Source organism: Sphingosinicella terrae (assembly GCF_003347635.1).
Classification (GTDB): Bacteria; Pseudomonadota; Alphaproteobacteria; order Sphingomonadales; family Sphingomonadaceae; genus Allosphingosinicella; species Allosphingosinicella terrae.
On the sequence record NZ_QDFY01000019.1, the window covers coordinates 1 to 50122 of the forward strand.

The 50122-nt window shown below is 68.8% G+C and carries 53 protein-coding genes; 19 read left to right on the forward strand and 34 right to left on the reverse strand.

The window, feature by feature from the left end:
• Positions 1-155: 155 nt before the first annotated feature.
• Positions 156-1004 (reverse strand): N-carbamoylputrescine amidase, encoded by an 849-nt coding sequence (aguB, locus tag DDE10_RS21600; RefSeq protein WP_114954884.1) that lies wholly within the window; start codon positions 1002-1004, stop codon positions 156-158.
• Between the two features lie 130 nt (positions 1005-1134).
• A complete protein-coding gene (locus DDE10_RS21605; protein WP_284734818.1) occupies positions 1135-2121 on the reverse strand; it encodes an agmatine deiminase family protein in 987 nt (328 codons plus the stop codon).
• 92 nt (positions 2122-2213) lie between these two features.
• On the opposite strand from DDE10_RS21605, the gene DDE10_RS23970 reads away from it, so the two are divergent.
• A complete protein-coding gene (locus DDE10_RS23970) occupies positions 2214-2675 on the forward strand; it encodes a DUF7662 domain-containing protein (RefSeq protein WP_284734819.1) in 462 nt (153 codons plus the stop codon).
• Complete coding sequence (locus DDE10_RS21615; protein WP_114954885.1) at positions 2672-3043, forward strand: PIN domain-containing protein; 372 nt, start codon at positions 2672-2674, stop codon at positions 3041-3043. The genes DDE10_RS23970 and DDE10_RS21615 overlap by 4 nt, the downstream gene beginning before the upstream one ends.
• A 21-nt stretch (positions 3044-3064) precedes the next feature.
• Here DDE10_RS21615 and DDE10_RS21620 read toward each other — a convergent pair whose 3' ends face one another.
• Positions 3065-4723 carry a M28 family metallopeptidase gene (locus DDE10_RS21620; RefSeq protein WP_114954886.1) on the reverse strand — a complete coding sequence of 553 codons (1659 nt, stop codon included), beginning with the start codon at positions 4721-4723 and terminating at the stop codon, positions 3065-3067.
• 137 nt (positions 4724-4860) lie between these two features.
• On the opposite strand from DDE10_RS21620, the gene DDE10_RS21625 reads away from it, so the two are divergent.
• Complete coding sequence (locus DDE10_RS21625; RefSeq protein WP_114954887.1) at positions 4861-6840, forward strand: alpha/beta hydrolase family protein; 1980 nt, start codon at positions 4861-4863, stop codon at positions 6838-6840.
• Positions 6841-6912: 72 nt separating this feature from the next.
• Here DDE10_RS21625 and rpsD read toward each other — a convergent pair whose 3' ends face one another.
• The 6 genes from rpsD to rpiB form a co-directional block, all read right to left on the reverse strand.
• On the reverse strand, positions 6913-7527 hold the full coding sequence (gene rpsD, locus DDE10_RS21630) for a 30S ribosomal protein S4 (RefSeq protein ID WP_114954888.1): 615 nt from the start codon (positions 7525-7527) through the stop codon (positions 6913-6915).
• Positions 7528-7724: 197 nt separating this feature from the next.
• Positions 7725-7952 carry a hypothetical protein gene (locus tag DDE10_RS21635; RefSeq protein WP_114954889.1) on the reverse strand — a complete coding sequence of 76 codons (228 nt, stop codon included), beginning with the start codon at positions 7950-7952 and terminating at the stop codon, positions 7725-7727.
• Between the two features lie 146 nt (positions 7953-8098).
• Positions 8099-9187, reverse strand: a complete 1089-nt coding sequence (locus DDE10_RS21640; protein WP_114954890.1) for a TrmH family RNA methyltransferase — start codon at positions 9185-9187, stop codon at positions 8099-8101.
• Between the two features lie 127 nt (positions 9188-9314).
• Positions 9315-9767, reverse strand: coding sequence for a transcriptional regulator NrdR (gene nrdR / locus DDE10_RS21645; protein ID WP_114954891.1), 453 nt, complete (start codon positions 9765-9767; stop codon positions 9315-9317).
• A complete protein-coding gene (gene glyA / locus DDE10_RS21650) occupies positions 9767-11071 on the reverse strand; it encodes a serine hydroxymethyltransferase (protein WP_114954892.1) in 1305 nt (434 codons plus the stop codon). Before glyA ends, nrdR begins: the two co-directional genes overlap by 1 nt.
• Positions 11068-11526: a ribose 5-phosphate isomerase B gene (gene rpiB, locus DDE10_RS21655; protein WP_114954893.1), complete on the reverse strand. Its 459-nt coding sequence runs from the start codon at positions 11524-11526 to the stop codon at positions 11068-11070. The genes glyA and rpiB overlap by 4 nt, the downstream gene beginning before the upstream one ends.
• Positions 11527-11745: 219 nt before the next feature.
• Here rpiB and DDE10_RS21660 point away from each other — a divergent pair, with 219 nt between their 5' ends.
• On the forward strand, positions 11746-12357 hold the full coding sequence (locus DDE10_RS21660; protein ID WP_162806782.1) for a hypothetical protein: 612 nt from the start codon (positions 11746-11748) through the stop codon (positions 12355-12357).
• Between the two features lie 218 nt (positions 12358-12575).
• Here DDE10_RS21660 and hemA read toward each other — a convergent pair whose 3' ends face one another.
• Both hemA and murI read right to left on the reverse strand, forming a co-directional pair.
• Positions 12576-13790: a 5-aminolevulinate synthase gene (hemA, locus tag DDE10_RS21665; RefSeq protein ID WP_114954895.1), complete on the reverse strand. Its 1215-nt coding sequence runs from the start codon at positions 13788-13790 to the stop codon at positions 12576-12578.
• Between the two features lie 119 nt (positions 13791-13909).
• Positions 13910-14713 (reverse strand): glutamate racemase, encoded by an 804-nt coding sequence (murI, locus tag DDE10_RS21670; protein WP_114954896.1) that lies wholly within the window; start codon positions 14711-14713, stop codon positions 13910-13912.
• A gap of 118 nt (positions 14714-14831) precedes the next feature.
• Here murI and plsY point away from each other — a divergent pair, with 118 nt between their 5' ends.
• Both plsY and dprA read left to right on the forward strand, forming a co-directional pair.
• Positions 14832-15416: a glycerol-3-phosphate 1-O-acyltransferase PlsY gene (gene plsY / locus DDE10_RS21675; protein ID WP_284734820.1), complete on the forward strand. Its 585-nt coding sequence runs from the start codon at positions 14832-14834 to the stop codon at positions 15414-15416.
• Between the two features lies 1 nt (position 15417).
• A complete protein-coding gene (dprA, locus tag DDE10_RS21680; RefSeq protein WP_114954898.1) occupies positions 15418-16503 on the forward strand; it encodes a DNA-processing protein DprA in 1086 nt (361 codons plus the stop codon).
• A gap of 57 nt (positions 16504-16560) precedes the next feature.
• Here dprA and DDE10_RS21685 read toward each other — a convergent pair whose 3' ends face one another.
• Positions 16561-17133, reverse strand: coding sequence for a hypothetical protein (locus DDE10_RS21685; RefSeq protein WP_114954899.1), 573 nt, complete (start codon positions 17131-17133; stop codon positions 16561-16563).
• Positions 17134-17247: 114 nt separating this feature from the next.
• Between DDE10_RS21685 and topA the strand changes: the two genes are divergently transcribed.
• Positions 17248-19755, forward strand: coding sequence for a type I DNA topoisomerase (topA, locus tag DDE10_RS21690; protein WP_114954900.1), 2508 nt, complete (start codon positions 17248-17250; stop codon positions 19753-19755).
• A 214-nt stretch (positions 19756-19969) separates the two neighbouring features.
• Entirely contained in the window at positions 19970-20422 is a 453-nt protein-coding gene (locus DDE10_RS21695; RefSeq protein ID WP_114954901.1) for an SHOCT domain-containing protein, read from the forward strand.
• 8 nt (positions 20423-20430) lie between these two features.
• On the opposite strand, the gene DDE10_RS21700 is transcribed toward DDE10_RS21695, so the two are convergent.
• The 6 genes from DDE10_RS21700 to DDE10_RS21725 form a co-directional block, all read right to left on the reverse strand.
• Complete coding sequence (locus DDE10_RS21700; protein ID WP_114954902.1) at positions 20431-21207, reverse strand: HesA/MoeB/ThiF family protein; 777 nt, start codon at positions 21205-21207, stop codon at positions 20431-20433.
• Positions 21204-21641, reverse strand: a complete 438-nt coding sequence (gene dut, locus DDE10_RS21705) for a dUTP diphosphatase (protein ID WP_114954903.1) — start codon at positions 21639-21641, stop codon at positions 21204-21206. The genes DDE10_RS21700 and dut overlap by 4 nt, the downstream gene beginning before the upstream one ends.
• Complete coding sequence (locus tag DDE10_RS21710; protein ID WP_114954904.1) at positions 21622-22065, reverse strand: DoxX family protein; 444 nt, start codon at positions 22063-22065, stop codon at positions 21622-21624. The genes dut and DDE10_RS21710 overlap by 20 nt, the downstream gene beginning before the upstream one ends.
• Before the next feature lie 4 nt (positions 22066-22069).
• Positions 22070-23284: a bifunctional phosphopantothenoylcysteine decarboxylase/phosphopantothenate--cysteine ligase CoaBC gene (gene coaBC, locus DDE10_RS21715; protein WP_114954931.1), complete on the reverse strand. Its 1215-nt coding sequence runs from the start codon at positions 23282-23284 to the stop codon at positions 22070-22072.
• Between the two features lie 81 nt (positions 23285-23365).
• On the reverse strand, positions 23366-24904 hold the full coding sequence (ubiB, locus tag DDE10_RS21720; protein ID WP_114954905.1) for a 2-polyprenylphenol 6-hydroxylase: 1539 nt from the start codon (positions 24902-24904) through the stop codon (positions 23366-23368).
• A gap of 19 nt (positions 24905-24923) precedes the next feature.
• Positions 24924-25652 carry a class I SAM-dependent methyltransferase gene (locus tag DDE10_RS21725; protein WP_114954906.1) on the reverse strand — a complete coding sequence of 243 codons (729 nt, stop codon included), beginning with the start codon at positions 25650-25652 and terminating at the stop codon, positions 24924-24926.
• Between the two features lie 158 nt (positions 25653-25810).
• Here DDE10_RS21725 and mutM point away from each other — a divergent pair, with 158 nt between their 5' ends.
• The 3 genes from mutM to dnaA all read left to right on the forward strand — a co-directional run bounded on the left by mutM (position 25811) and on the right by dnaA (position 28820).
• Positions 25811-26626, forward strand: a complete 816-nt coding sequence (mutM, locus tag DDE10_RS21730; RefSeq protein ID WP_114954907.1) for a bifunctional DNA-formamidopyrimidine glycosylase/DNA-(apurinic or apyrimidinic site) lyase — start codon at positions 25811-25813, stop codon at positions 26624-26626.
• Between the two features lie 108 nt (positions 26627-26734).
• Positions 26735-26998, forward strand: a complete 264-nt coding sequence (gene rpsT / locus DDE10_RS21735) for a 30S ribosomal protein S20 (RefSeq protein ID WP_114954908.1) — start codon at positions 26735-26737, stop codon at positions 26996-26998.
• Between the two features lie 409 nt (positions 26999-27407).
• Positions 27408-28820, forward strand: coding sequence for a chromosomal replication initiator protein DnaA (gene dnaA / locus DDE10_RS21740; protein WP_114954909.1), 1413 nt, complete (start codon positions 27408-27410; stop codon positions 28818-28820).
• 227 nt (positions 28821-29047) lie between these two features.
• Here the strand turns inward: dnaA and DDE10_RS21745 are convergent, their stop codons facing one another.
• The 4 genes from DDE10_RS21745 to secB all read right to left on the reverse strand — a co-directional run bounded on the left by DDE10_RS21745 (position 29048) and on the right by secB (position 33046).
• Positions 29048-29707, reverse strand: coding sequence for a DUF4136 domain-containing protein (locus DDE10_RS21745; protein ID WP_114954910.1), 660 nt, complete (start codon positions 29705-29707; stop codon positions 29048-29050).
• A 216-nt stretch (positions 29708-29923) separates the two neighbouring features.
• Complete coding sequence (trpS, locus tag DDE10_RS21750) at positions 29924-30928, reverse strand: tryptophan--tRNA ligase (protein WP_114954911.1); 1005 nt, start codon at positions 30926-30928, stop codon at positions 29924-29926.
• On the reverse strand, positions 30928-32496 hold the full coding sequence (gene murJ, locus DDE10_RS21755) for a murein biosynthesis integral membrane protein MurJ (RefSeq protein WP_114954912.1): 1569 nt from the start codon (positions 32494-32496) through the stop codon (positions 30928-30930). Before murJ ends, trpS begins: the two co-directional genes overlap by 1 nt.
• Before the next feature lie 28 nt (positions 32497-32524).
• Positions 32525-33046 (reverse strand): protein-export chaperone SecB, encoded by a 522-nt coding sequence (gene secB / locus DDE10_RS21760; protein ID WP_114954913.1) that lies wholly within the window; start codon positions 33044-33046, stop codon positions 32525-32527.
• A 221-nt stretch (positions 33047-33267) separates the two neighbouring features.
• Between secB and DDE10_RS21765 the strand changes: the two genes are divergently transcribed.
• From DDE10_RS21765 to DDE10_RS21780, 4 genes are all read left to right on the forward strand, one after another.
• Entirely contained in the window at positions 33268-33891 is a 624-nt protein-coding gene (locus DDE10_RS21765; RefSeq protein WP_114954932.1) for a Tim44/TimA family putative adaptor protein, read from the forward strand.
• 164 nt (positions 33892-34055) lie between these two features.
• Positions 34056-35297: a murein transglycosylase A gene (gene mltA / locus DDE10_RS21770; protein WP_284734821.1), complete on the forward strand. Its 1242-nt coding sequence runs from the start codon at positions 34056-34058 to the stop codon at positions 35295-35297.
• Positions 35298-35409: 112 nt separating this feature from the next.
• Complete coding sequence (locus DDE10_RS21775) at positions 35410-35814, forward strand: Smr/MutS family protein (protein ID WP_349356553.1); 405 nt, start codon at positions 35410-35412, stop codon at positions 35812-35814.
• A 72-nt stretch (positions 35815-35886) separates the two neighbouring features.
• Complete coding sequence (locus DDE10_RS21780) at positions 35887-36249, forward strand: hypothetical protein (protein WP_114954916.1); 363 nt, start codon at positions 35887-35889, stop codon at positions 36247-36249.
• Positions 36250-36376: 127 nt separating this feature from the next.
• Here DDE10_RS21780 and dapE read toward each other — a convergent pair whose 3' ends face one another.
• Positions 36377-37510, reverse strand: coding sequence for a succinyl-diaminopimelate desuccinylase (gene dapE, locus DDE10_RS21785; protein ID WP_114954917.1), 1134 nt, complete (start codon positions 37508-37510; stop codon positions 36377-36379).
• Between the two features lie 68 nt (positions 37511-37578).
• On the opposite strand from dapE, the gene DDE10_RS21790 reads away from it, so the two are divergent.
• Entirely contained in the window at positions 37579-38028 is a 450-nt protein-coding gene (locus DDE10_RS21790) for a cupin domain-containing protein (protein ID WP_114954918.1), read from the forward strand.
• A 219-nt stretch (positions 38029-38247) separates the two neighbouring features.
• On the opposite strand, the gene DDE10_RS21795 is transcribed toward DDE10_RS21790, so the two are convergent.
• The 8 genes from DDE10_RS21795 to DDE10_RS21830 all read right to left on the reverse strand — a co-directional run bounded on the left by DDE10_RS21795 (position 38248) and on the right by DDE10_RS21830 (position 43247).
• Complete coding sequence (locus tag DDE10_RS21795; protein WP_162806784.1) at positions 38248-38691, reverse strand: nuclear transport factor 2 family protein; 444 nt, start codon at positions 38689-38691, stop codon at positions 38248-38250.
• Complete coding sequence (locus DDE10_RS21800) at positions 38688-39353, reverse strand: glutathione S-transferase family protein (RefSeq protein ID WP_114954920.1); 666 nt, start codon at positions 39351-39353, stop codon at positions 38688-38690. The genes DDE10_RS21795 and DDE10_RS21800 overlap by 4 nt, the downstream gene beginning before the upstream one ends.
• Positions 39354-39575: 222 nt before the next feature.
• Positions 39576-40217: a ribosome biogenesis GTP-binding protein YihA/YsxC gene (gene yihA / locus DDE10_RS21805; RefSeq protein WP_114954921.1), complete on the reverse strand. Its 642-nt coding sequence runs from the start codon at positions 40215-40217 to the stop codon at positions 39576-39578.
• Entirely contained in the window at positions 40214-42025 is a 1812-nt protein-coding gene (gene yidC, locus DDE10_RS21810) for a membrane protein insertase YidC (protein ID WP_114954922.1), read from the reverse strand. The genes yihA and yidC overlap by 4 nt, the downstream gene beginning before the upstream one ends.
• A 19-nt stretch (positions 42026-42044) precedes the next feature.
• Complete coding sequence (yidD, locus tag DDE10_RS21815; RefSeq protein WP_114954923.1) at positions 42045-42257, reverse strand: membrane protein insertion efficiency factor YidD; 213 nt, start codon at positions 42255-42257, stop codon at positions 42045-42047.
• Complete coding sequence (gene rnpA / locus DDE10_RS21820) at positions 42254-42598, reverse strand: ribonuclease P protein component (protein ID WP_432653749.1); 345 nt, start codon at positions 42596-42598, stop codon at positions 42254-42256. The genes yidD and rnpA overlap by 4 nt, the downstream gene beginning before the upstream one ends.
• 71 nt (positions 42599-42669) lie before the next feature.
• Positions 42670-42804, reverse strand: a complete 135-nt coding sequence (rpmH, locus tag DDE10_RS21825; protein ID WP_114954933.1) for a 50S ribosomal protein L34 — start codon at positions 42802-42804, stop codon at positions 42670-42672.
• A gap of 89 nt (positions 42805-42893) precedes the next feature.
• Positions 42894-43247, reverse strand: coding sequence for a hypothetical protein (locus DDE10_RS21830; protein ID WP_284734822.1), 354 nt, complete (start codon positions 43245-43247; stop codon positions 42894-42896).
• 180 nt (positions 43248-43427) lie between these two features.
• Here DDE10_RS21830 and DDE10_RS21835 point away from each other — a divergent pair, with 180 nt between their 5' ends.
• Positions 43428-44000 carry a sugar O-acetyltransferase gene (locus DDE10_RS21835; RefSeq protein ID WP_114954924.1) on the forward strand — a complete coding sequence of 191 codons (573 nt, stop codon included), beginning with the start codon at positions 43428-43430 and terminating at the stop codon, positions 43998-44000.
• 33 nt (positions 44001-44033) lie between these two features.
• Here DDE10_RS21835 and DDE10_RS21840 read toward each other — a convergent pair whose 3' ends face one another.
• Both DDE10_RS21840 and DDE10_RS21845 read right to left on the reverse strand, forming a co-directional pair.
• Entirely contained in the window at positions 44034-45809 is a 1776-nt protein-coding gene (locus DDE10_RS21840; RefSeq protein ID WP_114954925.1) for an SLC13 family permease, read from the reverse strand.
• Positions 45810-45922: 113 nt separating this feature from the next.
• Complete coding sequence (locus DDE10_RS21845; protein WP_114954926.1) at positions 45923-46414, reverse strand: GNAT family N-acetyltransferase; 492 nt, start codon at positions 46412-46414, stop codon at positions 45923-45925.
• Between the two features lie 226 nt (positions 46415-46640).
• On the opposite strand from DDE10_RS21845, the gene DDE10_RS21855 reads away from it, so the two are divergent.
• Positions 46641-47828: an acyltransferase family protein gene (locus DDE10_RS21855; RefSeq protein ID WP_162806785.1), complete on the forward strand. Its 1188-nt coding sequence runs from the start codon at positions 46641-46643 to the stop codon at positions 47826-47828.
• A gap of 145 nt (positions 47829-47973) precedes the next feature.
• On the forward strand, positions 47974-49482 hold the full coding sequence (locus DDE10_RS21860; protein ID WP_114954927.1) for a YifB family Mg chelatase-like AAA ATPase: 1509 nt from the start codon (positions 47974-47976) through the stop codon (positions 49480-49482).
• Between the two features lie 76 nt (positions 49483-49558).
• On the opposite strand, the gene DDE10_RS21865 is transcribed toward DDE10_RS21860, so the two are convergent.
• Positions 49559-50122: WapI family immunity protein (locus tag DDE10_RS21865; RefSeq protein ID WP_284734823.1), on the reverse strand; the 564-nt coding region annotated here is incomplete at its 5' end.

Below are 50122 nucleotides of genomic sequence, written 5' to 3' on the forward strand. Positions count from 1 at the left end.
CCGGACAGATGGCAGCATCCGACAACGTGCCACGCCCGAAAAACCGCTTGCGCTGTAGGGGGCGTCCACAGATGATGAAATTGACGACCCCCAGGCGTTCTCAAATTCGACGCTGCCGTCGCCGTGGCGACATGGCCCGCATCGCCTTGGCCGACTCAGATGTCCTGCGTGATGCGCCCGTAAAGCTCGGGCCGGCGGTCCCGGAAGAAGCCGAAGGCGGCGCGGTGGCGCTTCACCTGGTCGAGGTCGAGCGTCGCCGTCAGCACGCCCGTCTCGGAGGCGCCGAACTCGGCGAGCATGTCGCCGCGCTCGTCGCAGATGAAGCTGTGGCCGTAGAAGGTCTGGCCGCATTCGTTCCCGATGCGGTTGGCGGCGACGACCGGGACCACGTTCGAGACGGCATGGCCGATCATCGCCCGCCGCCACAGGCGGCTGGTGTCGAGGCCGGGATCGTGCGGCTCGGAGCCGATCGCGGTCGGGTAGAAGAGGATTTCGGCGCCCATCAGCATCAGCGAACGCGCCGTCTCCGGATACCATTGGTCCCAGCAGATGCCGACGCCGAGCGTCGCCTCGGGCGTCGGCCATACCTTGAAGCCGGTATTGCCGGGCCGGAAATAGAATTTTTCCTCATAGCCCGGACCATCCGGGATGTGGCTCTTGCGATAGACCCCCATCACCGCGCCCTTGTCGTCGATCATCGCCAGGCTGTTGTAGAAATGCGGCCCGTCCGCCTCGAAGAAGCTGGTCGGGATGGAGATCGAGAGCTCGGCGGCGAGCGCGCGCATCGCCAGCACGGCCGGATGGCGGTCGGCCGGCCGGGCATTGGCGAACAGCCCCTCATCCTCGGTGCGGCAGAAATAGGGGCCCTCGAACAGCTCCGGCGGCAGCACGACCCTGGCGCCCCGCCCGGCCGCCTCGCGGACCAACTCGGAGACGTTGCGGATATTCTCGTCGATATCGTCGCCGAAGGCGAGCTGCAGCGCGGCGACGGTCAGTTCGGTCATCTCTGGCTCCTATATCCTCCCCCGCCTTTGCGGGGGAGGGGGACCGTGCGAAGCACAGTGGAAGGGGGTTTCCTCCCCCGCCCTTGCGGGGGAGGGGACCGTGCGCAGCACGGTGGAGGGGGACTCCCCCCTATCTCGGCACCTGCTGGCTGATGCAGTGGAAGCTGCCGCCGCCGGTCAGGACATGGTCGGCGCGAAGGCCGACGGCCTTGCGCCCCGGAAACAGGGCGCCGATCAGCTCGACCGCCGCCTCGTCATTGGCCGCCCCGTAGACGGGCACCACCACCGCCGCATTGCCGATGTAGAAGTTCATGTAGGAAGCCGGGATGATTTCGCCATCCCGCTCGATCCGCCCCGGCGAGGGGACGGCTGCGACTTCGACCCCGAACGCCTCGGCGCGGTAGCGGGCATCGTCATAGACGAGGGCGTTGGGATCGGCGCTGCTTTCCGGCACCGGCACCGCGAGCTTTCCCTCGGCGACGAACCGCGCGAGATTGTCGACATGGCCATCGGTATGGTCGTTGGCGAGGCCATTGCCGAGCCAGAGCAGCCGATCGATGCCGAGCTGGGTCCGCAGCCGCTCCTCGATCTCCGCCGCCGACAGGCCCGGATTGCGATTGTGATTCAAGAGGCATTGCTCGGTCGTCACGGCAAGGCCTGTGCCGTCGACGTCGATCGCGCCGCCCTCGAGCACCCAGTCGAACCACTCCGCCTCGAGATCGATCGTCTCGGCGAGCCGCCGCCCCACCGTGTCGTCGCCCTCGAGCTCGTACTTGCCGCCCCAGCCGTTGAAGCGGAAGCCGCGCGCCAGCCGCCGGTCGCTTTGCTTGAGGATGAGCGGCCCGGTGTCCCTCAGCCAGATGTCGCCGAACGGCTCCTGGACGATCGTCGCGAACGGCGCCAGCCGCTTCGCCGCGGCGACCGAATCGGGATCCGCCGCAACCAGTCGGACCTCCTCGCCTCGGCCATCCGCATGCACCGCGGCCGCAAATGCCGCGACCTCCTCGCGCGCCGGCTCCAGATCCTCCACCCACAAATCGGGGTGACTGGGAAAGCCGATCCAGACGCAATCGTGCGGCGCCCATTCGGACGGCTGGCGGGGCGGGGGGATGTCCATGGCGGGCGCCATAGCGGGAAAGCCGGCTCGGCCCAACCGGGCGATTGAGCAGCCCAAACTATTAGAGTAATAGTTCCCCAAAGGAGCTGATCATGGGCAAATATGCGCCGTTGAGCGAGGCGCTCCGGCGCCGCGCTGGCGACGGCTGGAAAGCCACCTTCGCCGAGGTCGAGGCGATCCTCGGTTTTCCGCTCCCTCGGAGCGCAAGGAAGTACCGGGAATGGTGGGCGAATCAGCGCGGCGGCGGCCACAGTCAGGTGAGGGGCTGGCAGGACGCCGGCTGGCACGTTGGCAAGGTCGATATTGAGCGGGAGGAGGTCGAGTTCAGGCGGCTCGGCGCTGGTGTGTCCGGCCGCGTCGCCGAGGGGCAGGCCCCATTCGAGGAAGATCTCTTTGCTCGCGCCGCCGACTATCTCGGCACGGCCGATCGAGAGATTGTCGTCACGGAAGCGTTGAGGGCCCTGTGCGAGCGCGAGGCGGCTCGCCGGCTCGCCCGCCTCGGCGGAACGATGCCCGACCTCGAGCCCGCTCCGCGGCGTCGGCTCTCCTGGTGATCCTCGTCGACAGCTCAGTCTGGATCGATCATTTCCGCGGATCGGACCCTGCCTTTATGACCAGGCTGGAGGCGGGCGAGATCCTCATGCATCCGTTCGTGCTCGGGGAATTGATGCTTGGCAGCGTGCGCGACAGGCCGGCCGTCTTTGCGGAGCTCGCGATGCTTCCAAGAGCCGCGGTCGCGACGCCTGCTGAAGTCCTGACCTTGATCGAGCATCAGTCATTGCATGGCCGCGGCATCGGCTATGTCGACGCAGCCTTGTTGGCAGCGGTCCTGCTCGATCCGGAAGCGCGGCTGTGGACCCGCGATCGCCGCCTCGCGGCCATCGCCGAGGAGTTGTCGCTGAGCGCGCCGGAAGCGGCCTGACGGCCGCTGCCTCGGCGGCCTCTACTGCCCCACCCGCGAGCGGTCCCGGATCGCGCGGAACTCGTCCCCCTCGTTCCAGTTCGGCCAGTCCGAGCTTTCCGCCAGCTCGCGGCCGATCCGGTAGAAGACCCTCAGTTCGCGAAGCGCGCCGGTCCAGTCCCAATCGGGATCATATTCGTCGGCCGGCCCGTGATAGCGGTTGGCGCGATAGTCGGCGGCCCAGGCGTCGCCGGCGGCGCGGCCGCCCTCGATCAGGTCGGGACCCAATTTGGCATAGACCATCGGCACGCCCTGCTTCGCCATGCTGAAATGGTCGGAGCGGTAATAATAGCCGGCCTGCGGCGACGGCTCCGGCGTCAGCGACAGATTCTCCGCCGCGGCGGCGCGCTGGAGATAGGCGTCAAGCTCCGACTTGCCCGCGCCGACGGCGGAGAAGTCGCGGGCATCGCCTTGCATGGAGAGGCTGTCGATGTTGATCCCGCCGGCCGTGCGGGCGAGCGGATAGATCGGGTTGGCGGCGTAATAAGCCGATCCGAGCAGCCCCGATTCCTCGGCGGTGACGGCGAGGAAGACGATCGACCGGTCGGGACGTCCGGCGCGCGCATGGGCCTGCGCCAGCGCCACCAGGGCGGCCGTCCCGGTCGCATTGTCGATCGCGCCATTGCAGATCCGGTCCTCCTGTCCCTCCTCGCGGCAGATGCCGAGATGATCCCAATGGGCGGTGTAGAGGACATATTCGTCCGGCCGCGTGGTGCCCGGCAGGATGCCGACGATGTTGCGCGACTGGGCGGTGCGGATGTCGTTCTCGAGCGTGATCGAGGCGCGCAGGCCGGCGAGCGGAACCGCCCGGAAGCCGCGCTGCTGCGCCGCGCGCGTGAGGGCGTCCAGATCCTGGCCGGCGGCGGCGAGCAGGCGCCGGGCCGCATCATTGGTGAGCCAGCCGTTGGCGGCGGTCTGGTCGGCGCCGGCCGAGGCGGACTGCATGTAGAGCTGCGGTCCGGTCCAGCTGTTCTCGACCACGTTCCAGCCGTAGGCGGCGGGCGCGTCGTCATGGACGATGAACGCCGCGGCGGCGCCCTGTCGCGCCGCTTCCTCATATTTGTAGGTCCAGCGGCCGTAATAGGTCATCGCCCGGCCGTTGAAGGGCCCGTCCAGCGTCGGCGCGCTCCAGTCGGGATCGTTGACCAGGATGATGACGGTCTTGCCGCGCACGTCGAGGCCTTCATAATCGTTCCAGCCGCGCTCCGGGGCGTTGATGCCGTAGCCGACGAAGACGATCTCGCTGTTTGCGACCTCGACCCGCGGCTGCACCCGGTAGCTGGCGGCGACCATGTCGGTGCGATAGTCGAACGCCAGCGGCTGATCCGATCCGGTGACGCGCAGCTGCGGACTGCCTCGGGCGGAGATTTCGACCAGCGGCACCTCCTGATACCAGCTGCCATTGTTGCCGGGCTGGAGGCCGGCACGCTCGAACTCGCGTGCGAGCAGCTCGGCGGTGCGCTCCTCGCCCGCCGTTCCCGGCGCCCGGCCCTCGAACGCGTCGGAGGAGAGTTGCTCGGTTACCCGCTGCAGCATCTGGAGCGGGATTTGCGGCGCCGTGCCGCCGCCGGACGGGGCGGTGGCGCAGCCGGCGAGCACGCCGGCGGCGGCAAGGAGGGCGAGGGCAGATCTGGTCGTCATCTCGGGCTCCGCTTGGGTCCGTGAGGGTGGGGATCGTCGCCTATTGGCAGCGCCGGCGGCTGCCGACAAGCATGGGCGTTTCGGATGTTGCGCCGTGCGGCGACCGTGAATAGCATGGCCGCATCAGGGGGGCTTTCATGTACAAGAGCATGCTATTCGTCGCCGGACTGTTCGTGTCCGGAAGTGCCTTCGCGCAAGCCGCGGCCAATCCGGCCGAACTGTTCGGCGTCCGCGAAAGCGTCGAGCATATCGATATCTCGCCGGACGGTCGCCGGGTCCTGTTCCTTCAGCCGGGCCCGGGTCGTTCCACCATGGTTTTTGTTCACGAGCTGGACGGCGACGGCCAGCCGCGGCTCGTCGCCAATTCCGACGGTGACCCGGAAAGGATGATCTGGTGCAACTTCGCCGGCAATGAAAGGATCGTCTGCCGGGTGATCGCGGTCACCGATTATGACGGGCTGTTGATCTCGATGGGCCGCCTCGTCGCCTTCGACGCCGATGACGGGCAGAACGTCCAGCTGCTCGGGCAGCGCAATTCCTATCACGACGCGCGCCTGCGCCAGTTCGACGGGGCGATCATCGATTGGGTGCCCGACCGCGACGGCATGGTGATGATGAGCCGCGACTATGTGCCCGAGGCGGGCATGACCCACACGCGAATCGCGCGCCGCGCGGACGGCCTGGGCGTGGACATGATCGACGTCCGCAACTTGCGCGCCAGCCGGATCGAGGCGCCGAACGCCCAGGCGAGCTGGTATCTCAGCGACGGCCGCGCCAATGTCCGGATGATGGGCTCGCACGACGTGCGCGGCGCCACCGGGCAGCTCGGCACGCGCACCGACATCTATTACCGCACCGCGGCGGACCGCAGCTGGCGCAGCTTCGGAAGCTACGACGCCGCGACCCGTGAAGGCATGATCCCGCTGGCGGTGGATGCGACCGTGGACAGCGCCTATGTGCTGCAGAAGCTGGACGGGCGCTTCGCCCTCTACCGGGTCAAGCTGGACGGCTCGATGGCGACCGAGCTGGTCTTCGCCCACGATCGGGTGGACGTCGACGATGTCGTCCGGTCGAGCGACGGCGGACGCGTGATCGGCCTCACCTTCGCCGAAGATCGCCGCCGGGTCGTCTATTTCGACGAGGAATATGAGCGGCTGTCGCGCACGCTCGCCCGGGCGATGCCGAACCTGCCGCTGATCGACTTCGGCACCGCCAGCGACGACGGCAACCGCATTCTCGTCCATGCCGGCAGCGACGCCGATCCCGGACGCTATTTCGTACACGACCGGCAGGCGCGGACGCTGAACGAGATCATGCTGGTCCGGCCGCAGCTGGAGAACGTCCCGCTGGCGACGGTGCAGGCGGTCTCCTATCCGTCCGCGGACGGGGTCTCGATCCCGGCCTATCTGACGCTGCCGCCCGGTCAGGAGGCGCGGGGCCTGCCGGCGGTCGTGCTGCCGCACGGAGGCCCCTCGGCGCGGGACGAATGGGGCTTCGACTGGCTCGCCCAATATCTCGCCCATTTGGGCTATGCCGTGCTCCAGCCCAATTATCGCGGGTCCGCCGGCTTCGGCGACCAGTGGCTGCAGCAGAATGGTTTCCGCAGCTGGCGCACCTCGATCGGCGACATCGTCGCCGGCGCGCGCTGGCTCGCCTCGGAAGGAACGGCGGACGCGAACCGGCTCGCGGTCGTGGGCTGGTCCTATGGCGGCTATGCCGCGCTCCAGTCCGGCGTCGTCGAGCCCGGCCTGTTCAAGGCGATCGTCGCCATCGCGCCGGTCACCGACCTCCAGCTCCTCAAGGACGAGGCCCGCGATTTCACCAATTCGCGCAATGTCGCCGAATTCATCGGCAGCGGCCCCCATGTCGCCGAGGGCTCGCCGCTGCGCCGCGCGGCGGCGCTGCAGGCGCCGGTGCTGCTCGTCCATGGCGATCGCGACATCAACGTCTCGATCGATCATTCCCGGCGGATGGATGCGGCGCTCGAGGCGGCGGGCAAGGAGAGCGAGCTGATCGTCTTTCCGGGCCTGGCCCACGATCTCGGCGACTCGTCCGCGCGGACGCAGATGCTGCAGCGGATCGGCAACCTGCTCGGCGAGCGGCTCGCCGCGCGCTGAGCTCCGGCCGCCCAACGAAAAAGGCCCGGGCGCGAGCCCGGGCCTTCTCTTCGCGGTGGCTGGAGCCCCGGATCAGCGCGAGTAGAACTCGACGACCAGGTTGGGCTCCATCCGCACCGGATAGGGGACCTCGTCCAGGGTGGGGACGCGGTTGAAGGTGATCTTGCTGGCGCCGTCCGGCACGACATAGTCGGGGATATCGCGCTCGGCGAGGCCCTGCGCCTCGAGCACCAGCGCCATTTCCTGCGCCTTCGGGCCCAGCTCGATGACGTCGCCGACGCTGATCCGCGCCGAAGCGATGTTGAGCTTGCGGCCGTTGACCCGGATGTGGCCGTGATTGACGAGCTGGCGCGCGGCCCAGATGGTCGGCGCGAACTTGGCGCGATAGACGATCATGTCGAGACGGCGCTCGAGCAGGCCAATGAGGTTCTGCGAGGTGTCGCCCTTCATGCGGCTCGCTTCCTGGAAGGTCCGCTTGAACTGCTTCTCGGTGACATCGCCATAATAGCCCTTCAGCTTCTGCTTGGCGCGCAGCTGAATGCCGAAGTCGGACAGCTTGCCCTTGCGGCGCTGGCCGTGCTGGCCGGGTCCATATTCGCGGCGGTTGACCGGGCTCTTGGGCCGTCCGAAGACGTTCTCGCCCATGCGGCGGTCGAGCTTGTACTTGGCGCTTGAGCGCTTCGACATGATTGACTCCAATTTGCTATCGTCAGGTCCCTGGAGCCGCACCGCCGGACCCGAACGCGACCGGCGCGGCCACCGCTTCACCAGGGGTGCGGGGCCAATTGCGAAGGCGGGCACATGGGAGAGGCGCGGCGCGGAGTCAACCGCTTTCGCTGCCCCGGCGTCGGGAAGCGGACCGGAAACCTCTTGAGATCAGCCGGTTACTCGCCCGGCCACATCCGTCGATTCTGGGCGTCGTCGACGCCCTGCTTGGTCTCGCGCCGGCGCGTCTCCCATTCGGCCCGGGTCAGGCAGACCCGGCGCCGGTTGAGCCGCGATCCAGTCTCGCCGATCCGCTGGCAGATCACCTGGTTGGGATCGTAACCGCTCTGCGTAGCCCCCGTGCCCTGGTTCGCCTGCTGGCCGTAGGCGGCCGCGGCGGTCGCCATGGCTGCTCCCACGAAAAGGACTTTCTTCATCTTGCTCAGCCCCTTGGCGCAGATGTCCGGAAGGCCTTCTGGATGCGTTCCGAAGCCGGAAAAGTCAAGATGTCCGGCCGCCGCGCTTCAGGCGGCGGCAAACCGCGCAAGATCGATCATTCCTCCGCGGGGGAGCGGCGCTTGCGCTGCGCGCGAGGTTCGGCGAGGGCGCGGACGATCCCGCGCAGCGCCTGGACCTCGCGCGTCGACCACCCCGCCTTGGTGAGGATCGTCCGGATGGTGTTCTTGGTCGTCGGAGTCCGGTCGGGCGGGTGGAAATAGTCGGCCGCCTCGAGCGCCCCGTAAAGCTGCTCGATCAGGCCCTCGAGATGCTCGTGCGGCGCCCGCGGCTCGGCGGCATCGCCCTCGGTGGGCACGGCCAGCGCGACATGCTTGGACCATTCGTAGGCGACGAGGATGACCGCCTGGGCGAGGTTGAGGGAGCGGAAATCCGGATTGACCGGCACGGTGACGATCCGCCCCGCCAGCGCGACCTCGTCCGTCTCCAGCCCGGACCGCTCCGCCCCGAAGAGGATTGCCGACGGGCCGTCATGGCCATGTATCTCCCGCGCCGCCTCCTCCGGCGACACCACGGGGATGACGAGACCGCGCTTGCGCACCGTCGTCGCGAACACGAACGGGCAGTCGGCGACCGCTTCGGCGACGCTGCCGAACACTCGCGCCCGCTCCAGCACGAGGTCCGCCCCGGAAGCGGCCGGCCCCGCGGCCGGATTGGGCCAGCCGTCGCGCGGGCTGACCAGCCTCAGGTCGGTCAGCCCGAAATTGAGCATCGCCCGCGCCGCCTTGCCGATATTCTCGCCGAGCTGCGGGCGAACGAGGACGATGGCAGGCGGGGGAGCCTTCGATGCCGCCCCCTTCCGCTCGTCCCGAGCAGCGGTTGAGCTTGCCGATGCCGCGTATCGAAGGATCGGCTTTTTCGCGAGCTGACTGATCATGTCCCGGTCGCCTCTGATGAGGGCCTCCTTCTTGGCGCGGCTCCATCCCTTCACCTGCCGCTCGGCAGCGAAGGCCTCGTCGCGGGAGGGGAAGGTCTCGGACCAGACAATCGCGACCGGTCGGCGCTTCTCCGTGTAGCCCCGAATTTCTCCTCTCTGATGCTGCGACAGGCGCAGATCGAGATCGTCCGTGTGGCCGGTATAGTAGCTGCCGTCGGAGCAGCGGAGCATGTAGGTGTAGAAGGCCAAAAGGCGGTCCTTCGATACGGGGCCCTTCGACGCCGCCTGCGGCGGCGCTCAGGACAGGCTTCGACAGGCTCAGCCCCTACTCAGGATGAGCGGAGGAGAGAAGCGGCGAGCTCGAACGGCGGAAGGCCTATCCGTCCCCCACGGTCCCGGCGAACTGCTCGAAATCGCGCGCCTCGCGGAAGTCCTTGTAGACCGAGGCGAAGCGTATGTAGGCGACCGGGTCGAGCGCCTTCAGCCCTTCCATCACCATCTCGCCGATCCGGCTCGACGGCAGCTCGCTTTCGCCGCTCGTCTCGAGCTGGCGCTGGATCGAGGAAGCGAGCCGCTCGATCCGTTCGGGCGCAACCGGGCGCTTGCGGCAGGCGATGGCAATCGAGCGTTCGAGCTTGGTGCGGTCGAACGGCTCGCGGCGATTCTCCGATTTGACGACGATCAGGTCGCGCAGCTGCACCCGCTCGAAGGTGGTGAAGCGGGCGCCGCAATCCTCGCATTGCCGGCGCCGGCGGATGGATGAGCCGTCCTCGGTGGGACGGCTGTCCTTCACCTGGCTGTTCTCATGGGCGCAGAAGGGACAGCGCATCAGCCCTCGTAGATCGGGAAGCGGGCGCACAGGCCGCGGACGCGCTCGCGCACGCCGGCCTCGACCGGCTGATTGCCGTCATGGCCGTTGGCGCGAATGCCCTCGAGCACGTCGGCGATCATGTCGGCAATGTCCCGGAACTCGGCGACGCCGAAGCCGCGGGTCGTCCCGGCCGGCGATCCCACCCGGATGCCGCTCGTCTTCATCGGCGGCAGCGGGTCGAACGGCACCGCATTCTTGTTGCAGGTGATGCGCGCCCGCTCCAGCGCCTCGTCGGCATCCTTGCCGGTGATGCCGATCGGGGTGAGGTCGACCAGCGCGAGATGGGTGTCGGTGCCGCCGGCAACGAGATCGGCGCCGCGCTCCTTCAATCGGCCGGCCAGCGCCTTCGAATTGGCGAGCACGGCGCGGGCATAGGATTTGAACTCGGGCTGCAGCGCCTCGCCGAAGGCGACCGCCTTGGCGGCGATGACGTGCATCAGCGGTCCGCCCTGGAGGCCCGGGAACACGGCCGAGTTGATCTTCTTGGCGATCTCCTCGTCGTCGGTCAGCACCATGCCGCCGCGCGGCCCGCGCAGCGTCTTGTGGGTGGTGGTGGTGACGACATGGGCGTGGCCGAAAGGCGTCGGATGCTCGCCCGCGGCGACCAGGCCGGCGAAATGGGCCATGTCGACCATGAACAGGGCGCCGACCTCGTCGGCGATGGCGCGGAAGCGGGCGAAGTCGATGTGGCGCGGATAGGCCGAGCCGCCGGTGATGATCAGCTTCGGCCGGTGCTCCTTGGCGAGACGCTCGACCTCGTCGAAGTCGATGAGATGATCGTCGCGGCGGACGCCATATTGCACCGCCTTGAACCACTTGCCCGACATGGCCGGGCGAGCGCCGTGGGTGAGGTGACCGCCGGCGTCGAGCGAGAGGCCCATGATGGTGTCGCCGGGGCTGGTGAGCGCGAGCATGACCGCGCCATTGGCCTGGGCGCCGCTATGCGGCTGAACGTTGACGAAGCCGCAGCCGAACAGCTGCTTGGCCCGCTCGATCGCAAGATTCTCCACCGAGTCGGACGGCGCGCAGCCCTGATAATAGCGCCGGCCCGGATAGCCCTCGGCATATTTGTTGGTGAGTACCGAGCCTTGCGCCTCGAGGACGGCGCGCGAGACGATGTTCTCCGAGGCGATCAGCTCGATCTGGTTCTGCTGGCGGTCGAGCTCGGCGGCGATGGCATCGGCGACGGCGCCGTCGGCCTCCCGCAATGTTTCTGTGAAGAAGCCGTCGGGCTGGACGTCGCTGAGGGGGCGGCTGCTCATGCGGGTTCCTTGGCGAAATGGGGGTTGGAGAGCTTGTCGACGCGGCGCTGGTGGCGGCCGCCGCCGAACGGCGTGTCGAGGAAGGCGTCGACGCAGGCCTTGGCCATTTCCGGGCCGATCAGCCGCGCGCCGAGCGCCACGACATTGGCGTCGTTATGCTCGCGGGCGAGGCGGGCCGAGAGCGGCTCCGAGACCAGGGCGCAGCGGCAGGCGGGGTGGCGATTGACCGAGATCGAGATGCCGATGCCCGAGCCGCACAGGGCGACGCCGCGGCTGGCCTCGCCGGAAGCGACCGCCTCGGCGATCTTGTAGCCGTAATCGGGATAGTCGACCGAATCGATCCCGCCGGGGCCGAGATCGACGACATCGTGGCCGCCGGCCTGGAGATGGACGACGAGCATCGCCTTCATCTCCACCGCCGCATGATCGGAAGCGATGACGATCCGTTCGCCCACGCCGAGTCTCCGCTGTTGGAATTCACGCTTTCCCTAGGGGAGCCGCCCGGGATTCGCCACTGCATATTGCGCTTGCAGCCCCACCCCGACTCATCCTGAGCAGCGGCCGGGCCGGGCCGGGGAGGGCGGGGGAGAGCAGGAACAGGCGAAAGGACGAGCCCAGAAGCTTAAGAAATGGGTCTTACGGTGTCTGCCTCGGACAAAGCAGGGGACGCTGGGTTGGTGGTCGCAAATGTCCAGTGGGCCATAGGGGCTGCGCCGGCAGACTACGGCCTCATCATCGATCCGCCTCCCACGAGCCTGTGGGCCGCTGCGGTCGGGTTTGCTGTCGTCGCGCTGTTGGTCTTCATCGTGCCCTTCCATCTCGGCGGTGCATGGGCCTCGCGGGTGAAGGATGGTCGGGCGATCAGTTCGCCGGGAGCGCGGTCAGGCGCGGGATGGGCTAGTCTCGTCTGGGCTTGCGCGGTCGTGTCCATTGTCGCCGAAGACGGCGTGAAGGGGCATTTGGCGTGGCTGGCAGCGATGCTCTATCTCACAGCATTTCTCAGTCTCCGGTCGGGATGGCGCGCCAAGTTTGCCGAAGCTCCGGAATTGTCGGCTTATGCGGGCATGGTACTTGGTCTGGGCAGCGCCGTCCTCTCCATGGGGCTCGGCTGGTCCTGGCCGCTCATTCTCGGCCTGTCGCTGTGGATGGTTGTCGTACTCGATCTTGCGGTCCATTCGGATGAGCGCGTGCCGGCCTGGTGGATCCGGTGGCAGGTCGCCTTTGTCCTTGTCGCCGTTCCTGCCAGTCTCGTCATGAGTTCCAGCGGTCCGGATTGGATCGGGTGATCGTCGGCATCGCGACAATGGCGCGATGTAGGCAGAGGCGATTGATGCCCCGCGGCCTGCGGATTCCCGCGCCTGAGCGAGGGCCATGAAACCGCACTATCCCAATCGCGACGATTCATGCCCGTCGGGGCTCGGCGGATCCTGTGCCTGAAAGGGGCAGCGCGGGGGCGACGTAAACGCAGGGCCCGCGGGATGAACCGATTGTCGGCCGGGGCGACTCAGGCCGCCAGCCGCATCTCCAACCGGTCCCAGATCTCGACGAGGGCGTCGGCGAGCTCGCGCATCATCGCCTCGTCATGGGCGGGGCCGGGCGTGAAGCGCAGCCGCTCGGTGCCGCGCGGGACCGTCGGATAATTGATCGGCTGGACGTAGACGCCATATTCGGCGAGCAGGATGTCGCTGATCCGCTTGGCCTTGACCGGGTCGCCGACCAGCAGCGGCACGATGTGCGTGGTCGAGGGCATGACCGGCAAGTTCGCGTCGGCGAAGATCGCCTTCAGCTTTGCCGCCGAGGCCTGCTGCGACTCGCGTTCCGCCGAGCTCTGCTTGAGATGGCGAACGCTGGCGAGCGCGCCTGCGACCAGCACGGGCGAGAGCGAGGTAGTGAAGATGAAGCCCGGCGCATAGCTGCGGACCACGTCGACGATATTCTTGTCCGCCGAGATATAGCCGCCCATCACGCCGAACGCCTTGCCGAGCGTTCCCTCGATGATGCTGAGGCGGTGGGCGACCTGATCGCGCTCCGAGATGCCGCCGCCGCGCGCGCCGTACATGCCCACGGCATGGACTTCGTCGAGATAGGTCAGCGCCTCATATTTGTCGGCCAGGTCGCAGATCGCGGCGATCGGCGCGACGTCGCCGTCCATCGAATAGACGCTCTCGAAGGCGATCAGCTTGGGTGCGTCGTCAGGCGCCTCGGCGAGCAATTGCTCGAGATGCTCCAGATCGTTGTGCCGGAACACGCGCTTCTCACAGCCGGAATTGCGGATTCCGGCGATCATCGAGGCGTGGTTGAGCGCGTCGGAGAAGATGATGCAGCCGGGAAGCAGCTTGCCGATGGTCGACAGCGCCGCCTCGTTGGAGATGTAGCCGGAGGTGAAGAGGAGGGCGGCTTCCTTGCCGTGCAGATCGGCGAGCTCGGCTTCGAGGTCGATATGATAATGGGTGTTGCCGCTGATGTTGCGGGTACCGCCGGAGCCGGCGCCGACATCGTGCAGCGCCTCCTCCATCGCCTCGATCACCTTGGGATGCTGGCCCATGGCGAGATAGTCGTTTGAGCACCACACGGTGATCGGCTTCGGCCCGTTATGGCCGGCGAAGCAGCGCGCGTTGGGGAAGGCGCCCTTGTTGCGCAGGATATCTATGAACACGCGATAGCGGCCCTCGGCGTGAAGCCGCTCGATCGCCTCCGCAAAGATGCGTTGATAGTCCAAAGCCCTCGTCCCCGTTGCTCGCCGGCCAATATAGGATTTACCCCGTAGAGCGCCAGAGGAAATGCTCGCAAGAGCGGGATTCCCTGCGCTCGGATCGCCGAGGCGGAGAAAGGTTCCCGTCAGCGCTGCAGCGTCTCGATCCGGCAGAGCCCGAATCGGGCAAGGCCGAGGCGGAAGGTCTCCGCCTCCGGAGCGGGCCCGGTGAACAGGGCGATTCCTTCTCCGGCCGTCTCCGGCCAGCCTTCGTCCCGCATCAGCCAGGCGGTGCGGCGGGCGATGCCGGCATTGCCGTCGACGAATGCGATCGGCCGCGGCGCCGCCGCCTCGAGCTCCGGCTGAACCAGGGGGAAATGGGTGCATGCGAGGACGATCGTGTCTATCGCCTCGCCGCCCGCCTGCCCCAGCAGGCCTTCGAGGATCCGGCGGTAGGCGGAAAGCTCGCCCGTCTCGCCGCGCAGCTTGGCCTCCGCCAGTTCGACCAGCTCGGCCGAGCCGTGGCGCAGGACCGTGCAATCCGCGGCGAAGTCGGCGGCCAAGCGGTCGACATAGGGCTGGACGACCGTCGCTGGCGTCCCCAGCACCCCGATCGACCGGGTCCTCGACAGCGCCGCCGCCGGCTTGATGGCCGGCACGGTGCCGACGATGGGAAGATCGAGGGCCGCCCGGACCGCGTCGAGAGCGATGGTCGAGGCGGTATTGCAGGCGATGACGATCAGCCGCGGATCGTAGCGCTCGACGAGCCGGCCGAGCAAAGCGGGTACCCGCGCCTCGATCTCGGCCGCCTTCCTCGTGCCATAGGGAAAGCCGGCGCTGTCGGCGGCATAGACGATCGGCGCCTGCGGGAGCAGCGTCCGGATCCCCTCGAGGACGGAGAGGCCGCCGACGCCGGAATCGAAGACGAGCAGGGGCGCGGAGGGGTGCATCCGCGCGCCTGTAGCCCCCCGGCCGGGACCCGGCAAACGCAGTTGCACGGCCTCGGAGCAGCGCTTAACCAAGCCCGACAGGGGACCGAAGATCATCGCCGACTCTCTCGCCGCCACCTTGCTCGCGCTCCTTCTCGGCTATGGGCTGGGATCGATCCCGTTCGGCCTTGTCCTCACCCGCATTGCCGGGCTCGGCGACGTCCGCGCCATCGGCTCGGGCAATATCGGCGCCACCAACGTCTTGCGGACCGGGCGCAAGGGGCTCGCTGCCGCCACCTTGATCCTCGATGCCGCCAAGGGCGCCGCCGCCGTGCTCGTCGCCGCCGCGCTCTGGCCGGAAGCGCCGCCGCTTGCCGCCATCGCCGGGCTCGGTGCCTTTCTCGGCCATCTCTACCCGGTCTGGCTCCGCTTCAGCGGCGGCAAGGGCGTGGCGACCCTGATCGGAATCGTCGCCGCGTTGCACTGGCCGGCCGCCTTCGTCTTTGCCGGCGTCTGGATCCTCATGCTCCTGGCGACGCGCTATTCGTCCGTGGCCGGAATGAGTGCCGCCGTCGCCGCGCCGGTCGCGGCGTGGCTGCTCGGCCGGGCGGACCTTGCCCCGCTCCTTGCCGGGCTGGCCGCGCTCGTCATCTGGAAGCACCGCGCCAACGTCCGCCGACTCGCGGCCGGCACGGAGCCCAGGGTCGGGAGCGGCGGCCGCTGAGATGCCGGCGAATGCGGATCAGATCGCGCGGCTTCGCCTGATCCGCTCCGAACAGATTGGCCCCGTCACCTTCGCCCAATTGCTCGCCCGGTTCGGCTCGGCCCAGGCGGCGCTGGACGCGGTACCGGAGCTGGCGGCGAGGGGCGGCGGCGCAACGCCGCGCCTCGCCACGCGCGAGCAGGTGGAGCGCGAGGTCGAGCGGGTGGACCGGCTCGGCGCCTATTACCTGTTCCTCGGCGAACCGAATTATCCGCCGCTGCTCGCCGAGACGGAGAGCGCGCCGCCGGTGCTCGTCGCGATGGGCGCCCCTTCGCTGGCGGCGCGGCAGACGGTGGCGATGGTCGGCGCCCGCAACGCCTCCGCCGCCGCCTGCCGCTTCGCCCGCCAGCTGGCATGGCAGCTCGGCGAGGCCAAGGCGGTCGTCGCTTCCGGACTGGCGCGGGGCGTCGACACCGCCGCGCACGAAGGCTCGATCGAGACCGGGACGATCGCCGTCGTCGCCGGCGGGATCGACATCTTCTATCCTCCGGAGAATGAGGGGCGGCAGCGCGCCATCGCCGAGCGCGGCCTGCTCCTCGCGGAGCAGCCGCCCGGCCTGGAGCCGCGGGCACGCCATTTTCCCTATCGCAACCGGATCATCGCCGGGATCGCCGCCGGAACGGTCGTCGTCGAAGCGGCGCCCAAGTCCGGCTCGCTCATCACCGCCCGACAGGCGGCCGAATTCGGGCGCGAGGTGATGGCGGTCCCGGGATCGCCGCTCGATCCGCGGGCGCAGGGCTGCAACCTCCTCATCCGCGAGGGGGCCACCTTGATCCAGTCGGCGGAGGACGTGCTCGAGGCGCTCCGGCCGCTCCGGCTGGGGGTGCGCCAGGAGAGGTCGCCCTACCGTCCGGCGCCAGCCGGCTGTGATCCCGACGATTTCGCGCGGCGATCGGTCGCCGATCTGCTCGGTCCGACCCCGGTCGCCGTCGACGAGATCGTCCGTCAGTCCGGCCTGACCGCCTCGGTGGTGCAGTCGGTCCTGCTGGAGCTCGAGCTGGCGGGCCGCCTCGAGCGTCATGCCGGAGGCCGGGTCAGCGCCCCTTGAGCCCGAGGCGCGGGAGATTGGCATATACGCGCCGCACGGCCGGGGCCGCCGGCACGGTCAGCGGCCTGGCCGCTCGGTATCGCGACAGGGCGAATCGGAGCTTGCCGCATCGCAAAGCACCGCCGATTCGAGATGGCGCTCCGCCCAGCCGGCCTCCGCAGCGGACGGCACGTGCCGGAAGGCGACCTGCAGCACGTGCAGGTCGGCGGCGCTGGCGAAAGCCCGCAACAGGAATGTTTCCGGCTTTGCGGTCGCGGGATTGAGCGGGCAATCGACGCGGAAGGCGACCTCGCGATGATCCGGATGCCGCGAAAAGAGCGGCGCGCTCGTCCTCGCGCCCGGGCAGGCATTGGCAAGCCCGGAGACGAACCCATTCACCCATTGATCCAGGCTCACGCCCCGCGCGATCGCGCCGGCAAAACGCTGGGTCGTCACCATCTGCGACCAGTCCTGCACCGTCTCGCCGGGCGGTATGCGCTCGACGATCGACGTGCCGCCTTGTTCGCGCTGGAAGCCGACGACGAGTTCGGGCAGCGGCGACTGGTAGAGCCATTCGTCCGCGCCCTGCGCTCGGGCCGGCGCGGTTACAAATGCGGCAAGGCCCAATATCCAGACCGGTATGATCTTCATGGCGTCCCCCGCTCCCTCAGACTAAGCGCAGCGCGAATCAATGAGGCTTGCGAGCAGGCTTGACGTCTCCGGCAGGTGCTCACCACCCTATACGCGTACGCGTGAAAGGTAGACATGAAACTCGTCGTCGTCGAATCGCCCGCCAAGGCCAAGACCATCGAGAAATATCTCGGCGGCGGCTATCGCGTCCTCGCCTCCTACGGCCACGTCCGCGATCTGCCGGCCAAGGACGGCTCGGTCGATCCCGACGCCGATTTCGCGATGGAATGGGAGACCTATGCCGACAAGTCGCGCCAGCTGAAGGCGATCTCGGACGAGGCGAAGAAGGCGGACGCGCTCATCCTCGCCACCGACCCCGACCGCGAGGGCGAGGCGATCAGCTGGCACGTCCAGGAAGTGCTGCAGAAGCGCAAGTCGCTGCCCGCGCAGGTGGAGCGGGTGACGTTCAACGCGATCACCAAGTCGGCCGTGACCGAGGCGATGAAGCGCCCGCGCGGCCTCGACGAGGACCTGATCGATGCCTACCGCGCCCGCCGGGCGCTCGACTATCTGGTGGGCTTCACCTTGTCGCCGGTGCTGTGGCGCAAGCTGCCGGGCGCCAAGTCGGCGGGCCGGGTCCAGTCGGTCGCTCTGCGCCTGATCGTCGATCGCGAGCGCGAGATCGAGCTGTTCCGGAGCCAGGAATATTGGAGCGTCGCCGCCTCGATGGAGGCGGACGGCACCGAGTTCCTCGCCCGCCTCGTCCGCTACAATGGCGACAAGATCGACCGGCTGACGATCGGCGACCAGGGCACCGCCGAGGCGGCGAAGCGCGCCGTCGAGCAGGGGCGCTTCACCGTCGCCTCGGTCGAGACCAAGCCGCTCACCCGCAATCCGCCGCCGCCCTTCACCACCTCGACGCTGCAGCAGGAGGCGGCCCGCAAGCTCGGCCTCGCCGCGGCGCGGACGATGCGGCTCGCCCAGGACCTCTACGAGGACGGTGCGATCACCTACATGCGGACCGACGGCGTCCAGATGGCGCCCGAGGCGATTTCGGCGGCTCGCCGCGCCGTCGCCGACCGCTACGACTCGGGCTATGTGCCGGACAAGCCGCGCCATTACGAGACCAAGGCGAAGAATGCGCAGGAGGCGCACGAGGCGATTCGGCCGACCGATTTCTCCCGCGACCGGGCCGGCTCCGGCGACCATGCCCGGCTCTACGAGCTGATCTGGAAGCGGGCGCTGGCGAGCCAGATGGCCTCGGCAAGGCTCGAGCGCACGACGGCCGAGCTGGTCGACGGCACCGGCCAGCATGCGCTGCGCGCGACCGGCCAGGTCGTCCTCTTCCCCGGCTTCCTTGCCCTCTACGAGGAGGGCCGGGACGACGAGAATGACGAGGAGGCCCGCCGTCTCCCGCGGCTTCGCGAGGGCGACCGGCCGCACATGAAGTCGGTCCATGCCGAGCAGCATTTCACTCAGCCGCCGCCGCGTTATTCCGAGGCGAGCCTAGTCAAGAAGATGGAGGAGCTCGGCATCGGCCGGCCGTCCACCTACGCGTCGACAATTCAGACTCTGAAGGACCGGGAATATGTCCGCGCCGAGAAGAACCGGCTGATCCCGGAGGAGAGCGGCCGGCTGCTGACCGCCTTCCTCGAGCGCTTCTTCGAACGCTACGTCTCCTATGACTTCACCGCCCATCTCGAGGACGAGCTCGACGAGATTTCGGGCGGCCGGATGGAGTGGCGGCGGGTGCTCGAGGCCTTCTGGCGCGACTTCAAGCCGAAGACCGCGGAGATCATGGAGCAGAAGCCCTCCGACATCACCGCCGCGCTCGACGACTTCCTCGCGCCCTGGCTGTTTCCGGACAAGGGGGACGGCAGCGATCCGCGGCTCTGCCCGGCCTGCGGCGAGGGCCGGCTCGGGCTGCGCGGGGGCCGCTTCGGCGCCTTCGTCGCCTGCTCCAACTATCCCGATTGCAAATATACGCGGCGCTTCGGTGCCGAGGGCGCGAGCGACGACAGCGGCCCGCAAGGGCTGGGCGAGGATCCGGAGACGGGGCTGCCGGTCACGCTGAGATCCGGCCGCTTCGGCCCCTATGTCCAGCTCGGCGACGGCAAGGAAGCCAAGCGCTCTTCGCTGCCCAAGGACGTCCCGCAAGACTCGCTCGATCTCGAGCTGGCGCTGAAGCTGCTGGCGCTGCCTCGGACGGTCGGTCTGCACCCGGAAAGCGGAAAGGAGATCACCGCGAGCCTTGGCCGCTACGGCCCCTATCTCGCCCATGACGGCAAGTATGCGAAGCTCGCCTCGACGGCCGAGATATTCGAGGTCGGCATGAATGCCGCGGTGGCCAAGCTCGCCGACGCCGCGGCTGGCGGCGGCCGCGCCCGCGGCTCGCGCGAGCCGCTCAAGGTGCTCGGCGCCCACCCCCGGACCGAGCTCGAGATCAAGCTGATGGAAGGCCGCTTCGGTCCCTACGTCACCGACGGAACGACCAATGCGACGCTGCCGCGCACGGTCTCACCCGAGGCGCTGACCCTCGAGGAGGCGGCGCAGCTCATCGATGCCCGCGCCGAGCGCGGGCCGGCCAAGAAAAAGGGGCGGCGCGCCCCGGCCAAATCCTCGGCCAAGAAGAAGAAACCGTAATAGCCGAAGGCCTTGGTTGACGCCGGATTTACCCCATCCACTGCAACGTGCTTTACCTTGTTGGCGTAAGGACGTTCGGGTGCGTAACGGTAAGCTTGTCATCAGTCGCGGTCATCAGCTCGGGGATCTTGCGCCGTCCGCGCCCCGACTGTCGCTGGTCCCGCGCGAGACGTTGCCTGCCGCGCCCGCACCCGTAAATGTAGCGCAGCGTATCTTGCCGCCGGCTTTCGAGCCGGCGGCATCGTCTTTCCCGGTCCCGGCGGCTTCGCCGGCGCCGACCCCGGCAACCCTGCCGGCGGTCACCCCCGAATATGCGATCGTCCACGACCGGCTGACGGCGATCGAGCGGCTCGCTCGCCTGCGCGACCTCGGGGCGCTTTCCGCCGAGGAGTTCGAGGCGGAGAAGTCGATCGTGCTTGGCCTCCCGGCCGACGAGCTGGTCCTCCATGAAGCGCTGGCGCCCGTGGCCGGCGATCCCGCTCTGGCGGCGGCGCGGACCGCCGGAGCGCCGGCCCCGGCGCCGCATCGGCCGAGCTTGCTCGGTCGCCTGCTCGGCTGGCACCTCGTCCCGATCGGCGTCGTTGCCGGTCTCGCTGTCTTATTCGTCGCGCAGCCGCGCGAGACCTGGCGCTTCTTCGACGAGGCGCTTCGCCTGCTCGGCGCCTGACGCTCGGGCTATCCGGCGGGGATAGGCGCCGCCGCCCCGCAGGTGCGGCAGGCCGGGTCCTTGACGATCCGGATCGTCCTCAGGCCCGGTGCGAGGCCGTCGAAGATGTGGAGCCTGCCGGCGGGATCGCCGCCGAAGCCGGTGACGGCGCGAACCGCCTCCATCGCCGCCCAGCTGCCGGCAATCCCCGCCATCGCGCCGAGCACGCCCAGCTCGGAGCAGCTGTCGCAATCCTCGGCATCGAAGGCGTCGCCGACGAAGCAGCGATAGCAGGGCCTGTCCGCCTCCCAGCCGCGGAAGGTGCCGATCTGCGCCTGGAACTGCCCGATCGCCGCCGAGACCAGAACGATGCGGGCCTGGGTGCAATGGTCGGAAACGGCGAGGCGGGTGGCGAAATTGTCGCTGCCGTCGACGACGATGTCGGCCTCGCCGATCAGCGCGCCGGCATTGGCGCCGTCGAGCCGGGCGTTCACGGCGGTGAAGCGGACCTCCGGGTTCAATCGCGCGACGGCTTCGCCGGCGGCGTCGGTCTTCATCCGGCCGACGTCGCCGGTGCCGAACAGCACCTGCCGCTGGAGATTGTCGAGGCTGACCCGGTCGTCGTCGATCACCCGCAGCGATCCCACGCCGGCGGCGGCGAGATATTGCAGCGCCGGCGAGCCGATGCCGCCGGCGCCGATCAAGGTCACCTTCGCTTCGAGCAGCCTGCGCTGGCCTTCGCCGCCAATCTCCTTGAGGACGATGTGGCGGGCATAGCGGTCGAGCTGGGCGTCGCTGAGGATCACCGCCCCGTCGAGCCGAAGCCGCCTTCCCCGCGGGCGGTGGCGTCGAGATCCTCCACCTCCTCGAAGCGCACCTGCAGGACCGGCGCCGGGACGAGCTGGGCGATGCGCTCGCCGCGGACGATCTGGAAGGGCTCGCTGCCGAGATTGGCGAGGATCACCTTCACTTCGCCGCGATAGTCGCTGTCGATCGTGCCGGGCGTGTTCAGCACCGAGATGCCGTTCTTGAAGGCGAGGCCGGAGCGGGGCCGCACCTGCACCTCGTAGCCGTGGGGGATGGCGATGGCGAAGCCGGTGGCGACGGCGTGGCGCTTGCCGGGCTCCAGCGCGAGGCTTTCCGCGGCGACGATATCGAGCCCGGCGGCATGTTCGGTGGCATAACCGGGGAGGGGGAGGCCCTCGCCATGCGGCAGACGCTTAACCTTGATGTCGATCATTCCCGCTCCTGCGTGCGATCAGTTCGTCGAGCGCGTAGCGGCCGGCGCCCTGGGTCGCAAACAGGATTCCGAGGAAGACGAGGATCAAAGCCGGCCACCAGCCGGGAAAGTCCTGCGGCCAGTGCACCATCCGGACCGCGACGATGAACACGAACGTGGTGACGATCCCGGCCCAGCGGGTGAGCAGGCCGAGGATGAAGGCGAAGCCACACAGGAACTGCGCCCACACGCAGAGCGGAGCCATCAGCGCCGGCGAGGGGAAGCCGAACTGTTCGAGGAAGCGGACGAACTCGTCCATGCGCTCGGCGCTGAGGACATTGTCGTGGCTCTGAAAGACGAGAAATGCGCCGGTCACCCAGCGAAGCAGCAGGAGCCCGAGATCGCCGAGCCTCCCCAACGGCGTCAGCAGCAGCCATTTGCCCATCGTCTCAATCCCCCCGCGACAATTGCTCCGCGATCCGGTCGGCGAGGCGCCGTGCCACCTCGGCCTTGGCGGCCCGATCCCAGCTCTCGACGCCGTCGGCGGTGACGAGATGGACCTGGTTCGTCTCTCCGCCCATCGCGTCCCCGGAGACGTCATTGGCGACAATCCAGTCGCTGTTCTTCCTTGCGCGCTTCGCCTGCGCCTCGGCGACGACGTTCTCGGTCTCGGCCGCGAAGCCGACCAGCAGGCGCGGGCGCGCGGGCGATGCGGCGAGACCGGCCAATATGTCCGGGTTGGCCGACCAGCGGAGCGGCGGCGGCCCGTCCGCCTTCTTGAGCTTCTGGGGGGTGGATTCCACCCGCCAGTCCGCGACCGCGGCGACCAGCACCGCGGCATCGGCGGGAAGCGCGGTCTGGACCGCCCGTTCCATCTGGACCGCGGTCTCGACGTCGATGCGGCGGACGCCGGGCGGCGTCGGCAGGGCGACCGGGCCGGAGACGAGCGTCACGCGTGCGCCGAGCTGCGCCAGCGCCGAAGCGATGGCGAAGCCCTGCTTGCCGGAGGAGCGGTTGGCGATCACCCGTACGGGGTCGATCGGCTCGTGGGTCGGGCCGGCGGTGACGATGACGTGGCGGCCGGCAAGCGGTGCTGCCTCGATCGCGCTGGGGCGGGCCGCCGTCTCGCCGTGGACCCGCTCGAGCCAGGCGAGGACAGCCGCCGGCTCGGGCAGACGGCCCGGACCATATTCGCCGCACGCCATCTCGCCTTCGTCGGGGTCGAGGATCTGGACGCCGTCCTCCCGCAAGCGTGCGACGTTGCGCCGGGTCGCCTCGTGAAGCCACATCCGCACGTTCATCGCCGGCACGGCGAAGACCGGCTTGTCGGTGGCGAGGAGCAAGGTGGTGGCGAGATCATCCGCGATTCCCGCGGCCATCCGGGCGAGGAGATCGGCTGTGGCCGGACAGACGAGGATGAGATCGGCCTCGCGGGAGAGCTGGATATGGCCCATCTCCACCTCGTCCTTGAGGTCCCAGAGGCTGGTATGGACCGGCTGCTCCGAGAGCGCGGCGAGGGTCATCGGAGTCACGAACTCGGCACCGCTTCTGGTCAGGACGCAGCGGACGCTGCCGCCCGCCTTGCGGATCAGCCGGACCAGCTCGCAGGCCTTGTAGGCGGCGATGCCGCCGCCGACGATGAGGAGGATGCGCTTGTTCAGCATCGGTCGTGCATGGCTCTCCGGCGACTCCATGTCCATGTTCGTTGCGGGGCCGGAGAAATCAAGCGCGAGCCCGCGCGCCGGTCACGTCATCGTGAAGGCGAGGGCGATCGCGGCGCCGGCCGCGGCCGAGAGCAGGCTGGTGAGGGCCGCCCAGCCGTAACGGTGCGGCCGCACGATCGCGATCTCGGGGAGCGGCGGCACCGGCGGCGCCGCGCCGGGGGGCGGATAATAATAGTCGATGCGCCGCACCAGGTCGGGGAGCTTGCGCAGCAGGCGGACCCCCTTGACGATTTCGTCCGCGAGGCGGGCTTCGGGGCCCAATTCGCCGCGCACCCATTCGCGAAGGAAGGGCTCGGCCGTCTCCCACATGTTGATGTCGGGGTCGAGCGCAGTGGCGACGCCTTCCTCCATGACCATCGTCTTCTGGAGCAGCAGCAGATGCGGCTGGGTCGGCATGTCGAAGTCGCGGGTGATCTTGAACAGGCTGTCGAGCATCTGCCCGACCGAGATGTCCTTGACCGGCAGGCCACGGATCGGCTCGCCGGCGGCGCGCAGCGCGGTCGCGAACTCCTCCATATTGTGGTGGGGCGGCACATATTGCGCCTCGAAATGGATCTCGGCGACCCGCCGGTAATTGCCGGTGATGAGGCCGTAGAGGATCTCGGCGAGCCAGATCCGCGCCTGCCGGTCGATCCGGCCCATGATGCCGAAGTCGATCGCCGCCAGGCGCCCGTCCGGGAGCGCGAACAGATTGCCCTGGTGCAGATCGGCGTGGAAGAAGCCGTCGACCACCGACTGGCGCAGGAAGGCGCGGACCAGGATGGCGGCGAGCGCCTTGAGGTCGTGGCCGGCGGCGACCAGGGCATCGCGGTCGGTGAGCTTGATGCCGTCGATCCATTCGAGCGTGAGCACCCGCCGCGACGTCCGCGTCCAGTCGATGTCGGGAACGAAGAAGCCGCTCTCCGCCTCCAGATTCTGGCGAAGCTCGGAGGCCGAGGCAGCCTCCTGCCTGAGATCGAGCTCGCGATTGGTCCATTGCCGGAAGGTGGCGACGACGAGGCGGGGGCGCAGGCGCGCAACCTCGCCGCCCATCTGCTCGACCTGTGCCGCCGCCCATTCGTAGGTGTCGAGGGCCCGGGCGAAGTCTTCCTCGATGTTCGGCCGCAGCACCTTGACCGCGACCAGCCGGCCTTCGGTCGTCACTGCCCGGTGGACCTGGGCGATCGAGGCCGCGCCGACCGGCACCGGGTCGATCTCCCTGAAGATGTCGCCGATCGGCCGTTCCAGACTCTCCTCGATCAACGTCCGGATCTTCTCGAACGGTGCCGGCGGAAGGCTGTCCTGAAGCCGGGTCAGGTCCTTCGCCGCCTGCTCGCCGACCACGTCGGGACGGGTGGCGAGCGCCTGGCCGAACTTGATCGCGGCCGGGCCGATGTCCTGGAAGGCCTCGGCATAAGTGGGGACGGTGGGAATGCGCGCGCCGAACCGGGCCAGCCTCGCCAGCCGCTTGACCGGCAGCGGCGTGTTCGGATCCCGCTCGATACCGCGCAGCGCGCCGTGCCGGGCGAGGACCCGCCCCCATTTGAGCAGGCGCCAGACGTGGACGACCGGACTGGTCATGAAGCCTGTGCGGCCGACATCAGAGCTTCCAGCCGCTGTGGATCGCGACGAGCCCGCCGAGGATCGGCTCGGCCTTGACGTTGCCGAAGCCGGCCTTGCGGATCATCTTGGCAAAGGCGTCCATGTCGGGGAAGCGCTCGATCGACTCGATCAGGTAGCGATAGGAATCGGCGTCGCGTGCGACCACGCGGCCGATCCGCGGCACCAGGAACCGGCTGTAACCGCGATAGGCCTCGCGAAAGCCCGGCCAGCGGGTCTGCGAGAATTCGAGGCAGAAGAAGCGCCCGCCGGTCCTGAGCACGCGATGCGCCTCGGCGAGCGCCCGGTCGATATGGGTGACGTTGCGGATGCCGAACGCGATCGTGTAGGCGTCGAACCGCGCGTCGGCGAAGGACAAGGTCTCGGCATTTTCCTCGGCCCAGACGAGCCCGTCCAGGCCGCGCTGACGTGCGCGCTCGACGCCGACCGCCAGCATGTCGGGATTGATGTCGGCGACCGTCACCTCGGCGCCGCGCCGCGCCATCCGAAAGGCGATGTCGCCGGTCCCGCCGGCCATGTCGAGGATCCGCTCGGACGCCCGCGGACGCACCCTGCGCACGAACTGGTCCTTCCACAGCCGGTGCTGGCCGCCCGACATGAGATCGTTCATCAGATCGTAATTGGACGCGACGCTCGAGAAGACGCCTCCGACCCGGCGGGTCTTCTCCGCCGGCTCGACCTGTTCGTGCCCGAATGAAACCTTGTCCATGACCGCGCCTCTAGACCAGATTTGCCGGGGCTGGGAACCGAGAGTGGCGCAAAATGATCCGGCGTCGCCACGGGAGCCCGGACAGCTTTCCCGAGGGCTTTTTTCACCGCGCCGGGCTAGGGAGAGGCGGATCGCTCTCGAAGGGACCCGTTTCGACCATGCCTGAGCTTCCCGAGGTCGAGACGACCGTCCGAGGCCTCGCCCCCGTCCTCGAGGGCCGCCGCATCGCCTCGATCGAGCTGCGCCGCGACGACCTGCGCCGCGCCTTTCCGCCCGACCTTCGCCAGCGGTTGACCGGGGCGCGGGTGACCCGTCTCGGCCGGCGGGCCAAATATGGGCTGATCGAGACCGACCGCGGCGACACCCTGGTCTTCCATCTCGGCATGTCGGGGTCGTGGCGGCTCGATCCGGCCGAAACGCTCGCCCACGACCACGTCACCATCGAGACCGACGAGGGCCGGCGAATAAGCCTCAACGATCCCCGCAGGTTCGGCTCGCTCGATCTGCTGGCGACCGATTCGCTGGATGCCGCCGAGCCGTTCGCAAAGATGGGACCGGAACCGCTCGGCGAGGCCTTCGACGGCGCCTATCTCGAGCGGGCGCTCGAGGGGAGGGTGGCGCCGATCAAGGCGCTGCTGCTCGACCAGCGCATCGTCGCCGGCCTCGGCAACATCTATGTCTGCGAGGCGCTCAATCTCGCCGGCATCGCCCCCGGCCGGGAGGGCGGCCGGATCTCCCGGATGCGACTGGACCGGCTCGCCGCGGCGGTGAAGTCGGTGCTGGAGGCGGCGATCGCGGCCGGCGGATCGACCCTGCGCGATTATGCCCAGCCCAATGGCGAGCTCGGCTATTTCTCGGCGAGCTGGCGGGTCTATGGCCGCGAGGGCGAGGCCTGCCCGAATTGCGGGGCGACGATCAGGCGCCGCGTCGACAGCGGCCGCTCGACCTTCTTCTGCCCGCGCTGCCAGCGCTGATTTCGGCCGAGCGGGCGGTTGACCAAAGACGCTTCTGCGCCTAAGTGGCGCCCCTGAGCGGGTGCGGGTGAAGCCGCGCCCTTTTCATTTCAGACAAGAGGCCCCCCAATGGCGAACACGCCGCAAGCCAGAAAACGTATCCGCCGCAACGCGCGCCGCGCCGACATCAACGGCGCTCGCGTCAGCCGCATCCGCACCTTCGTCAAGCAGGTCGAGGCCGCTCTCGCCGCCGGCGACAAGGATAAGGCGCGCGATGCCCTGAAGCGGGTGCAGCCGGAGCTGGCACGCGGAGTCGCGAAGGGTGTGCTGCACAAGAATATGGCGGCGCGGAAGCTGTCGCGTTTGACGCGGCGTCTCATCGCCCTCGGCTAAACCCTTCTAATGCCGGAAACAGCGCCCGTCGGCCCTCGGCCGACGGGTTTTTCGTGTCTGCGAGAAGCCGGCGAAAAAGCCGAGGAGTCTCCGCGATTCGCGCCATGCTGCGCGGCGGCATGATCAGCCAAGTCATTGAAAACACTGGATCAAATTCGCAAGGCCGCGGAGTTGCGCGCTTTTTTGGTGTCAACCCGGTATAATTTGTGTTGCGGATTTTTTACCCCTTGATCGGACTCCGATCGGGTTCCTACAACTGAGTTTCCGCACGGGCGAATCTCCCGTCGGACGCAACAGCAAAATTGGTTCCGAAGCGGCGCCCCGGGGGGTGATTCGCCGTGGGGGGAAGTTTTGCGCTGAGAAAAGGCCGCTTTTGGCGGCAGGGACATGGAAAGGGGGTGCGCGCTTCATGCAGACGCCGGCCGACACTATCGCGCTGAACACCGACACGGGAACGACGGATCCGATCACGTCGGCCTGGGAGTCGATTCGCGCCGGCCTTCGGCGGGACTGCGGCGCGCGCACGTTCGATGGCTGGCTGCGGCCGATCTCGCTCGGCGGCTTCGACGCCGACACCGGGACGCTGCGGCTCGAGCTGCCGTCCCAGTTCATGGCCGACTGGGTGCAGACCCATTTCGCCGAACGGCTTGCCCTTGCCTGGCGTCAGCGGCTGCCCGACGTCCGCCAGATCCGGATCGGGGTCGGCGCCGCGGCGCCGCGCACCGCCGCCCTGGTCGAGATACCGGGGCCGGCCGAGCTGCCGGAGCCGGTGCCCGAGAAGGCCGAGCCCAGTCTCTATTCGGTGGCGCTCGAGCCCCGCTACCGCTTCGAGAATTTCGTCGTCGGCAAGGCTAATGAGGTGGCGTTCAACGCCGCCCGCACTCTCGCCACCGCCGAGAACGTCGCCTTCAATCCGCTCTTCCTCCATGGCGGAACCGGCCGCGGCAAGACCCACTTGCTGCACGCGCTCGGCCACGAATTCCACCGGGTCCGGCCGCGGGCGAAGATCATCTACATGTCCGCCGAGAAGTTCATGGTCGAGTTCGTCGCCGCGCTCCGCGCCAACGAGACGATCCGGTTCAAGCAGCAATTGCGCTCGGCCGATCTCTTGATGATCGACGATGTCCAGTTCATCGCCGGCAAGGAATCGACCCAGGAAGAATTCTTCCACACGATGAACGAGATCATCTCGGCCGGCCGCCGGCTCGCGATCAGCTCGGACCGTGCACCCCAGGACCTGGACGGAATCGAGCCGAGAATCCTGTCGCGGCTGAGCTGGGGCCTCGTCGCGGACATCAATGCCGCCGACCTCGAGCTCAGGCTCAACATCATCACCAAGAAGCTGGAGCAGCTTCCCGACGTGAAGGTGCCAGAGGACGTCGTCATGTTCCTCGCCAAGCGGATCAGCTCGAACGTGCGCGAGCTCGAGGGCGCGCTCAACCGCATCGCCGCCTACGCGATGATGCAGAACCGGCCGATCGACCTCGATTTCGTCGGCGAGGTCCTCGCCAACATCCTGCGCGCCAACCAGCGCCGGATCTCGATCGACGAGATCCAGACCCGCGTCTCCGACCATTACCGCATCCGCAAGGCGGAGATGACGAGCGCGCGGCGGGCCCGCGAGGTCGCGCGCCCGCGCCAGGTCGCCATGTATCTGTCCAAGCAGCTGACCCCGCGCTCTCTGCCCGAGATCGGCCGCCGCTTCGGCGGACGCGACCATACGACGGTGATCCACGCCGTCCGCCAGATAGAGAAATTGCGCGCTCAGGACGCCGAGCTCGACGCCGACATCCGCCTGCTGACGCGCCAGCTCGAGAGCTGAGGGCAGACGAGGGGCGCGGCGCCGTCGCATATCCCGCCCGAGCCCGCTCATCCTGAGTCAGGGCTGAGCTTGGCGAAGGCCCGCATCGAAGGACCGTCCCTCGATACGCCGGTTCGACAGGCTCACCGGCTAGTCAGGATGAGCGGCTATCGTGTTGCGACCGTGCAGCCAAAAAGAAAGGGCCGGTCTCCCGGCCCTTTCCTCATTCCTTTGCTGCGGGCGGAGCCTCAGCGTTCCTCGCGCTCGGGCGCCACGGTGATCCGCACCGTCTCGCCCGAATTGCCCGGGAAGTTGGTGAACATCGCTTCGACGAGGTTCGGCACCAAAGCCGGCAGCGCGTTGCTGCGCGAGCGCGCCTGGGCAAGACCCTCGAACAACGCCTGGCCGTCCGCGGTGCGGCGGATGTCCATGTCGAGGAAGCTCGTATAGAGAGTATAGCTGTCGATATCGTAGCCGCCACCGCCGAACATGAACGGATCGTGCCAGCCCCAGTAGAAGGGGTGGCGGCGATGGCCGAAATAGCCGAAGCGACTGTAATAGGGCCGATAGCCGAAGCCGTAGCCGAACGGATCGGGACGGGCGACGACCCGCTCGCGCCCATCGTCGACGCCGTAATCGAGGGTCACGACCATGGTGGCGCCTTCGGCCGACGCGGCCTCGGCATAGCCCATCTCGATCAGGTTCCGGCGAACCAGGTCGGCATATTGCGAGAATTCGAGGCTGCCCCTCCTCTCGGGGTCCGCCGGCTGGATGACGAAGGTCTGGCCCTGCGGGGCCGGCATCGCCTGGAAGCGCTGCACCTGGGCGGGAAAGCCGGTTGCGCAGGCGCTCAGCGCGAGCGCGGCGACCGGCGCGGTGAGCGCCAGCATCTTCTTCTTGAACGACATTCTGAAAGGCCTTTCGACGCGGAACATTTGTCCCGGATATAGAACAACTTGGCCGTTATCGCAAAGAAGCGCTGAATGGCGGATGAAGGGATTGCTGAACGGGGAGTGAAGGTGGAGATCGCGTCCGGGCCGGGGCGCGATCTCCAGGGGACAGAGCCGTAGCGAGGATGCGCAGCGCCCAGCCTCTCCTCCGAAGAGGGGCGCTCGCGGCCGAAGTCAGCGCGGCAGGCCGAGCGCCCGGTAGGCGCCTTCCAGAGTCGGCTTCGCCAGCTCGGCGGCGCGGGCGGAGCCGTCGGCGAGGATGCGGTCGAGGGCGGCGGGATCGGCGGCGAAATCGTCGAGGCGGCCGCGGATCGGTCCCAGCGACTCGACGAGCAGGTCGGCGAGCGCCGGCTTGAACGCGCCGAAGCCCTTGCCGGCATATTCCTCGACCACCGACTGCGGCGTTCGATCGGTGAGGGCGGCGTAGATGCTCACCAGATTCTCGGCCTCGGGCCGGCCGGACAACGCCTCGAAACTGTCGGGCAGCGGCTCGGGGTCGGTCTTCGCCTTGCGGATCTTCTGGGCGATGGAATCGTCATCGTCGCTGAGGTTGATCCGGCTCATGTCGGACGGGTCCGACTTCGACATCTTCGAGCGGCCGTCGCGCAGCGACATGATCCGCGCGGCCGTGTCGCCGATCAGCGGCTCCGGGACGGTGAACAGGTCGACGCCGTAATCGGTGTTGAACTTCATCGCGATGTCGCGGGTGAGCTCGATATGCTGCTTCTGGTCCTCGCCCACCGGCACATGTGTGGCCTGATACAGCAGCACGTCGGCGGCCTGGAGCACCGGATAGGCATAGAGGCCGATGCTGACGCCCTCCCGGTTCTTGCCCGATTTCTCCTTGAACTGGGTCATCCGGTTGAGCCAGCCGATGCGGGCCGTGCAGCCGAGCAGCCAGGCCATCTCGGCATGAGCGGGGACGCGGGCATGGTTGAACAGCACTGTCCGTGCCGGATCGATGCCGCAGGCCACCAAAGCCGCCGCCATGCCGTGGATGTTGCGCCTCAGCTCGGCCGGATCGTTATAGACGGTGATGGCGTGGAGGTCGGCGAGGAAGATCAGGAAATTGTCGGCGCCCTCGACTTCGTCCTGCAGCTTCACCCAGCGCCGGATCGCCCCGAGATAATTGCCGAGATGGAGATTCCCGGTCGGCTGGATGCCGGAGATGATACGCATCACGTCTTCCTCTTCATGAGCAGCTGCAGGCGCGTCCGATCGACGGCGCCGTCGAGCGCGGCGACGCCGAAATAGGCGACCGCCCCCGCCAGCACCAGCGCGGCGACCGACGCCGCGCGCTCGACGATGGAGCCGCCATACCAGCCCTGCAGCGCCGGACGCAGCAGCAGCAGGACGGCGACCATCGCCCCGGCGGCGAGCGCCTGGCGCAGCAGCTGCCCGACCAAGGTGGAGTCCATCCGATAGAGGCCGCGCCGGACCAGGACGATGTAGAGGAACAGGGTGTTGAGCCAGGCGCCGATCGCGCTGCTCGCCGCCAGCCCGACGATTCCGTAGCGATCGACGAAGAGGATGTTGAAGCCGGCGAAGAAGATCAGGCCGACGAGCGCGCCGACGACCGGCGTGCGGGTGTCCTTGCGCGCGAAGAAGGCCGGGGTCAGTACCTTGATCATGACATAGGCCGGAAGCCCGGCGACCAAAGCAACGATCACGGAAGCGGTGATGGCCGAATCGGCCGCATCGAATCGGCCGCCCTGGAAGAAGGCGGTGACGAACGGGCCCGCGCAGACCGCGAGCGCCGCAGCCGCCGGCAGAGTGAGCAGCATCGCCAACTCGATCGCGCTCGACTGCAGCCGATCCGCCCCGGCGCGGTCGCCGCCGCCGACGAAGCGCGAAAGCCCCGGCAGGATGGCGGTGCCGAGCGCAATGCCGATGACTCCTAGCGGCAGCTGGTTGAGCCGGTCGGCATAAGCGAGATAGGCGAGCGAGCCTTCCGGCAGGCTGGTGACGAAATAGAGCTGGACCAGCTGATTGATCTGATAGACGCCGGCGCCGAACACCGCCGGCAGGATGATCAGGCCCAGCTCCTTCACCTCCGGGGTCAGCCGCGGCCGGTGCAACGGAAGGCGGATGCCGGCGCGCCGCACCCAGAACCACATCCAGAGCAGCTGGACGATGCCGCCGGCGGCGACGCCCCAGGCCAGCGCGAAGGCGACCGTCTCGTCATCCCCGCCCGCGGCGCGCAATCGGTCGCCTGCGAGAAGGGCGGCGATGAGCGCGATGTTGAGCAGGATCGGGAAGGCGGCGCCCGGCGCGAAGCGCGACAGCGAGTTGAGGATGCCGGTGAGCAGCGAGACCAGGCTGATCAGCACGATATAGGGAAAGGTGATCCGCGACAGTGCGACCGCCAGCTCGAACTTGCCCGGCACTTCGGCAAAGCCACTCGCCATGACCCAGACGATCGCCGGCATGACCAGCTCGAAGAGGGCGGCGAAGCCGATCAGGATCGGCACGAACACCGAGAGCACATCGCGGCAGAAGGCCTCCGCCGAGGCGCGGCCGTCCTCGCCGTGCAGCCGGCGGCTGAACAAGGGGACGAAGGCGGCCGAGAAGGCGCCCTCGGCGAACAGCCGGCGGAAGATGTTGGGGAGCTGGAAGGCGAGCAGGAAGGCGTCGGCGGCGAGGCCGGCGCCGAGGACCCGCGCCAGGATCATGTCGCGCGCGAAGCCCGCCAGCCGGCTGACCAAGGTGAGGCCGCCGATGATCCCCGTCGACCTGAGCAGGCTCATGACCGCCCGGTCCTCCCCCCGTCCGGATTCAGGCCTGGCCGGTCACTTCCCCGGCCTGACCCCCGGTCTCCTCCGCCTGCTGCTGCGCGGCGCGCTGCATGTAGAGGCTGGCGAAGTCGATCGGATCGAGCAGCAGAGGCGGGAAGCCGGCGTCGATCGTCGCATCGGCGATGATCCGGCGCGCGAACGGAAACAGGATGCGCGGCGCCTCGGCGAGAAGGAAGGGCTGGAGCTGCTCCTGGGGGACGTTGCGAAGCGCGAACAGGCCGCCATAGAGCAATTCCATCTGGAAGGCGGTGCCTTCGTCCGCCTTGGCGCTGATCTCGACCTTGAGGACGACCTCGTGCAGGTCCTGGCCGACCGGCTGGGCGCCGATGTTGAACTGCACGTCCATCTGGGGCTGGCCCTGCCACTGATAGACCGCCGGCGCGTTCGGATTCTCGAAGCTGAGGTCCTTCACATATTGGGCGACGACCCCGACCTGCGGCATATTGTCGGCTCCGCCGATCGCCTGCTCGACTGCGCCGTTGCTGCCATCCTGTTCGGCCATCGTGTCAACCCCTTGGAATGTTTCTGGAAAAACGCCGCAGCCCGGTCCCTTGGGGAGGCGCGGTCACGCCTGCGGGCGGGTAGCAGGCGCCACGGCGGCACGCAACATCCGCGTCCCTTGTTCGTTGCGCGGAATGCGGATTTGAAACGGGTCGGCAACGCGCCTATGTAGGAGGGCCTCCAAGGAGAATGGATTTGACCGTCGGAATCGTGCTGCTGGCCATGATAGCCCTGTTCGTTGGGCTGCGGCTTTATGCGGTTCTGGGCCAGCGCACGGGCCACGAACAGCGTCCTGTCACCCGTCCCGAAGCTGCCCCGGGCACCGAGCCCGCCGCCGCGCCGGCCGAGCCCAAGCTCGGCGCCGCCGAGCCGAGCGGCTTCGCCTTCGATCAGAATGCCGCTGCCGGCATCCGCGCAATCGTTGCCGCCGATCCCGGCTTCGACGTCGCCCGTTTCCTGGAAGGCGCGCAAGGCGCCTACCGGATGGTGCTCGAGGCGTTCTGGAAGGGCGACCGCGAAGAGCTCGCCTTCCTCGCCAGCGGCGAGGTGCTGGCCGCCTTCGAGGCGGCGATCGCCGAGCGCGAGGCCGCCGGCCACAAGCTCGACAACCGTCTGGTCGCGATCGAGCGCGCCGCCATCGACGATGCCCGCCTCGACGGCCGCGTCGCGGAGATCGACGTCCGCTTCGACGCCTTCGTCGCCGCCGTGACCCGCAATGCCGAGGGTGAGGTGGTCGCCGGTTCGCTCACCGACGCCGTGCCGACACACGACGTCTGGACCTTCCGCCGCACCGTCGGCAGCGACGATCCCAATTGGGTCCTGGTCGAGACCGACGAAGTCGCCTGAGGCCGGGGCGTAAGACGCATCCTTCCGACTTAAGCCCTCCCCTTGATGGGGAGGGCTTTTTTTTGGCGCGAGGGTTTCATTTGGCGTTTGCCATTCGCTGCTGAGTTCGCGAGGCGAGCCCGTCTCCCTTCCTCCTCCCTGCCTTCCTCGCTAAGCCTTCCTTCGTGCACCGCCGCGATTCCTTCTCCTTGCGCTCCTTCCTCTGCTTCACGCTGCTGATCGCGCTGGCGAGCTGCGCGCGCGTCGTGCCGCCGCCGCGCACCGTCCCGACCCCGCCTCCGGTCGTGACGCCGCCTCCGGCCCAGACGCCGCCTCCATCCGAAGCGCCGCTTCCTCCAGCGACCGCCGCGCAGGCGGGAGTTCGCCCCGGCCCGGCGCTGGGCGCGCTCGAAATCTCGCCGGCCGCCGCCGCATCGGCGCTCGCCGCCTTCCGGATCAGCTGTCCCGACATCGTCCGTCGCGCGGACCTGTCGGGCCTCGCCAGGCCCGCCGACTGGGCGACGGCCTGCGCCGCCGCTTCCAGCTGGGGGAATGCCGATGCGCTCGCCTTCTTCGCCGCGCATTTCGAGACGGTCGCGGTCGGCGACGGCACGGCCTTCGCCACCGGCTATTACGAGCCGGAGATTGCCGGCTCCCGCGATCGGCGGCCGGGCTACGACGTGCCGGTCTACGCCAAGCCCGACGACCTGCTCGACCGCAATCCGCTGACCGGCGAATCGGGCCGCGGCCGCCTCGACGGGGAGGGGCGCTACGTCCTCTATCATGACCGCGCCGCCATCGAGGCCGGTGCGCTCGCCGGACGCGGCCTGGAGATCGCCTGGGCGGCCGACCCGGTCGACCTCTTCTTCCTCCAGATCCAGGGATCGGGCCGTCTGCGCCTGCCCGACGGCGGCGTCATGCGGATCGGCTATGCCGGACAGAATGGCCGCGAATATGTCGCGATCGGCCGGCTGATGCGCGAGCGCGGAATCCTCCAGAGCCCGATCACCATGCAGGCGATCACCGCCTGGCTGCGCGCCCATCCGGAAGAGGGGCGGGCGCTGATGCGGGAGAATAGGAGCTATGTCTTCTTCCGCGAGCTGACCGGGCCCGGCCCGCTCGGCGCGCTCGGTCGGCCGGTCACGCCCCGGGTGTCGGTCGCCGCCGACCCGCGCTTCGTTCCGCTGGGCGCGCCGGTCATCCTGGCCGGCATGGACAACAGCCTCGCCGACGGCCTGTGGGTCGCGCAGGATACGGGCGGCGCGATCCGCGGCGCCAATCGCTTCGACACCTTCTGGGGCGCCGGTCCCCAGGCGGCGACGATCGCCGGCGGCATGTCGGCGCGCGGCCGCGCCTATCTGCTGCTGCCGCGGGGCAGCCTCGCCCGACTATCCACCCGCAACGCCCTTGCGCCGGCTCAGCGCTGAGGAGCGCGCATTATGGCGCAAGGTGGTGGAGTCGGTCCGGCCGCTGCCTGGCCGGGCCTCCCCGGCGGCTGACGCGCCCGAGCCGGCCGCTGCGCCCCCGGCGGCGAGCCCCGTGCCGCGGGCCCGGGCTGCGCCGTCCCCACCCGCTGCGGCCGCGCCGAAGCGCGCCGTACCCGGGACGACGCTCGATTCGACGTGGGACAGGCGGCTGGCGCGCGGCCTGGTCACGCCCGACGCGGTCGTCGACCTTCACGGCCACAATCTCGCCACCGCCTACGAGCTGCTGGATCACCGGCTCGCCCAGGCGATCGCCGGCGGCGCGCGGCTGATGCTGCTCGTCACCGGCAAGCCGCCGAGCGACGATCGCCGGCCGGTCGCGCGCGGCGCCATCCGCGCGGCGGTCGGCGACTGGCTCCACGCCTCCCGCCACGCCGCCGACATCGCCGCCGTCCGGGCCGCCCATCCCCGCCACGGCGGCGCCGGGGCGCTCTACATCGTGCTGAGACGGAAGAAATAGCCCTTCGCGTCCCGGCAACTTGCCCTTACGCCGGCGAACCAGAGACTGCCCGAACATGTCGCGGAGGCCGGAGTGACCGCCAATCCCTTGCTCGACGAGCTGCTCGGCCCGCTGCACATGCACTTCCTGTGCGCGCGCGCCGCCTATCAGGACTATCTGGCGAACGGCCGGACCTGGCTCTGGGCCTGCAGCCTGAGGCGCATCAACAAAGCCGTCTGCTCGCTGCTGATGGCGAAGGGCTATTTGCTGCCCGACGAGATGCAGGATGCCGCGACGGGCCTGGTGCGGCATTTCAACGTCTGGCTGACGCTCTGGGACGATCTCGCCGACCGCACCAAGCCGGCACCCGGCGACCCGTTCGTGTTCGAGAATGAAGTCACCTATCCGCGCGACGCGGAAGCGCGGCTGGAACGGCTGTACGATTCGCTCCGCTAGCGCGGCGCCGCGATCGCCGTGGGGCTAGAGCGATTTCTAGTCGGATGGGAACATCCGACGACTCGGAAATCGCGACATATCAAGCCCCTAGATCGGATGATCTGATGCGATCAGATCACAATCCGGTCTAGCCGGCCAGCGCCCGGCGGATCACCCGTTCGTAGATGCGCTGCAGGCTGCGGATGTCCTCGACCGCGGCCGCTTCGTCGAGCTTGTGCATGGTGGCGTTGGGCAGGCCGAAATCGACCACCGGGCAGAGCGCGATCAGGAAACGCGCGTCGGAGGTGCCGCCATGGGTGGAGAGACGCGGCGAGATCCCGGTCTCGGCGCGGATCGCCTCGCTGACGATGTCGTAGATCGGCCCCGGCGGCGTCAGGAAGGCCTCGCCCGAGATCTTCGCCTCGACGACGGCGCCGGGCGCCTGAGCCTCGGCGGTGCGGCGGACGAGCTCGACCAGGTCGGCGCCGCGCTGGAGATTGTTGAAGCGGATGTTGAGCTGGATCCGCGCCCGGCCGGGAATGACGTTGGTGGCTCGGCTGCTCGTCTCGACCGCGGTGATCTCGAGATTGGACGGCTGGAAGATGTCGTTGCCGTCGTCGAGATGGAGCGAGTCGAGCGCCGCGATCAGCCGGCCCAGTCGCGGCACCGGATTGTCGGCGCGGTGGGGATAAGCGACATGGCCCTGGGTGCCGGGCACGTCGATCCACATGTTGACCGAGCCGCGCCGGCCGATCTTGGCGATGTCGCCGAGCCGCGCCTCCGAGGTCGGCTCGCCGATCAGGATCATGTCCGGCCGAATCGCGCGCGCCTCCATCCACTCGATCAGCTTCGGCGTGCCGTAGGTCGCCGGGCCTTCCTCGTCGCCGGTGATGATCAGGCTGATCGTTCCGTCCTGGTCGGCCGTCGCCGCGCAGGCGGCGACGAAGGCGGCGATGCTGCCCTTCATGTCGACGGCGCCGCGGCCGTGGAGCAGGCCGGCGCGCAGGTCGGGCGCGAACGGGTCGCTCGCCCAGCCTTCGCCCGCGGGCACGACGTCGAGATGCCCGGCAAAGCCGAGATGCCGTCCGCCCGAGCCGCGGCTCGCATAGAGATTCTCGACCGGCCCGTCCGGCGCCTCGCCGGCGACGAAGCGGTGGACCTCGAAGCCGAGCGGGGCCAGGGCCGTCTCGAGCCGGTCGAACACCTCGCCGCTGGCCGGCGTGATGCTCGGGCAGGCGATGAGGCGGGCGGCAAGCTCGACCGGATCGATTGTCGTCGTCATGCCGCCTGCCTAGAGGATATCGCGCGGCGACACACCTGCTCGCTGCATCCGCGCGAAAGGGGAGGGCCATGCCGAAACTGGACCTGGAATCGATCGAGCAGACCAACCGCACCGGCTATCCGCCGCCTTTCGCCGAGCCGATGGCCAAGCGTCTCTATCGCCGCCTGGCGCAGGCCGCCGGACTGACCGACTTCGGCGTCAGCCACGTCTTGCTCGAGCCGGGCGGAATCTCGAGCCAGCGCCATTGGCACGAAGGCGAGGACGAGATCGTCATCATGATCGACGGCGAGGCGGTGCTCGTCGAGGACGAGGGTGAGACGGTGATGCGCCCGGGCGACTGCGCCGCCTTCCCCAAGGGCGTCGCCAACGGCCACCATCTCGTCAACCGAAGCGATCGGCCCTGCATCTTCTACGCGATCGGCCGCTGGGCCGACAGCGACTGCCACTATCCCGACATCGACCTCCATCTCGACGGGAAGACCCAGAAGTTCGTCCGCAAGGACGGCAGCGACTATTGAGCCGTTCGTGTTTGTGGACCGCTGAGCAACGCCTGCCCCCGCCGAAGGCGGCGAGGATTCGCGCGGAGACGCGGAGGCGCGGAGATTTCGCCGCGGCATCGGTCGAGGCGCGCCTGTCGATCCGATGCAGGAGCAAGAGCCGTGCCCAGCCTCTTCGCGACTTCGCGTCTCCGCGCGAGAATAGACGGCGCGATCGAAGCGTGCGGCGTGCACCGCGTGCTATCGCGTCCCTTCCGCTTCGGGAACCCGGGTCGCCTGGATGTGGACCGCGCGCCACGCGCCGTCGATTCGGCGGAAGGTGTCGGCAAAGCGGATCCGGCTGGTGAAGGGGCGGCCGCCGGCGGTGCCGCGCAGGACCGTCTCGCCGCCGACGATACCGGCATCCTCGCCGAGCGGAAGGATATAGCGGTCGGTGATCGTCACCGGCTCGAAGCGGATCTGCGGATCCATCCAGCCGGCGATGAAGCCGGCGCGGTCCTGGCGGGCGCCGTCGCTGCCGACGAAGACCAGATCCGGAGCGGTCATCGCCTCGAGCGTCGCCTGGTCCTGCGCGATCTGCGCCCCGTCAAAGCGGTCGGCGACCTCCCGCAGCGTCTCCGTCGATACTAGTTCGGCCGGCGCCGGGGCAGCGAGGACGATCAGCAAAGCGGCGAGCGCCTTCACGGCTCGGCCGTCTCGTAATGCTCGATCACCCAGGGCTCCTCCTGCGCCGCGTCGATCCACTGCTGCATCCAGGGATGGGCGAGGATCGTCTCCATATAGGCGGCTGCGAACCGGGGTACGGGAACCGAATAGGTTACGAACCGGGTCACCACCGGCGCGAACATGATGTCGACGGCGCCGAACTCGCCGAACAGATAGGGGCCGCCGCTGCCGTAGCGGGCACGCGCCTGCGCCCATAATTCCATGATCCGCAGCAGCTCGGTCTTGACCGGGTCCGACAGCGCCTTCGCCGGGAAGCGCTTGCGCACGTTCATACCGAGCTCGCGGCGCAGGTTAGGGTAGGAGGAGTGCATCTCGGCCGCCATCGAACGCGCCATGCCGCGGGCGGCGTCGTCGCGCGGCCAGTAGCGGGCGCGATCGGTCCGGTCCGCGAGCCATTCGACGATGGCGAGGCTGTCCCAGATCACCGTCTGCTCGTCCCACAGGATCGGCACCTTGCCGCCCGACGGCGCGAACTCGTCGCCCTCGGTCCGCTTGCTCCAATTCTCGTCGAACATGGGCACGGTGATCTCCTGGAAGGGGAGACCGGATTGCTTCACCGCCAGCCAGCCGCGCAGCGACCAGGAGGAATAGGCCTTGTTGCCGATGATGAGCTTGAGCATGGCGGCTGTGTAGCGAGGGAGGGGCCGGAGCGGAAGCCGGCGCTACCAGACGAAGGGCACGAGCCGCCTGGTCTCCCTCGCATGGTCCCGGTAGGGGTCTGCCAGGGAAGCGAGCAGGACCTGTCTCCGAGGACGTGCAACGGCCCAGGAATCGTGCGTCTCGAGCCAAGTGGTGGGATTGCCCGAGCCGGCGATGGGCAGCCGACTGCCCGACTCCCGGCCTCAGATCTCGGCCGCCTCCAGCACCGCCTGCCTCAGCGCGTCGATGCCTTCCCCCGTATCGCTCGACGTGCTCAAAATCTCGGGATGGGCGGCGGTGTGCCGCCGCGCCTCCTCGGCCGTGCGGGCCTCGACCTCGGCCAGCTCGGTCGGCTTGATCTTGTCGGTCTTGGTGAGGACGATGCGGTAGCTCACCGCCGCCTCGTCGAGCATCTTCATCACCTCGCGGTCGACGTCCTTGAGGCCGTGTCGGCTGTCGACGAGCAGCAGGGTGCGCTTCAGCACCGGGCGTCCGCGCAGATAGTCGTTGACCAGATAGCGCCACTTGCGGGCGAGGTCCTTCGGCGCCTTGGCGAAGCCGTAGCCGGGCATGTCGACCAGCCGCAGGCGCGGCGGGCGGCCGACCTCGAAGATGTTGAGCTCCTGGGTGCGGCCGGGCGTGTTCGAGGTGCGGGCGAGGCCGTTGCGATTGGTCAGGCGGTTGAGCAGGGACGACTTGCCGACGTTCGAGCGGCCGGCGAAGGCGATCTCCGGCAGATCGGGCTCGGGCAGGAAGCGCAGCTCGGGCGCCGACTTGAGGAAGTCGACCGGCCCGGAAAAGAGCTTCCGGGCGGTCGCCTCGAGATCGGACGGCTCCGCGCTCACCGCGTCTTCGGCTTGGGCTTGCGCCGCGGCGGCTTGGCGGCGCCCGCTCCGCCTGCGGGCGAAGTCGGCGGTGGCGGCGGGGCCGGCGCGCGGCTCTCGACCGCCGCCGCGTCCAGGCCCTCCTTGAGCACCGGGTGGCGCATGTAGAGCAGCTTCTGCTGCCCGATCGACAGGATGTTGTTCGTCACCCAGTAGAGCTGCAGCCCGGCGGCGAACGGCGCCATCACGAACATCAGCACCCACGGCATCAGCGCGAAAACCTGCTTCTGGACCGGATCGGTCTGCTGCGGGTTGAGCTTGAACTGGAGCCACATCGTGATGCCGAGCAGGATCGGCAGGATGCCGATGCCGATATAGGCGGGCGGCGTGAACGGCAGGAAACCGAACAGGTTGACCGGGGTGAGCGGATCGGGCGCCGACAGGTCCTTGATCCACAGGACGAAGGGCTGGTGGCGCATCTCCACCGCGAGCAGCAGCACCTTGTAGAGCGCGTAGAAGATCGGGATCTGCAGCAGGATCGGAAGGCAGCCCGCCATCGGGTTGACCTTCTCCGCCTTGTAGAGCGCCATGATCTCCTGCTGCATGCGGGCGCGGTCGTCCTTGTAGCGCTCCTGGATCGCCTTCATCTTCGGCTGGACCACCCGCATCGCCGCGAACGAGGCGAACTGCTTCTGCGCGACCGGGAAGAGCAGCAGCCGGACGATGACGGTGAGCAGGATGATCGCCACGCCGAAATTGCCGATCAGCGCGAACAGCCAGTTCAGAAGCGAGAAGATCGGCTTCATGAACCAGCGGAACCAGCCCCAGTCGATCGCCCGCTCGAGCGGCGTGCCCAGGGAGGCGCTATAGGCGTCGAGGAAATGGATCTCCTTGGCGCCGGCGAACATGTGCGAGCGATAGACCTGGCCGGCGCCGGGGGCGACGATCGTCGCCGGCGCCTCGAACTGCGCCTGGAAGGCGTTGCTCGCCCGATTGTGGACGATGGCGGCGTCGACGTCGCTGCGCTGGTCGGGGACGACCGCGGCCAGCCAATATTTGTCGGTGAAGCCCACCCAGCCGCCGGTGCTGCGGAAATTGTGGGCGCCGGCCTCGACGACGTCGTCAAAGTCGTTGTCATAATCGGCGACGCCGTTGAACACGCCCATCGGCCCGACATGGGCGGTCCAGCTGTCCGGATCGGGTGAGGGGCCGACGCGGCTGACATAAGCGTGGGGGCGCAGCTGGACCGGGTTGGCGCCGCGGTTGAGCACCCTCTGCTCGGAAGCGATGAGATAGCCGTCGTCGATCGACAGCAGGATCTGGAAGACCTGGCCCTGGCCGTTATTCCAGGTGAGCGTCACCGGGGTCGCCGGCGTCAGCCGGTCGCCGCTCGCCTGCCAGACCGTCTGCGGACCCGGGACCACGCCTGGCGCGCCCGACCAGCCGAAGCTGCCGAAATAGGCGCCCGGCGTCCCGGCCGGCGAGAAGAGGCGCACCGGCGGCGAATCGGAGGCGACCCCCTCGCGGTGACGGGTGAGGACGAGATCGTCGATCCGCGCGCCGGTGAGATTGACCGAGCCGCTGAGCCGCGGCGTCTCGATCCGCACTCGCGGCGTCTCGGCCAGCACCATGCGCCGGTCGCGGATCGCGGCCGGCGAATCGGCGGCCGGATCGGCGCCGGGCTGCGGCAGCGGGACCTGCTTGCCTTCCTCGATCTTGGTGACCGGCGGGTTGGCGGGCGGGAACCAGTAATTGGTGATCAGCGTGGAGCCGAGCAGGACGATCGCCGAGAGCACGATCGCCAGGATCAGGTTCTTGTTGTCGTTCACGGAAAGAGACCTTTTCCCCTCATGGTACTGGATCGTGCCCGGATCCCCCCCAGGGGTGGCAGCGGAGCAGTCGCCTGGCCGCCAGCCAGCCGCCGCGCAGCGCGCCATAGCGGGAAAGAGCGGTGATTGCATAGGCCGAGCAGGAGGGCGTGAATCGGCAGCTCGGCGGCAGCATCCGCGACGGCCCGATCTGCCAGCCGCGTGCGACCAGGATGAGCAGGCGGGCGATCATTCGGGGACCGGACCGGGGCGATCTCCAGTCGGCCGATCGGCTCCCCGGTGGGGAGAGGAGACAGAGCTCGATGCCTTCTGTCGCAGCCGGCCGAGCGCCTTTTCCAGCTCGGCGCGCAGCGCCGCATAGGGCCGTTCGATGCCGCTCTGCCGGCCGATCAGGACATGGTCCGCCCCGGCGATGCCCGACAAGGGCAGCAGCTCGCGCGCGAGCGCGCGGAAGCGGCGCTTCATCCGGTTGCGGATGACGGCGCCGCCGACCTTGCCGGAGACGGTGATGCCGAGGCGGATCGCCGGATCGTCGTCGCGGCGGGGCCGGACGAGCAGGACGAAGCCCGGCATGGGGGCACGCAGGCCGCCATTGGCGGCGAGATAGTCGGCGCGGCGGGTGAGCCGGCCGATCGGCGCCGGATTCAGGCCGACAGGCGCTTGCGGCCGCGGCTGCGGCGCGCCGCCACGACCTTGCGGCCGCCGACGGTCGCCATCCGCGCCCGGAAGCCGTGCCGGCGCTTGCGCACGAGATTGCTCGGCTGGAAGGTGCGCTTCATCGCTCATTCCTCGTAAAATCACTGAAAGAAAATGGCCGCCAATATGGGCGGCCGGTTGCCGGCGCCGATAGGCAAAAGCGGCGGTGAAGTCAATCGCCGGCGCCCGCGCCCGCACCTTCGGCCGCGCCGTCGTCGCGAAGCCGCGCCTCGCGCCGCTTCGCGCTCGGCCGCCTCAGGCCCCAATCGGCCCAGCGGCCCTTGTTCGGATGGGCCCTCTTGAACGCGACATAGCGGCGCTTCGCCCAGTCGCTATATTTGAGCACCAGGCCGAGGCCGAAGCCGAACACGATGATCCCGCCCGGCCCGGGGACGAGACCGACCACGGGCGAGACGATCACCATAGCGATGCCGAGGACGAACAGCCCGGTGCGGACCATCGGGACGCGGCTCCAAGCGTGCCAGCGGCTGCGGATGCTCATCGGGCTGATGTGGGGACGATCCATGCCGGTTCAAATCCCCCGGATGCGGCGCCGTTCCCGTCGCCGGCCGGCCACCTTCGTCGCCGCACGGCAGGGAGCGGGCAATCGGCTGTTGCGCTCCATCCGATGAGAACGGCCCCGCCACCCGGGCCTGGGCTGCCTTACGGGCGTTCAGCATGCATCGCCGTAACAGGAGACCCGATCATGCCCACCGAGAAGGAGAAGATGCTCGCGGGCCAACTCTATGACGCGCTCGATCCGGAGCTGGAGGCGGCGCGGCAGCGGGTGCGGGCGCTGTGCCGGCGACTCAACGCGACGGACGAGGCGGAGGCGGATCTGCGCCGGTCGCTCTGCCGCGACATTTTCGGCAAGGGCGGCGACACGGCCTGGCTGCAGCCGCCCTTCCACTGCGATTATGGGAGCAATATCGAGCTCGGCGAGCGCGTCTTCTTCAACTTCAACTGCGTTGTGCTCGACGTCTGCCCGGTGCGGATCGGCAGCTACACCTTGTTCGGTCCCGCGGCGCAGGTGCTGACCCCGCTCCACCCGCTCGACGCCGCGCTTCGCCGGCAGGAGGAATATGGCCGGCCGGTCGATATCGGCGCCGACGTCTGGGTCGGGGCGGGCGCGCTCATCCTCCCCGGCGTGACGATCGGCGACGGCGCGGTGATCGGCGCCGGCAGCGTCGTCACCCGCGACGTACCCGCCGGCATGTTCGCCGCCGGCAACCCCTGCCGCGTCGTCCGCGCGATCACCCCAGAGGATCGCAAGGGCTGATTCGAGATGCGTTCGGCTGCCGAGGAGTCGGCGCTATCGCAGCGGCCACACCGCCAGGATCAGCGGCACGCCGGTGAGCACGACCAGCACCGACAAGGGCGCGCCCAGCCGGGCATAATCGGAGAAGCGGTAGCCGCCCGGGCCCATCACCAGAGTGTTGCACTGGTGGCCGATCGGGGTGAGGAAGTCGCAGCCGGCGCCGACCGCCACCGCCATCAGGAAGGCCTCGGGCCGGTAGCCCAATTGGGTCGCGAAGACCGAGGCGACCGGGGCCATGACCAGCACCGTCGCGGCATTGTTGAGGAAGGGCGTCACCGCCATCGCGGCGACCATGATCAGCCCGACCGCGGCCCAGGCCGGCAAGGTCGAGGCGGTCGCCGACAGCCAGCCGGCGAGCAATTCGGTGCCGCCGGTGGTGCGGATCGAATCGCTGACCGGAATGAGCGCTGCGATCATGATCAGGATCGGCCAGTCGATCGTCCGGTAGACGTCGCGCGCGGGCAGGCCGCCGGTCAGCACGACGAAGGCGGCGGCGGCGAAGAAGGCCATGGCGACGGTGAGGATGCCGGCCGCGGTCATCGCCATCGCCGCGCCGAGGATGATGAGCGGCAGCCAGCCGCGGCCATGCGCTCCGAGCCGGACCGAGCGCTCGGCCAGCGGCATGCAGCCGAGGTCGCGAAGCCGCTCGGGCAGGACCTCGAGCGGCCCCTGGAGGACGATGACGTCGCCGGGGGCGAGGACGATGTCGCGCAGCCGCTCGGTGATCCGCTCGCCCTGGCGCGACACTGCGATCAGGTTGACGCCGTAGCGATCGTGGAGCGCGATCCGGCCCGCCGCCACGCCCACCAGCATCGAGTTGGTGCCGATCACGGCTTCGATGACGCCGGTCTCGGTGGCGCCGCCGCTGCCGGCCTCGCGATGCTCGCCCTCGAGCTTGAGGCCGCCGGCGGCGATCAGCCGCTCGAGCGCGTCGGGCTCGCCGCGCATCGCGACGACATCGCCGGCGGCGATCACCGCGTCGGGGAGCGGCGCCGTCGAGCTGCGGTCGCCGCGATGCAGCCGGGTGATCTCCACCTCGGCACCGGCGAGGGCGCGGAACTCGGCCAGGGTCTGCCCCTCGGCGGGCGAATTGGCCGGCACCGTCGCCTCGGTCGAATAATCGTCGATGTTCACCGCCTCGCCCATGGTCGGCGCGGCGCGGCGCCCGGCCGGGAGCAGCCGGTAGCCGAAGCGAAGGAAGACGAGCCCGACCACGGAAAGGCCGAGGCCGACCGGGGCATAGTCGAACATGCCGAAGGGCTCGCCGGTCATGTCGGCCCGCACGCGCGAGACGATGATGTTGGGCGAGGTGCCGACCAGGGTGATGAGTCCGCCGAGCAGCGATCCGAAGGCCATCGGCATGAGCAGGCAGGAGGGCGACGCGCCGGATCTTTTCGCCATCTGGAAGGCGGCCGGCATCAGCATGGCGAGGGCGCCGATATTCTTGACGAAGGCCGAGAGATAGGTGGTCGCGCCGACCAGGATGATGAGCTGCGATCCGATACTCTCGAATCGCCCGGTGACCCGGCCGATCAGCGCCTCGACGACGCCGCTGCGCGACACGGCGGCGCTGATCACCAGCGCCGAGGCGATGATGATGACGATGTCGTCGGAAAAGCCGGCAAAGGCGTCCTCGGCCGGCACCAGGCCGAGCGCGACCGTCGCCAGCAAGGCGAGCACCGCCACGAGATCGTAGCGGATCCGCCCCCAGATGAAGAGCATCATCATGACGCCGATTACGGCGAAGGCGAGAATCTGCTGAATTGTCATGTGGATACCGGCAGGAGGAGACGGCACAACGCGAAACCGGAAGGTTCGATCCGCAAGATCGCCCGCCACCCGGATATTGGTTGATCGCCCGGTCGGGCGCAAGCGCGGCGCGCTCAGCCCAGCGCTTCGAAAGCCTTCGCATAGTCGACGCGGCCGCTTCTCGCCGGCATCGTCCCGCCGAGCGCGAGCGCCTGCAGATAGGGGCCGGCATAAGGGCTCTCGAACCCGCAGGCGAGTTCCGCGCTGAACCCGAAGCGGCCATAATAAACGGGATCGCCGAGCACGAAGATCGCCTCCCAGCCGTCCGCGGCGGCGCGCGCCAGGCCCTCGCGGACGAGGGCGGCACCGAGCCCTTGTCGCTGGTGCACGGGATCGACGGCCAGCGGCGCCAGGCCGAGCGCACGCATCGGCGCGCGCATCGGCGAGAAGAGGATATGGCCGAGGATGCGTCCGTCCGCCTCGGCGACCAGGGCGATCGCGGCGTCGCCGTCGGCGCGCAGCCGCTCGACCAGCCGCGCCTCGTCCGCGCCGCCGAAGGCGCGCTCGATCAGGCCGGCGGTGGCGGGAAAGTCGGCGGGGGTTTCGGGGCGGACGGCGAAGGACATCGGCGGCGCACATAGCACAGCTTTCGGCTCGACCCAGTGGCGCCTGATCCACTGCCCCGGTCGGCACAACCCTGCGCCGTGAAAACCGCCGATTCGGCGCTGCGCGTCGCCGGGCCGTGATGGACGGCCTCGGTATCGTTGCCGTCGGGATCGAGCAGGAAGGCGGCATGATGACCGGGATGGCGGTCGCGCTGTCCGGGGCGCCATTGTCCGTGCCGCCGGCGTGGTGAAAGCGGGCGACGGTGTCGCGGTCCGCCGCCAGGAAGACGAGGTGGCCATGGCTGACGCCGTTCCTTGCCGCATCGACATGGAGTTCGTCCGCGGCGAAGAAGCCGTCGATCTCGCGGGTGTCGCCTTTAAGGGCCTGAAAACCCCCTCGCGGCTATCGACCGTATCGATGCACGAGTCGTCGATGAGGTATTTTCCTGCGCTGGACGGCCTCCGCGCCGCCGCGGCGCTGGCGGTGCTGCTGTGCCATGCCGAGGTGCCGGGATTTGGTGGCGGGGCGCGCGGCGTCGACGTCTTCTTCGTGCTCTCGGGCTTCCTCATCACGCAATTGCTCCGCGATCACATCGCCAGCGGCAGATTTCGCGTTTGGCGCTTCTGGTGGAATCGCGCGATCAGGTTGGTTCCGGCGCTCGTGGTCGTGGTCGCGGCGTGCACCCTCCTCCCGATCGGCGGCGACGGCGCACAGCGTGCGTGGTCGGCCTTGCTGGCGGTCACCTACACGATGAACTTCGCCATGGCTGCCGGTGCGCCGGGAGGTCCGCTCGAGCACAGCTGGTCACTGGCGGTCGAGGAGCATTTCTATTTTTTGTGGCCGCTGGTCCTGCCCCTAGTGCTGGCCGCGCGCCGGCCCGGCCTTGCGCTGCTCTGGGTCTGGATGATGCTGACCGTCCTTCGCGGGGTGTTGGCGCACCTGCTGCCTTACGATGCCGTCTACTACCCTACATTCCTGCACGCGAGCGGGTTGGTCCTCGGCGCCGCGCTCGCCTTCGAGCGGCCTTCCGCGCGGGTCGCCCCATTTGGTGCGGCCGCGATGCTGGCGGTGCTGACCTTCCTCGAGCCGGCGTCGGGAGCGGACAAGCTCATGCTGGCGGCGCCGCTCGCCGAGCTCGCGACCGCAGCGCTCCTGTGCGGGCTTCTGCAACCGTCTCGGCTGACGAGCCTCTTCTCCTTCGAGCCTGCCCGCCGGCTGGGCGTGATCTCGTACGGCATCTATTTGTGGCACTGGCCGATCATCTTCGCCATCGGCCCCGCCGCCTGGTGGATCAGCGCGCCGCTGACCTTGCTCCTTGCCCTCGGGCTGGCCGCCCTTTCGTTCCATTGCCTGGAACACCCCATCCGGCGGCGGCTTCGCGTGGCTCCGTCGGATCCCCGTCCAGCGATTCCGGCTTATCCCCTCCCGGGTTGAGGCGGCATCGTATCGCGGCGGATCCTCGCAGTTCCGGTGACCACAGCCGACTCGACCCCCCTGCGGCTTACGGCAGCCGCTTTCCACCACCCCCTCGACATTCCCCTGTGACCCCTTCAACATCGCCCTCACGAGGGGGAGGTGAATGGTCGCGACGGTCGCCACGGTGGCGTTTCTGGGGCTGGAGGCGCGCAGCGTCGAGGTCCAGGTCCAGATTTCCGGCGGCCTCTCCAAGTTCCTCGTCGTCGGTCTCCCCGACAAGGCGGTGGCGGAGAGCCGCGAGCGGGTTCACGCCGCTCTGGCCGCGATCGGCCTGGCGCTTCCGTCCAAGCGGATCACCGTCAACCTCTCGCCGGCCGACCTGCCCAAGGAAGGCTCGCATTACGACCTGCCGATCGCGCTCGCTTTGCTCGCGGCGATGGGGGCGATCGATCGCGAGACGCTCGCCCATTATGCCGCCGTCGGCGAATTGAGCCTCGACGGGCGGATCGCGCCGTCGCCGGGCGTGCTGCTGGCGGCGCTGCACGCCTCCTCGCAGGGGCTTGGGCTGATCTGCCCGGCGGCGCAGGGGAGCGAGGCGGCCTGGGCGGGCGACGTCGAACTGGTCGCGGCGCCGGACCTGATCGCTCTCCTCAATCATCTGCGCGGCCGCGCCGTGCTGACCCCGCCGCGGCCGGGCGAGCCGGAGCCGGCCGTGTCCGGACCGGACCTCGCCCAGGTGAAGGGGCAGGAGACCGCCAAGCGGGCGCTCGAGATCGCCGCCGCGGGCGGGCACAATCTGCTCATGGTCGGTCCGCCCGGCGCCGGCAAGTCGCTGCTCGCCGCCTGCCTGCCCGGCATCCTCCCCGATCTCACCGCGCCCGAAGCGCTCGAAGTGTCGATGATCGCCAGCGTCGCCGGCGAGCTTCGGGGCGGCACCCTGCTTCGCGCGCGGCCCTTTCGGGCGCCCCATCACAGCGCGTCGATGGCCGCCCTGGTCGGCGGCGGGCTCAAGGTGCGCCCCGGCGAGGTCAGCCTCGCCCATCTCGGCGTGCTGTTCCTCGACGAGCTGCCCGAGTTCCAGCGCGCCGCGCTCGATTCGCTGCGCCAGCCGCTCGAGACCGGCACCGTCCAGGTCGCCCGCGCCAGCGCCCATGTCACCTTCCCGGCGCGGGTGCAGCTGGTCGCAGCGATGAACCCGTGCCGCTGCGGCCATCTCGGCGATCCGGCGCTCGCCTGCTCGCGCGCGCCGCGCTGCGCCGCCGACTATCAGGCCAAGGTTTCGGGCCCGCTGCTCGACCGCATCGACCTCCATGTCGAGGTGGCCGCCGTTTCCGCCGCCGATCTCGTCCTGCCGCCGCCCGCGGAAGGGTCGGCCGAGGTGGCGGCGCGGGTCGCGGCGGCGCGGGCCGAGCAGACCCGGCGCTACCAGGGGCAGGGGGTGCGCACCAATGCCGAGGCCGACGGCGCCCTGCTCGACCGGGTGGCGACGCCCGACGAGCCTGGCCGGCGGCTGCTCGCCCAGGCGGCCGAGGCGATGCGGCTGTCGGCGCGCGGCTATCACCGGGTGATGCGGGTGGCACGGACCATCGCCGATCTCGGCGGCAGCGACGGCGTCGGCCGCGTCCACGTCGCCGAGGCGGTGAGCTATCGCCGGCAGGCGCCCAGAGCGTAATGGCTTCGACGGCCTGGCTTTTAGCCTGGCCGGTTTGGGTGGAAGCGGACATTCGGCTTCCGACCCTTTCGGAGCTTCAACTACGAGGCACCACAATCGGGAACCGCTCCAAGATCGCCTCGCAGCCCGCGACGAGCGCAGGCAAGTAGGACTGGTCCAGGTCGAGAGTGAATCGGTGGTACTGGGTGACGTGGTCCGGGGTGATTTCCACTTCGGCTTCTATGTGACCCAATCGCTGCCCCTTAAGTGTCACCTTCAACTCTGGCTCGAAACTCGAGAGGGTTGCCTCGCCAGTGAGGGTGGCGCCGAGTGACTCAAGCTCTTTTCGAAACTGATCGACATCTGTAGTCATCAAGATTGAGCCTGCGCATTTCACCGTCGCGCTTGGCGCTTCCATGCGCGCGCGTACGTTGAGCCAGTTTCCGTCATAACAGTCGGCGGCGGGGAACTGCTTGCCATCTACCCAGATCGAGAGGCCGCCAAGCCGCAGTGCAGGTTCATCCAGCATCGGCTTCGTGTGCCACTGCTGATGTCGCCTTTCCACCGATAGCGTTGAAAAAGCGTCCGCTACTGACAGAAGCGGACGTCGCGCAGACTGAGCATGAGCGCGGCTGGGCGGTTTTACCCCGCCGTCGCCGGC

Excerpts from the sequence above, each read along its gene's own strand:
- ubiB (WP_114954905.1), bottom strand. The coding sequence starts at position 24,904 with ATGACCAGTCCGGTCGTCCACGTCTGGCGCCTGCTCAAATGGGGGCGG.
- DDE10_RS21725 (WP_114954906.1), bottom strand. The coding sequence starts at position 25,652 with ATGGACAAGGTTTCATTCGGGCACGAACAGGTCGAGCCGGCGGAGAAG.
- dut (WP_114954903.1), bottom strand. The coding sequence starts at position 21,641 with ATGATCGACATCAAGGTTAAGCGTCTGCCGCATGGCGAGGGCCTCCCC.
- DDE10_RS21790 (WP_114954918.1), top strand. The coding sequence starts at position 37,579 with ATGCCGAAACTGGACCTGGAATCGATCGAGCAGACCAACCGCACCGGC.
- rpsT (WP_114954908.1), top strand. The coding sequence starts at position 26,735 with ATGGCGAACACGCCGCAAGCCAGAAAACGTATCCGCCGCAACGCGCGC.
- DDE10_RS21765 (WP_114954932.1), top strand. The coding sequence starts at position 33,268 with ATGATAGCCCTGTTCGTTGGGCTGCGGCTTTATGCGGTTCTGGGCCAG.
- murJ (WP_114954912.1), bottom strand. The coding sequence starts at position 32,496 with ATGAGCCTGCTCAGGTCGACGGGGATCATCGGCGGCCTCACCTTGGTC.
- DDE10_RS21800 (WP_114954920.1), bottom strand. The coding sequence starts at position 39,353 with ATGCTCAAGCTCATCATCGGCAACAAGGCCTATTCCTCCTGGTCGCTG.
- DDE10_RS21840 (WP_114954925.1), bottom strand. The coding sequence starts at position 45,809 with ATGACAATTCAGCAGATTCTCGCCTTCGCCGTAATCGGCGTCATGATG.
- murI (WP_114954896.1), bottom strand. The coding sequence starts at position 14,713 with ATGCACCCCTCCGCGCCCCTGCTCGTCTTCGATTCCGGCGTCGGCGGC.
- DDE10_RS21685 (WP_114954899.1), bottom strand. The coding sequence starts at position 17,133 with ATGAAGATCATACCGGTCTGGATATTGGGCCTTGCCGCATTTGTAACC.
- DDE10_RS21830 (WP_284734822.1), bottom strand. The coding sequence starts at position 43,247 with ATGGATCGTCCCCACATCAGCCCGATGAGCATCCGCAGCCGCTGGCAC.
- mutM (WP_114954907.1), top strand. The coding sequence starts at position 25,811 with ATGCCTGAGCTTCCCGAGGTCGAGACGACCGTCCGAGGCCTCGCCCCC.
- DDE10_RS21745 (WP_114954910.1), bottom strand. The coding sequence starts at position 29,707 with ATGTCGTTCAAGAAGAAGATGCTGGCGCTCACCGCGCCGGTCGCCGCG.
- aguB (WP_114954884.1), bottom strand. The coding sequence starts at position 1,004 with ATGACCGAACTGACCGTCGCCGCGCTGCAGCTCGCCTTCGGCGACGAT.
- coaBC (WP_114954931.1), bottom strand. The coding sequence starts at position 23,284 with ATGCTGAACAAGCGCATCCTCCTCATCGTCGGCGGCGGCATCGCCGCC.
- DDE10_RS21620 (WP_114954886.1), bottom strand. The coding sequence starts at position 4,723 with ATGACGACCAGATCTGCCCTCGCCCTCCTTGCCGCCGCCGGCGTGCTC.
- secB (WP_114954913.1), bottom strand. The coding sequence starts at position 33,046 with ATGGCCGAACAGGATGGCAGCAACGGCGCAGTCGAGCAGGCGATCGGC.
- trpS (WP_114954911.1), bottom strand. The coding sequence starts at position 30,928 with ATGCGTATCATCTCCGGCATCCAGCCGACCGGGAATCTCCATCTCGGC.
- DDE10_RS21845 (WP_114954926.1), bottom strand. The coding sequence starts at position 46,414 with ATGTCCTTCGCCGTCCGCCCCGAAACCCCCGCCGACTTTCCCGCCACC.
- dnaA (WP_114954909.1), top strand. The coding sequence starts at position 27,408 with ATGCAGACGCCGGCCGACACTATCGCGCTGAACACCGACACGGGAACG.
- dprA (WP_114954898.1), top strand. The coding sequence starts at position 15,418 with ATGCCGGCGAATGCGGATCAGATCGCGCGGCTTCGCCTGATCCGCTCC.
- glyA (WP_114954892.1), bottom strand. The coding sequence starts at position 11,071 with ATGAGCAGCCGCCCCCTCAGCGACGTCCAGCCCGACGGCTTCTTCACA.
- DDE10_RS23970 (WP_284734819.1), top strand. The coding sequence starts at position 2,214 with ATGGGCAAATATGCGCCGTTGAGCGAGGCGCTCCGGCGCCGCGCTGGC.
- DDE10_RS21710 (WP_114954904.1), bottom strand. The coding sequence starts at position 22,065 with ATGGGCAAATGGCTGCTGCTGACGCCGTTGGGGAGGCTCGGCGATCTC.
- DDE10_RS21605 (WP_284734818.1), bottom strand. The coding sequence starts at position 2,121 with ATGGACATCCCCCCGCCCCGCCAGCCGTCCGAATGGGCGCCGCACGAT.
- yidD (WP_114954923.1), bottom strand. The coding sequence starts at position 42,257 with ATGATCGCCCGCCTGCTCATCCTGGTCGCACGCGGCTGGCAGATCGGG.
- DDE10_RS21860 (WP_114954927.1), top strand. The coding sequence starts at position 47,974 with ATGGTCGCGACGGTCGCCACGGTGGCGTTTCTGGGGCTGGAGGCGCGC.
- DDE10_RS21625 (WP_114954887.1), top strand. The coding sequence starts at position 4,861 with ATGTACAAGAGCATGCTATTCGTCGCCGGACTGTTCGTGTCCGGAAGT.
- dapE (WP_114954917.1), bottom strand. The coding sequence starts at position 37,510 with ATGACGACGACAATCGATCCGGTCGAGCTTGCCGCCCGCCTCATCGCC.
- rnpA (WP_432653749.1), bottom strand. The coding sequence starts at position 42,598 with ATGCCGGGCTTCGTCCTGCTCGTCCGGCCCCGCCGCGACGACGATCCG.
- DDE10_RS21835 (WP_114954924.1), top strand. The coding sequence starts at position 43,428 with ATGCCCACCGAGAAGGAGAAGATGCTCGCGGGCCAACTCTATGACGCG.
- nrdR (WP_114954891.1), bottom strand. The coding sequence starts at position 9,767 with ATGCGCTGTCCCTTCTGCGCCCATGAGAACAGCCAGGTGAAGGACAGC.
- DDE10_RS21635 (WP_114954889.1), bottom strand. The coding sequence starts at position 7,952 with ATGGCGACCGCCGCGGCCGCCTACGGCCAGCAGGCGAACCAGGGCACG.
- topA (WP_114954900.1), top strand. The coding sequence starts at position 17,248 with ATGAAACTCGTCGTCGTCGAATCGCCCGCCAAGGCCAAGACCATCGAG.
- rpmH (WP_114954933.1), bottom strand. The coding sequence starts at position 42,804 with ATGAAGCGCACCTTCCAGCCGAGCAATCTCGTGCGCAAGCGCCGGCAC.
- rpsD (WP_114954888.1), bottom strand. The coding sequence starts at position 7,527 with ATGTCGAAGCGCTCAAGCGCCAAGTACAAGCTCGACCGCCGCATGGGC.